The 57,428-nt window shown below is 57.7% G+C and carries 54 protein-coding genes; 28 read left to right on the top strand and 26 right to left on the bottom strand.

What is annotated here, in order from left to right; genetic code table 11:
- Positions 1 to 107: 107 nt before the first annotated feature.
- The 8 genes from WA845_RS24070 to WA845_RS24035 all read left to right on the top strand — a co-directional run bounded on the left by WA845_RS24070 (position 108) and on the right by WA845_RS24035 (position 6,847).
- On the top strand, positions 108 to 641 hold the full coding sequence (locus tag WA845_RS24070) for a cytochrome c oxidase subunit 3 (RefSeq protein WP_337322751.1): 534 nt from the start codon (positions 108 to 110) through the stop codon (positions 639 to 641).
- Positions 642 to 646: 5 nt separating this feature from the next.
- Positions 647 to 937, top strand: coding sequence for a hypothetical protein (locus WA845_RS24065; RefSeq protein ID WP_337322750.1), 291 nt, complete (start codon positions 647 to 649; stop codon positions 935 to 937).
- Between the two features lie 178 nt (positions 938 to 1,115).
- Positions 1,116 to 1,568, top strand: a complete 453-nt coding sequence (locus WA845_RS24060) for a c-type cytochrome (protein WP_064263859.1) — start codon at positions 1,116 to 1,118, stop codon at positions 1,566 to 1,568.
- Between the two features lie 24 nt (positions 1,569 to 1,592).
- The gene (locus tag WA845_RS24055; RefSeq protein WP_337322749.1) at positions 1,593 to 2,939 is read left to right on the top strand and encodes a nitric-oxide reductase large subunit; all 1,347 of its coding nucleotides are present in this window, start codon (positions 1,593 to 1,595) and stop codon (positions 2,937 to 2,939) included.
- A 64-nt stretch (positions 2,940 to 3,003) separates the two neighbouring features.
- The gene (locus WA845_RS24050; RefSeq protein WP_337322748.1) at positions 3,004 to 3,816 is read left to right on the top strand and encodes a CbbQ/NirQ/NorQ/GpvN family protein; all 813 of its coding nucleotides are present in this window, start codon (positions 3,004 to 3,006) and stop codon (positions 3,814 to 3,816) included.
- 68 nt (positions 3,817 to 3,884) lie between these two features.
- Positions 3,885 to 5,783: a nitric oxide reductase activation protein NorD gene (locus WA845_RS24045; protein WP_262622750.1), complete on the top strand. Its 1,899-nt coding sequence runs from the start codon at positions 3,885 to 3,887 to the stop codon at positions 5,781 to 5,783.
- A gap of 146 nt (positions 5,784 to 5,929) precedes the next feature.
- Positions 5,930 to 6,235, top strand: coding sequence for a DUF2249 domain-containing protein (locus WA845_RS24040; protein WP_337322747.1), 306 nt, complete (start codon positions 5,930 to 5,932; stop codon positions 6,233 to 6,235).
- 78 nt (positions 6,236 to 6,313) lie between these two features.
- Positions 6,314 to 6,847: a DUF2249 domain-containing protein gene (locus WA845_RS24035; protein ID WP_220360550.1), complete on the top strand. Its 534-nt coding sequence runs from the start codon at positions 6,314 to 6,316 to the stop codon at positions 6,845 to 6,847.
- A gap of 85 nt (positions 6,848 to 6,932) precedes the next feature.
- Here the strand turns inward: WA845_RS24035 and WA845_RS24030 are convergent, their stop codons facing one another.
- Positions 6,933 to 8,165 carry an NnrS family protein gene (locus WA845_RS24030; RefSeq protein WP_337322746.1) on the bottom strand — a complete coding sequence of 411 codons (1,233 nt, stop codon included), beginning with the start codon at positions 8,163 to 8,165 and terminating at the stop codon, positions 6,933 to 6,935.
- Positions 8,166 to 8,401: 236 nt separating this feature from the next.
- Here WA845_RS24030 and nirK point away from each other — a divergent pair, with 236 nt between their 5' ends.
- From nirK to WA845_RS23995, 7 genes are all read left to right on the top strand, one after another.
- Positions 8,402 to 9,544: a copper-containing nitrite reductase gene (gene nirK / locus WA845_RS24025; protein ID WP_262622746.1), complete on the top strand. Its 1,143-nt coding sequence runs from the start codon at positions 8,402 to 8,404 to the stop codon at positions 9,542 to 9,544.
- Positions 9,545 to 9,652: 108 nt separating this feature from the next.
- Positions 9,653 to 10,570, top strand: a complete 918-nt coding sequence (locus WA845_RS24020) for a formylglycine-generating enzyme family protein (protein WP_337322745.1) — start codon at positions 9,653 to 9,655, stop codon at positions 10,568 to 10,570.
- Between the two features lie 148 nt (positions 10,571 to 10,718).
- Positions 10,719 to 11,420 carry a Crp/Fnr family transcriptional regulator gene (locus tag WA845_RS24015; protein ID WP_003585377.1) on the top strand — a complete coding sequence of 234 codons (702 nt, stop codon included), beginning with the start codon at positions 10,719 to 10,721 and terminating at the stop codon, positions 11,418 to 11,420.
- A gap of 138 nt (positions 11,421 to 11,558) precedes the next feature.
- Positions 11,559 to 11,819: an antitoxin gene (locus WA845_RS24010; RefSeq protein WP_064263866.1), complete on the top strand. Its 261-nt coding sequence runs from the start codon at positions 11,559 to 11,561 to the stop codon at positions 11,817 to 11,819.
- A gap of 671 nt (positions 11,820 to 12,490) precedes the next feature.
- Positions 12,491 to 13,870 (top strand): PAS domain-containing sensor histidine kinase, encoded by a 1,380-nt coding sequence (locus WA845_RS24005; protein ID WP_282565817.1) that lies wholly within the window; start codon positions 12,491 to 12,493, stop codon positions 13,868 to 13,870.
- Positions 13,857 to 14,495, top strand: a complete 639-nt coding sequence (gene fixJ, locus WA845_RS24000; protein ID WP_077986064.1) for a response regulator FixJ — start codon at positions 13,857 to 13,859, stop codon at positions 14,493 to 14,495. Before WA845_RS24005 ends, fixJ begins: the two co-directional genes overlap by 14 nt.
- A gap of 494 nt (positions 14,496 to 14,989) precedes the next feature.
- Positions 14,990 to 15,631: a helix-turn-helix domain-containing protein gene (locus WA845_RS23995; RefSeq protein ID WP_064263872.1), complete on the top strand. Its 642-nt coding sequence runs from the start codon at positions 14,990 to 14,992 to the stop codon at positions 15,629 to 15,631.
- 319 nt (positions 15,632 to 15,950) lie between these two features.
- Here WA845_RS23995 and WA845_RS23990 read toward each other — a convergent pair whose 3' ends face one another.
- Positions 15,951 to 16,211, bottom strand: a complete 261-nt coding sequence (locus WA845_RS23990; RefSeq protein ID WP_220367102.1) for a DUF1236 domain-containing protein — start codon at positions 16,209 to 16,211, stop codon at positions 15,951 to 15,953.
- A 544-nt stretch (positions 16,212 to 16,755) separates the two neighbouring features.
- Here WA845_RS23990 and WA845_RS23980 point away from each other — a divergent pair.
- Entirely contained in the window at positions 16,756 to 17,073 is a 318-nt protein-coding gene (locus WA845_RS23980; protein WP_022557534.1) for a hypothetical protein, read from the top strand.
- A gap of 16 nt (positions 17,074 to 17,089) precedes the next feature.
- Positions 17,090 to 17,689 (top strand): general stress protein, encoded by a 600-nt coding sequence (locus WA845_RS23975; protein ID WP_262622742.1) that lies wholly within the window; start codon positions 17,090 to 17,092, stop codon positions 17,687 to 17,689.
- A 1,295-nt stretch (positions 17,690 to 18,984) separates the two neighbouring features.
- Here the strand turns inward: WA845_RS23975 and WA845_RS23970 are convergent.
- From WA845_RS23970 to WA845_RS23950, 5 genes are all read right to left on the bottom strand, one after another.
- Complete coding sequence (locus WA845_RS23970; RefSeq protein WP_262623018.1) at positions 18,985 to 19,716, bottom strand: gamma-glutamylcyclotransferase; 732 nt, start codon at positions 19,714 to 19,716, stop codon at positions 18,985 to 18,987.
- A 66-nt stretch (positions 19,717 to 19,782) separates the two neighbouring features.
- Positions 19,783 to 20,244: a Rid family hydrolase gene (locus tag WA845_RS23965; protein ID WP_262622741.1), complete on the bottom strand. Its 462-nt coding sequence runs from the start codon at positions 20,242 to 20,244 to the stop codon at positions 19,783 to 19,785.
- A gap of 98 nt (positions 20,245 to 20,342) precedes the next feature.
- The gene (locus tag WA845_RS23960) at positions 20,343 to 21,179 is read right to left on the bottom strand and encodes an alpha/beta fold hydrolase (protein ID WP_443111980.1); all 837 of its coding nucleotides are present in this window, start codon (positions 21,177 to 21,179) and stop codon (positions 20,343 to 20,345) included.
- A 705-nt stretch (positions 21,180 to 21,884) separates the two neighbouring features.
- Positions 21,885 to 23,552: an FAD-dependent oxidoreductase gene (locus WA845_RS23955; RefSeq protein ID WP_337322743.1), complete on the bottom strand. Its 1,668-nt coding sequence runs from the start codon at positions 23,550 to 23,552 to the stop codon at positions 21,885 to 21,887.
- A gap of 13 nt (positions 23,553 to 23,565) precedes the next feature.
- On the bottom strand, positions 23,566 to 23,868 hold the full coding sequence (locus tag WA845_RS23950; RefSeq protein ID WP_044460160.1) for a UBP-type zinc finger domain-containing protein: 303 nt from the start codon (positions 23,866 to 23,868) through the stop codon (positions 23,566 to 23,568).
- 659 nt (positions 23,869 to 24,527) lie between these two features.
- Between WA845_RS23950 and WA845_RS23945 the strand changes: the two genes are divergently transcribed.
- The 4 genes from WA845_RS23945 (at position 24,528) to WA845_RS23930 (ending at position 29,475) form a co-directional block, all read left to right on the top strand.
- The gene (locus WA845_RS23945; protein ID WP_337322742.1) at positions 24,528 to 25,112 is read left to right on the top strand and encodes a glutathione S-transferase C-terminal domain-containing protein; all 585 of its coding nucleotides are present in this window, start codon (positions 24,528 to 24,530) and stop codon (positions 25,110 to 25,112) included.
- 647 nt (positions 25,113 to 25,759) lie between these two features.
- Entirely contained in the window at positions 25,760 to 26,671 is a 912-nt protein-coding gene (locus WA845_RS23940; protein WP_112637155.1) for an MBL fold metallo-hydrolase, read from the top strand.
- A gap of 751 nt (positions 26,672 to 27,422) precedes the next feature.
- A complete protein-coding gene (locus WA845_RS23935; RefSeq protein WP_337322817.1) occupies positions 27,423 to 28,259 on the top strand; it encodes an alpha/beta fold hydrolase in 837 nt (278 codons plus the stop codon).
- 367 nt (positions 28,260 to 28,626) lie between these two features.
- Positions 28,627 to 29,475, top strand: coding sequence for a helix-turn-helix transcriptional regulator (locus tag WA845_RS23930; protein ID WP_337322741.1), 849 nt, complete (start codon positions 28,627 to 28,629; stop codon positions 29,473 to 29,475).
- Between the two features lie 11 nt (positions 29,476 to 29,486).
- On the opposite strand, the gene WA845_RS23925 is transcribed toward WA845_RS23930, so the two are convergent.
- The 12 genes from WA845_RS23925 to WA845_RS23870 all read right to left on the bottom strand — a co-directional run bounded on the left by WA845_RS23925 (position 29,487) and on the right by WA845_RS23870 (position 41,805).
- Complete coding sequence (locus WA845_RS23925) at positions 29,487 to 30,236, bottom strand: SDR family NAD(P)-dependent oxidoreductase (RefSeq protein ID WP_337322816.1); 750 nt, start codon at positions 30,234 to 30,236, stop codon at positions 29,487 to 29,489.
- Between the two features lie 209 nt (positions 30,237 to 30,445).
- Positions 30,446 to 31,360 (bottom strand): MBL fold metallo-hydrolase, encoded by a 915-nt coding sequence (locus tag WA845_RS23920; protein ID WP_337322740.1) that lies wholly within the window; start codon positions 31,358 to 31,360, stop codon positions 30,446 to 30,448.
- Between the two features lie 227 nt (positions 31,361 to 31,587).
- Positions 31,588 to 31,974 (bottom strand): response regulator, encoded by a 387-nt coding sequence (locus WA845_RS23915; RefSeq protein ID WP_337322739.1) that lies wholly within the window; start codon positions 31,972 to 31,974, stop codon positions 31,588 to 31,590.
- 104 nt (positions 31,975 to 32,078) lie between these two features.
- Positions 32,079 to 34,958 carry a PAS domain-containing protein gene (locus tag WA845_RS23910; RefSeq protein ID WP_443111979.1) on the bottom strand — a complete coding sequence of 960 codons (2,880 nt, stop codon included), beginning with the start codon at positions 34,956 to 34,958 and terminating at the stop codon, positions 32,079 to 32,081.
- 125 nt (positions 34,959 to 35,083) lie between these two features.
- The gene (locus tag WA845_RS23905; protein WP_337322738.1) at positions 35,084 to 36,574 is read right to left on the bottom strand and encodes a mechanosensitive ion channel family protein; all 1,491 of its coding nucleotides are present in this window, start codon (positions 36,572 to 36,574) and stop codon (positions 35,084 to 35,086) included.
- 62 nt (positions 36,575 to 36,636) lie between these two features.
- On the bottom strand, positions 36,637 to 37,068 hold the full coding sequence (locus WA845_RS23900) for a CBS domain-containing protein (protein ID WP_337322737.1): 432 nt from the start codon (positions 37,066 to 37,068) through the stop codon (positions 36,637 to 36,639).
- A 189-nt stretch (positions 37,069 to 37,257) separates the two neighbouring features.
- Positions 37,258 to 37,668 carry a cupin domain-containing protein gene (locus WA845_RS23895; RefSeq protein ID WP_337322736.1) on the bottom strand — a complete coding sequence of 137 codons (411 nt, stop codon included), beginning with the start codon at positions 37,666 to 37,668 and terminating at the stop codon, positions 37,258 to 37,260.
- A 73-nt stretch (positions 37,669 to 37,741) separates the two neighbouring features.
- Entirely contained in the window at positions 37,742 to 38,500 is a 759-nt protein-coding gene (locus WA845_RS23890; protein WP_337322735.1) for an SDR family oxidoreductase, read from the bottom strand.
- Positions 38,501 to 38,536: 36 nt separating this feature from the next.
- Positions 38,537 to 39,280 carry an alpha/beta fold hydrolase gene (locus WA845_RS23885; protein WP_337322734.1) on the bottom strand — a complete coding sequence of 248 codons (744 nt, stop codon included), beginning with the start codon at positions 39,278 to 39,280 and terminating at the stop codon, positions 38,537 to 38,539.
- A gap of 372 nt (positions 39,281 to 39,652) precedes the next feature.
- Positions 39,653 to 40,315, bottom strand: a complete 663-nt coding sequence (locus WA845_RS23880; protein ID WP_035211003.1) for a response regulator transcription factor — start codon at positions 40,313 to 40,315, stop codon at positions 39,653 to 39,655.
- A 153-nt stretch (positions 40,316 to 40,468) separates the two neighbouring features.
- Entirely contained in the window at positions 40,469 to 40,996 is a 528-nt protein-coding gene (locus WA845_RS23875; protein ID WP_337322733.1) for an RrF2 family transcriptional regulator, read from the bottom strand.
- Between the two features lie 65 nt (positions 40,997 to 41,061).
- Positions 41,062 to 41,805: a sensor histidine kinase gene (locus tag WA845_RS23870; protein ID WP_337322732.1), complete on the bottom strand. Its 744-nt coding sequence runs from the start codon at positions 41,803 to 41,805 to the stop codon at positions 41,062 to 41,064.
- Between the two features lie 341 nt (positions 41,806 to 42,146).
- On the opposite strand from WA845_RS23870, the gene WA845_RS23865 reads away from it, so the two are divergent.
- Complete coding sequence (locus tag WA845_RS23865; protein WP_337322731.1) at positions 42,147 to 44,081, top strand: mechanosensitive ion channel family protein; 1,935 nt, start codon at positions 42,147 to 42,149, stop codon at positions 44,079 to 44,081.
- Between the two features lie 268 nt (positions 44,082 to 44,349).
- Here the strand turns inward: WA845_RS23865 and WA845_RS23860 are convergent, their stop codons facing one another.
- Entirely contained in the window at positions 44,350 to 44,544 is a 195-nt protein-coding gene (locus tag WA845_RS23860; RefSeq protein WP_081859574.1) for a hypothetical protein, read from the bottom strand.
- 102 nt (positions 44,545 to 44,646) lie between these two features.
- Here WA845_RS23860 and WA845_RS23855 point away from each other — a divergent pair, with 102 nt between their 5' ends.
- Entirely contained in the window at positions 44,647 to 44,808 is a 162-nt protein-coding gene (locus tag WA845_RS23855; protein ID WP_193604437.1) for a hypothetical protein, read from the top strand.
- Between the two features lie 155 nt (positions 44,809 to 44,963).
- On the opposite strand, the gene WA845_RS23850 is transcribed toward WA845_RS23855, so the two are convergent.
- A complete protein-coding gene (locus WA845_RS23850) occupies positions 44,964 to 45,536 on the bottom strand; it encodes a TetR/AcrR family transcriptional regulator (protein WP_337322730.1) in 573 nt (190 codons plus the stop codon).
- 73 nt (positions 45,537 to 45,609) lie between these two features.
- Between WA845_RS23850 and WA845_RS23845 the strand changes: the two genes are divergently transcribed.
- Complete coding sequence (locus WA845_RS23845) at positions 45,610 to 46,017, top strand: hypothetical protein (RefSeq protein ID WP_337322729.1); 408 nt, start codon at positions 45,610 to 45,612, stop codon at positions 46,015 to 46,017.
- A gap of 365 nt (positions 46,018 to 46,382) precedes the next feature.
- Positions 46,383 to 46,796, top strand: a complete 414-nt coding sequence (locus tag WA845_RS23840) for a DUF1810 domain-containing protein (RefSeq protein ID WP_022557517.1) — start codon at positions 46,383 to 46,385, stop codon at positions 46,794 to 46,796.
- Positions 46,797 to 47,543: 747 nt separating this feature from the next.
- Here the strand turns inward: WA845_RS23840 and WA845_RS23835 are convergent.
- The 4 genes from WA845_RS23835 to WA845_RS23820 form a co-directional block, all read right to left on the bottom strand.
- Entirely contained in the window at positions 47,544 to 48,137 is a 594-nt protein-coding gene (locus WA845_RS23835) for a CGNR zinc finger domain-containing protein (protein WP_048903045.1), read from the bottom strand.
- Positions 48,138 to 48,254: 117 nt separating this feature from the next.
- Positions 48,255 to 48,581: a hypothetical protein gene (locus WA845_RS23830; protein ID WP_022557515.1), complete on the bottom strand. Its 327-nt coding sequence runs from the start codon at positions 48,579 to 48,581 to the stop codon at positions 48,255 to 48,257.
- Positions 48,582 to 48,621: 40 nt separating this feature from the next.
- Complete coding sequence (locus WA845_RS23825; protein WP_443111984.1) at positions 48,622 to 49,539, bottom strand: alpha/beta fold hydrolase; 918 nt, start codon at positions 49,537 to 49,539, stop codon at positions 48,622 to 48,624.
- A gap of 193 nt (positions 49,540 to 49,732) precedes the next feature.
- Positions 49,733 to 50,641 carry an alpha/beta fold hydrolase gene (locus tag WA845_RS23820; protein WP_337322728.1) on the bottom strand — a complete coding sequence of 303 codons (909 nt, stop codon included), beginning with the start codon at positions 50,639 to 50,641 and terminating at the stop codon, positions 49,733 to 49,735.
- A 98-nt stretch (positions 50,642 to 50,739) separates the two neighbouring features.
- Between WA845_RS23820 and WA845_RS23815 the strand changes: the two genes are divergently transcribed.
- The 3 genes from WA845_RS23815 (at position 50,740) to treY (ending at position 56,256) form a co-directional block, all read left to right on the top strand.
- Positions 50,740 to 51,345, top strand: a complete 606-nt coding sequence (locus tag WA845_RS23815) for a TetR/AcrR family transcriptional regulator (RefSeq protein WP_337322727.1) — start codon at positions 50,740 to 50,742, stop codon at positions 51,343 to 51,345.
- Positions 51,346 to 51,928: 583 nt separating this feature from the next.
- Entirely contained in the window at positions 51,929 to 53,734 is a 1,806-nt protein-coding gene (gene treZ, locus WA845_RS23810) for a malto-oligosyltrehalose trehalohydrolase (RefSeq protein WP_337322726.1), read from the top strand.
- Positions 53,734 to 56,256 (top strand): malto-oligosyltrehalose synthase, encoded by a 2,523-nt coding sequence (treY, locus tag WA845_RS23805; protein ID WP_337322725.1) that lies wholly within the window; start codon positions 53,734 to 53,736, stop codon positions 56,254 to 56,256. The genes treZ and treY overlap by 1 nt, the downstream gene beginning before the upstream one ends.
- Positions 56,257 to 56,750: 494 nt before the next feature.
- Here treY and WA845_RS23800 read toward each other — a convergent pair whose 3' ends face one another.
- A complete protein-coding gene (locus tag WA845_RS23800; RefSeq protein ID WP_337322724.1) occupies positions 56,751 to 57,104 on the bottom strand; it encodes a DUF982 domain-containing protein in 354 nt (117 codons plus the stop codon).
- Between the last annotated feature and the right edge of the window lie 324 nt (positions 57,105 to 57,428).

Below are 57,428 nucleotides of genomic sequence, written 5' to 3'. Positions count from 1 at the left end.
GTCATGACAATAGGACTTTGCCCGCTCCCTTCTTTGACCGGCCGCAAAGAAGCGGGGTTTGAGGACGCCTAAGCGTGGCTTGCTGTTTTACAATTACGGACAAGGCAATGGCGATCAATACGGAAGAGGAAAGCGGAAACCTGCTTTTGTGGATTCTGGTCTGGAGCGAACTTGCCGCTTTCGGCGCGCTGACCGGCGCCTTCATCATTGCCTTCACCCTCAATCCCGAGGCCTTCGCCGCCGCGCGCCAACATCTGCAGCCACAACTTGCCGGTCTCAATACGCTTATTTTGCTGGCGAGCGGCTGGCAGGCGGCCGTTGCGGCCAGCCGCCACACTGCGCTGGCGGGCAAAAGACGGGCACTTGTCCTTGCCGGCCTGCTCGGTTTCGCTTTCGTCGGTGTGAAGCTCCTTGAATACTCCACTGAAATCGCCTTCGCCTCCGATCCAGCCTATGGCGCATTCTTCGAGCTCTATTTCCTGCTCACGGGCTTCCATCTGCTGCATGTCGTCTTCGTGGCCGTGCTTTTGTTTCTCGTCGCAGTCTTCCCGAACAACGAGAACGTCACGCTGGTGACGACGCTGTGGCATATCATCGATCTGGTCTGGATCGTCATTTTTCCCATCGTCTATCTGGTTTGACAGTCATGATCCACCGCACCTCCCGCCAGCTTGCAAGAAGTTTTGCAGTGCTCGCCATTCTCGTTCTCGCCGGAACGGCCGCCGTCACCTCGTGGAAGGCGGCGCTTCTGCCGCCGGTTGCCGTCGCCTGCCTGATTCTGCTGTTCGCGCTCATGAAATCCAGACGCGTCATCGATGATTTTCTGGGTTTTGGCGAAGAGCGAGGCCTGCTGCGCACGGCACTTCTGGCATGGCCCGCAATCTTCGCCGCCGCAGCCCTTTTGCGGGCGTTCCTCCAGGGCATTTTGCCGCTCTGAAAAGGCGGACCACATCACCTCTCCACTTGTTTGCCAAATGGCAAAGAACGCCGGCAGCCAGCGGCTAGAAAGGCTTCAGACCCCACCGCATTCCGCCAGCCTGCTGGCAAATCCCGGCAAGAGGGTTCGATCAAGCCAGTCCGCATAAGCGGTCTTCCGGATGGAAAGGACCATTGGCATGGCAGAACGCCTGACCAAAACAGGAGCGCGAAACGTCTTTTACGGCGGCTCCATCTTCTTCTTCGCCATATTTGTCGGGCTGACCGCCCATAGCCATTATTACATGCGCACCACCTCGACGGATGAAAGCACGCTGACGGAAAGCGTCGCGCGCGGCAAACATGTGTGGGAGAAAAATTCCTGCATCAACTGTCACACGCTGCTCGGCGAAGGTGCCTACTTCGCGCCCGAACTCGGCAATGTCTGGAAGCGCTATGGCGGCGTGGAAGACAAGGCGACGGCGCGCGATTCCATCAAGGCCTGGATGGCCGCCCAGCCCACCGGCATCGAGGGCCGGCGCCAGATGCCGCAGTTCAATCTCACCGAACAGGAACTCGATGATCTCGTCGACTTCCTCGAATGGACGAGCCGGATCAAGACGCAGGACTGGCCGCCGAACGAGGCAGGTTGAGGGGGACGGCAAGGAGATGACGAGATGAAATACCAGACGCAAAAAGTCGCCATGCTGTATTTTTACGGCGCAATCGGGCTGTTCGTGGCGCAGATCCTGTTCGGCGTCGTCGCCGCGACGATCTACGTGCTGCCCAATACGCTTTCCGAGCTTCTACCCTTCAACATCGTGCGCATGATCCACACCAATGCCCTTGTGGTTTGGCTGCTGATGGGTTTCATGGGCTCGACCTTCTATCTTCTGCCGGAAGAAACGGAAACGGAGCTTTACAGCCCCAAGCTCGCCATCGCGCAGTTCTGGATCTTCCTGGGGGCCGCCGCCGTCGCCGTGGTCGGATATATGTTCCGTATCCATGAGGGCCGCGAATTCCTCGAACAGCCTTTCGCCATCAAGGTCGGTATCGTCCTTGTCGTCCTGATGTTCCTGTTCAACATCACCATGACAGCGCTGAAGGGCCGCAAGACCACCGTCATCAACATCCTGCTCTTCGGCCTCTGGGGTCTGGCGATCTTCTTCCTCTTCGCCTTCTACAACCCCATGAACCTCGCGCTCGACAAGATGTACTGGTGGTACGTCATCCATCTGTGGGTGGAAGGCGTGTGGGAACTGATCATGGCCTCGATCCTCGCCTTCCTGATGATCAAGCTCAACGGCATCGACCGCGAAGTGGTGGAAAAATGGCTCTATGTCATCGTCGGCCTTGCCCTCTTCTCGGGCATCCTCGGCACCGGCCACCATTATTACTGGATCGGCGCGCCGGGTTACTGGCAATGGATCGGATCGCTCTTCTCGACGCTTGAAGTGGCCCCCTTCTTCACCATGGTCATCTTCACCTTCGTCATGACCTGGAAGGCCGGCCGCAAGCATGAGAACCGCGCAGCGCTTCTGTGGTCGATCGGCTGCTCGGTCATGGCCTTCTTCGGCGCCGGCGTCTGGGGTTTCCTGCACACGCTGTCGTCGGTGAATTACTATAGCCACGGCACGCAGCTCACCGCCGCGCACGGCCACCTCGCCTTCTTCGGCGCCTATGTGATGCTGAACCTTGCGATGATGGCCTACGCCATCCCCGAAATGAAGAAACGCGCGCCGTACAACCAGTGGCTTTCGATGACGAGCTTCTGGGTGATGTGCACGGCCATGTCGGTCATGACCTTCGCGCTGACCTTTGCCGGCGTGGTGCAGATCCAGCTTCAGCGGGTCATGGGCGAAAGCTTCATGGATGTGCAGGATCAGCTGGCGATCTTCTACTGGATCCGCCTCGGCTCCGGTTTCGCAGTTCTCATCTCGGCGGTCATGTTCATCTGGGCAGTCCTGGTGCCGGGCAAGCAGAAACAGGGCGGCGTCGCCCGCCTCGCGCAGCCCGCCGAATGAGAAACGAACCGGCTCTCCTTTTCCCCCGGAGAGCCGGTCCTTACCACTAACCAGGGAGATGACCATGAATACGATTTTCCGCCCCCCGCCGCAGCCTTTGCCGGACACGCCGTTCTACACCCCGCTTGGCAATGAATGCACGCTGTTCGAAAGCGCCTGGGTGCGGCAATTGCCGCTGCTGCTGAAAGGCCCGACAGGTTGCGGCAAGACCCGTTTTGTCAGCCATATGGCGGCGAAACTCGGCCTGCCGCTTTCCACCGTTTCATGCCACGACGATCTTGCCGCCGCCGATCTGACCGGCCGTTACCTTCTGAAAGGCGGTGAAACCGTGTGGATGGACGGCCCGCTGACACGCTCGGTGCGCCAGGGCGGCATATGTTACCTCGACGAGATCGTCGAGGCGCGCAAGGATGTGGCCGTTGTGCTGCATCCGCTCACCGACGACCGTCGTATCCTGCCGCTGGAGCGCACCGGCGAGGTTCTGCAAGCGCCCTCCGGCTTCATGCTCGTCGTGTCCTACAATCCCGGCTACCAGAACCTGCTGAAAAGCCTGAAGCCCAGCACCCGACAGCGTTTCGTCGCCATTGAATTCGATTTTCTACCGAAGGAGCAGGAGATTGCCGTCGTTTCGCATGAAAGCGGGCTCGATGCGCGCGATGTCGAGCCGCTCGTCGATCTCGCCCACCGGCTGCGCGGCCTGAAAGGCCACGATCTGGAAGAGGGCGTCTCCACCCGCCTGCTCGTCTATTGCGCCAGCCTCATTGATACCGGCCTTTCCGCCCGTCAGGCTGTGCGCGCGGCGATGATCGAGCCGCTGACCGACGAGCCGGATGTGAAGGCCGCGCTGCATGAAGTCGCGGATGCGATCATCCGATAGCGCGCTTTGATATCCGCACCGGATTGCGCGGCCCCGCGCGTTCCGGTCCGATGCCATGAGGATAAACCATGCTGGACTTTTTGGAACTGGAAGAAACCGTCGGTCGCGCCTGGCATAGGCTGATCGGCGAAACCGGCACATGGCTGCGCTTCCCGGATCATGCCGTGAAGCTGGAGGATATCCAGGCCGTACTGGCCATTTGTTTCCGCGGTTTTGGCGGTGAACACGCGGTGCAGATCGCTCCGGCGCGCGCCCGCACTTCCAGCCACCGGCTGAGGCTGCGCCAGCGTATGGGTCTCGGCGAGGAAAAGTTGGCGCAACCCGGCCGCGATCACGCCACGCTGATGCTGCCGCCGGTGCTCGATCTGTTTCCCGACCGGTGCCTCAATCGCGATCTCTATCTCTGGCTCGCGGCCGCAATGGCGATGATGCCGCTTGAACCAGTCATGGTTGCCGACCCGCTGCGCAACGATCTTGCCCGGCTCGACCGCGCCGCAGAACTGGCAAAAGCCGTCATCCATGCCTTCCCTGGAATGAAGATCCGTTATCGCCGGCTTTGCGCCGCCATGCTCGCGGTCCGGCAGAAGCGGCCGCTGCCGCAGGCGGAACAGCAGGTGGAACACCGGGTGCTTTCCATGCTGGCCGATGCGGCAGGGATCGAGGGACATGCGCCACCCGCCGGCTTTCCGGCCAAAGCGCCGCCACGCTACCTACCCATGCTGCCGGTGCCGCTGTGGCCGGACACGCTGCTGCGCGAAACATCCGATGCCCGGCAAAGCGAGGACCAGCCGGCAGCGAGCGCAGCACCACAGGGGGCGGAAGCGGCCCGCCATATCGCCGTGCGTGAAAAGGCGGAGAACCGCCAGACCGAGCGCAGCCCCTTCATCCTCAACCGTTTCGAAAAAATCCTCGCCATGGCGGAGATGGTCAATGTCGACCGTCCCGGTGACGACAGCGACGATGCCGACGGCAGCGCAGCCGACGAGCTGGATGATATGACGCTGGGCGAGAGAAAAGGACGGCCTTCCGCCCGCTTCCGCTTCGATCTGGACCTGCCGCCCGAAGCACTGAACCATAACCCACTGACAGCGGAGCTGACCTATCCCGAATGGGATTATCGCAGCGGCACCTATCTCTCCGATCATTGCCGGGTGATCGCCGGTCCGGCGAAACACGCCGAGACGGCACCGGAACCCGACCCGGACACCAAAAGCCTCATCCGCCGGGTCAGGCGGCAATTCGAGGTGCTGCGGCCACGCCACGAGATGCTGCGCGCCCAGCTTGACGGCAACGATCTCGATCTTGACGCGGTGGTTCGCGCCAGAAGCGATATCGCCGCCGGCGGACATGGCAGCGACCGCATTCATATGGCAAGCCGCCCGCAGGCGCACGATCTCGCCGTAACGATCCTCGTTGACGTATCACTGTCGACCGATGCCTGGTTCGACAATCGCCGGGTTCTCGATGTGGAGAAGGAAGCCCTGCTGGTGCTTGCCCACGGGCTTTCCGCCTGTGGTGACAGTCACTCCATCCTGACCTTCACTTCCCGTCGCCGTTCCTGGGTGCGGGTGGAAACGGTGAAGGATTTCGAGGAGCCAATGGGTCACGCTGTCGAGCGTCGCATCGCGGCGCTGAAACCCGGCTTCTATACCCGCATCGGCCCCGCCATCCGCCATGCCAGCGCCAAGCTGCATGAGAGGCCGGAGCGCCGCAAGCTGCTTCTGCTGCTGACGGATGGCAAACCGAACGACGTCGATCATTATGAGGGCCGCTTCGCCATAGAGGACAGCCGCCGTGCGGTTTCCGAGGCGCGACGTTCCGGCGTCAGCGTCTTCGGCGTAACGGTCGACAGCAAGGCGCAATCCTATATTCCGGCCATGTTCGGCCAGAACGGATATGCCATCGTCAACAGGATCGCCAAGTTGCCCTCGGCGCTGCCGGCAATCTATCGCAGCCTTGCCGGCTGACGTGTGTCACGCAGACGGACCTGATGAATCTCAGGTTTGTTTGCGCGGCGACAATGTCTCCCAATGGCACGGCGGATAGTTTTTTCCAGTCCGCCGGCCGGCCGCACCGCCGGACATCATTTCATCCGCGGCCGCGGAGCCAGCCTATGTCCGAAGCCCATACCGCAATCAATATCGATGTGCGCATCATACCGCATCGCGAACGCCATCCGCGCATTTTCGGTGCGCTCGGCGCGTTGACCGAGGGGCAATCGCTACAGATCACCAGCGATCACGATCCCCGTCCGCTGCTTTACCAGCTGGCCACCAATTTCCCTGGCCAGTTCGGCTGGGAATATCTCGAACAGGGTCCGGACGTCTGGCGCCTCGATATCGGCCGCCTGGAAGAACAGGCCGAAGGTTCGGAAGACGATATCTCCGGCTGCGAATGCTGCTGCGGATCCGAACATTGAGCCCAGCGCCTGCGGCATGGTGAAAATTCCTCTGGCGGACGGCCCCTGCCGCCGCCAGCCGACAGATGAGGTGATGCAATGACGGAAATGATCAGGGAACTCGATGTCCGGCCGCTTTTGCTGAGCGGCGGCGAGCCATTTCCGGCCATCATGGAAGCCGTGGCAGGGCTTGCGCCCGGTGAGGCGCTGCGATTATACGCCACCTTCCGGCCCAGTCCACTGTTCAAGGTGATGGCCGAGCGCGGTTTCGACCATCAGGTCCGGGAAATCGGCGGCGGCGACTGGGAGGTGCTGTTCACGCCGCGATCCAGTGAAGCCGAGCAGATTTCCGTGTCGCCCGCGCTTGCGGGCAACGCGGAGGAGCCGCAGATATGGCCCGACCCGGTCGTCTATCTCGATCTGCGCGATGAGGCGACCGGGGGTCAAACGACCCGTACGCTTGCCACACTTGACCGTCTTCCCCTAGGTTCCGTGATCTTCTTGCTGATGCCGCAGGAACCGACCTTCCTCTACCCGGAGCTTCTGGCCCGGGGTCATCAATGGGCCGGAAATTTCGACGAGGCGCGCACCGCATTCCGCATCTTCATCCGCGCCGGTGCCGGCGCGCATTAAACCAGAAGTCAAATTCCCGGAAAACGAAACGCCCCAGAAATTGCTTCCGGGGCGTTTTGTTTTGGCGGTATGGCAAGCAGGCCTTCTAGGCTTTGAGCGGTTTGCGCTCGCGCATCAGGATCGGCCCGTACTCGAAGCAGAACAGACCGAAACCCGCGATCCAGAGAAGCGCCGAGCAAGCGTAGAGACGCATCATCACGCCGGGAAAGAACTCGGCTGCCGGCCTCAGCAGTGCGCAGGCGATCAGCGCCACATAAGCGGCAATAGTGACTTTGCTAGCCGAGAGCTTTCGTCCGGTATGGCCGAGGCTCGCTCTGGTCATCACCGCAAGCATCATGCAGCCGATGACGCCGACGGTGAAGACATGCAGGACCGAGCGTGTATCCATGACATCGAGAGCCGCCAGCGCAATGGCGATGAAACCGACGGGAATGAAGACATAGGCGACATGCAGCACCACCAGCACCTGCTCCGGCCATGTCGTCCAGCCGCGCCAGCGGATGAGCCGCACCGAATGCATGAAAGCTGCCAGAAGTGCCGTGGGCACGGCCATCGTGCTCTCGGGTTCCACTGTCCAGGCGGCCAGCGCCGCAATGCCGGTGAGGATGGCCGCGGTGTCGAAACCGTTGTAGGGCACAGGGAAATCCGTGCGGCCGAAACGGTTCAGCCAGTTGCGGGTAAAACTCGGCACGATGCGGCCGCCTACGATGATGACAAGCACGGTATAGGCCGAGACCGCAAGGCGGGTCGCGAGCTGGCTATGATCGCCCCCAATCGCCGCCACATGGAACACGGTGTTGGCGATGGAAAGCGCCAGCAGCCCGCCCAGCACCTTCAGGTCCTTCCATTTGCGCCCGGCAATGACCTCACGCGCGCAGATCGCCAGAAGCGCCGGCAGGAAAAGGCCGTCCACGATTGCGGCGGTGACCACGCCCACCGTGTCCGGCAAAAGCAGGAAAAGCCGGCCGGCGCACCAGAGCGCAAACAGCCAGACCAATGGTTTGCCCGACACCGGCAGCCGACCCGTCCAGTTCGGCACTGCCGTCAAGAGAAAGCCGGCCAGCACTGCCGAAGCGAAACCGAACAGCATTTCATGGGCATGCCAGTTTGGCGCGCCGTAATCTCCGCCAAGGTCGATGAAGCCGGAAAGGGCTGCGATCCACAACGCCATCGCCGCGATGGCCCAGAGGGCGCCACCGAGAAAAAACGGCCGGAAGCCGTAGGAGAAGATAACCGGGCCGCTGCGTGCCAGCCCCCTTGGAATGCCCCCTTTTGGCCGGCTGCGCCCCTGGGTGGGAACGGGTTGGCTGCCACTCATCATAATGCTCCTTGCTTGGTCTTGACATATGTCTAGACCCAAGCCCGGCCGGCTTCTTTGCGAACAGGCAAAGAGGCGGTGCGACGCCTTCACACCGGCCTTCAGCGACCTGCCAAAATGTCGCAGGGTGCCGAAAGCAAAGTTTGCTCCATCTCAAATTGTATTTCCGCTCCTCCGCTACAAACGCTGTGACAGAGCGAAACATGCTCTGCCCCAAGAGGGACAGGAGAAATATGATGACGGAAACCTTCCACATCACACGGCGTAATATTCTCGCAGGCGCGGCATTTGCAGGGGCTATAGCTCCCGTCATCATGCCATCGACAGCGAGCGCGGCAGAGGAAAAAAAGGCTGCGGCCAAGCCATTGACGAAGGCGGAGATTGGAGTACTACCTCGCGTAAAAGTTGATCTCGTCAAGCCGCCCTTCGTGCATGCTCACACGCAGAAAGCCGAAGGCGGACCGAAGATCGTCGAGTTCACGCTCACGATCAAAGAGCAGAAGATGATCCTCGACGACAAGGGCACCGAGGTCCACGCCATGACCTTCAACGGTTCGGTTCCGGGGCCTCTGATGGTGGTGCACCAGGACGACTATGTCGAACTGACCCTCATCAACCCCGATACCAATGAGTTACAGCACAACATCGATTTCCACTCGGCCACCGGTGCGCTCGGCGGCGGCGGGCTCACCATCGTCAACCCCGGTGAAAAGGCGATCCTGCGCTTCAAGGCCACCAAGGCCGGCGTCTTCGTCTATCACTGCGCACCTCCCGGCATGGTGCCGTGGCACGTCACCTCGGGCATGAATGGCGCGATCATGGTACTGCCGCGTGAGGGCCTGACGGATGGCCACGGCAAGGAGCTTGTTTATGACAAGATCTATTATGTCGGCGAGCAGGACTTCTACATCCCGCGCGACGAGAACGGCAATTTCAAAAAATATGAAAGCGCCGGCGACGCCATGGCCGACACGCTGGAGGTGATGCGCAAGCTGACACCGAGTCACATCGTCTTCAACGGTGCAGTCGGCGCGCTAACGGGAGAACACGCCCTTCAGGCCGCCGTGGGTGAAAAGGTGCTGATCGTGCATTCGCAGGCGAACCGTGATACCCGCCCGCACCTTATCGGCGGCCATGGCGATTATGTCTGGGCAACGGGTAAATTCCGCAACCCGCCGGATCTCGACCAGGAAACATGGTTCATCCCCGGCGGCACGGCGGGCGCGGCCTTCTATACCTTCGAGCAGCCCGGCATCTACGCCTATGTCAATCACAACCTTATCGAAGCCTTCGAATTGGGCGCGGCCGCCCATTTCAAGGTGACGGGTGAGTGGAACAACAGCTTGATGCAGGCGGTGCTCGCCCCGTCGAGCATCTGACACAAACGGTAGCGCGCCCGTCGACAGCCGCGGGCGCGCTCAAGGTTCTGCTCTCCGCGCCTGAACGCAGGTCCGAATTTGGCGTCTTCTCGACGCAGGCAGGTTCCCATGGGGATTCCCCGCGACAGCCATTTCCCAAACGCCGTCTCGCTTCTTCTCCCGCTCTCGATTGCAACGCTTTTGGCAACGGCCATCGGTTTCCAGTCCGGGATCATCCGCAGCGGCATTGATGACCGCGCGGCCATGATGGCTCCACAGGTCGTTACGGTGCCCGCAGGACATTTCACCTACCGGGCGGAGGGCGAATATTTCCGCAATGGCTATGCCGTCGATGGCCCGGTGGTCGACGTAGTGATGCGGCAAAATCTGACGATCATGAAATATCAGGTATCGAGCGGCGATTATGCGCGCTGCGTAGCGGAAGGCGGCTGTCAGCAGCCGGAACCCGGCTTTGCCGCTCCAGTCGGCGGCGAGGTACCGGCAACTGGTATCAGCCAGGATGACGCCCGCGCTTATGCGACGTGGCTGAGTGAGCGGACAGGCGAGGTCTGGCGCCTGCCGAGCGACGCTGAACTGGCTTTCGCCGCCGGCTCGCATTTTCCGGATGAGACGCTGGGTGTCGGCGCGGACAGCGAAAACCCGGCCTTGCGTTGGCTGGCCGATTACGAGCGGCAGACCAGCCGTAAAGCCTCGGGCAACCCGGTTCCGCAATCCTATGGCAGTTTTGGCGAAAACGAATATGGCCTTGCCGATTTCGGGGGCAACGTCTGGGAATGGACATCGAGCTGCAGCCACCGCGTGACGCTCGGCAACGATGGTGAGGCGATCGATAGCGTTGCCTCCTGCGGTATCCCGGTCGCGTCGGGAAAACACCGGGCGGCCATGAGCGCCTTCATCAAAAACCCGAAGAGCGGAGGCTGCGCTGTCGGGGTCCCTCCTGACAATCTCGGCTTCCGGCTGGTGAAGGATACGCGCTGGTATGCTCCGCTTGTCGAAAAGCTTCGGACAGCCGGTCAGGCTACGTGACCGTCGTCAATTAGAACATCCAATTGATTTATATCATTTGTTCTTCTTCACCCGATGGGTAGAGCTGTATTGTTGAGGATACAGAACGCTCGCATCATGTTTCTCCTGGCGGGGAGCGCGCGGTGCCAGCTAACCGGAGAGGGTGCAAGTGAAGATTGACCGAAGCGTCATCCGGTCGCTGGCCTTGTTTGCCAGAATGGCCGACGATGAGCTGGACGGACTGCTGACGCACGCCACATCTCGGCTGGTGCCGCCGGGCGAAGCCATCTTTGAGCAGGGCCAGCCGGCCAAGCATTTCTTCCTGCTCATTCACGGCCGCCTGAAGGTGACGCAGGTCACGCACGATGGCCAGCAAATCATCGTGCGTGTGGTGCATCCCGGTGATCTCTTCGGTTTCGCCCGGGCGCTGCAGCGGTCCGATTATCCCGGTACCGCGACCACGGCCGCCGAAAGCGTGATCCTGTCCTGGCAGACGGACCTCTGGCCGCACTTCGTCGAGCAGAACCCGCACCTTGCCGTCTCCGCCATGCAGACCATTGGCCAACGTCTTGAGGAAGCCCATACGCGCATCCGCGAAATGTCGACGCAGGAGGTAGAGCGTCGGGTGGCGCACGCCGTACTGCGACTTTCGCAACAGGCAGGGCGCAAGGAGGTGGACGGTATTCGAATCGACTTCCCGATCTCGCGGCAGGATATAGCGGAGATGACCGGCACCACGCTCCACACCGTTTCTCGCATCCTGTCCAGCTGGGAGAGCAAGGGTCTGGTACAGGGCGGCCGGCAGAAACTTCTCGTATGCGATCTGCCGGGCCTTGCTCAACTGGCGGACGGCGATACCAGTCAAGTCTAGGGCGGACCCTTGGCCTCGCTCATTGCGACAGCCTGCTCTTGCGCATTTCTTACTCTCTGTCGGTTACAAGCAGGCTGCTAGTTGAAGTGGCGGGACATATGATTTTTATAAAAGCGATAAACACTGAGGGAGCGAACCATGCCCCATGTCGCCCGCGTATTTCAGTCCGGTAACTCCCAGTGGATTCGCCTGCCGAAAGAATGGCGTTTCGGCGTTGATCGTGTGGACATAACGCAAGAGGGCGATGCACTGATCTTCTGTCCCCATGTTGAGCGTGCCGAGGCCTGGAACTCTCTGATAGCAGCGATGGCACGCGGCGTCAGCGACGATTTTATGAAAGACGTGCGCGACCAGCCAGATCGACAGGACCGGCTGGAGATCTATACGATGTTTCCGTAATCGCGCATCTTCTCGACACGACTGCGGTTATAACATTGATGGCCGCCGATCGGACATATTCCGGTTCTTTACGTCGACCGAAGAATCTTGAAACAATTTTGAATCTTCAGCTTGCCGGGACTTGAGCAGCGCGTGACTCGCCGACACCCTTGCCACCCTGATGTGCGCAACCATGTGGATCGGCCTGGTCTGATCGAAGGCCTTGGGCTGGGTGGCAATAACATCCCAGTCGAAGTCGAGTCGTCAGTCTGCATGTTCAAGATTCGCGCCGCCGGCATGTTGATCGGACGGACCGTCACGCGTGAATGCGCGACCCTCATCACAACCTCGTGCGCAAAGCCAGCGTAGACTTTTCCGGGCGTGGCCAGCTCTGGTAGTCCGTCCCGTCGCCGCTGAATTGTATAAACTTTCTACGACCGTCTGTGGTCCGTAAGTTTGGCATGATCTCCCGCCGACACATGAAACAATTGCCGGTCGCCAGCCAGCGCGCTATGCCAATGTGACATATGGGCAGCGATAGGATGGGCACCTCGATGGCGGACGCGAAAAGTATGATGCCGATCAGGGACCGGAAAAGATCCAATGGCGGGTTGCGCTCGCTTTGCGACAAACGCATGGGAATTCCATCGCAGCTTCATCCGTTTTCGTTCTGTTTATTTTGAGTGTTTCTCATGGATCTACTCGACGCCCCTGCTATCTACATACTGTTTGTTCCTCCAATTCTCCTGGCCGCAATAACCGGAGGTTTGCGGCTTGGACTGCTGGCATTTTTCCTGGCGTTTTGCTCGGCAAGCTATCTGAGATCGCTTACCCCCGGCGGCGCCCAGGTCCCCGAGTTAATGGTTTTCGGAGCGGTCGGCATTGCAATTGCGTACCTCGGCGGGTCGCTCAAACGCCTGAGGCATCAATATAAGGCGGCAGAAGAAGCGCTGAACACGCGCGAGGCACACCTAAGGTCTATACTCGATACTGTGCTGGATGCCACGATCGTCAGCCAGCAGGATGGCACGATTGTCTCTTTCAATGCAGCTGCCGTCAGGCAGTTCGGGTACTCCGAGGACGAAGCAATTGGGCAAAATCTTCGAATGCTGATGCCACAACCTTATCGCCACGAGCACGACGGCTACCTCCAGCGCTATCTCGCGACCGGCGAAAAACGCATTATCGGAACCGATAGGGTCGTGGTCGGCCAGCGCAAGGACGGGTCGACATTTCCCATGAAGCTCGCGGTTGGAGAAACGCATCGGGGGGGCAAACGGTTTTTCACCGGTTTCGTGAGAGATCTTACCGAAAGAGAGGAATCAGCAGCCCGCCTACAGGAGATTCAGACTGAACTGGCAAGATTGGCACGGCTGAACGAAATGGGAGAGATGGCATCTACCCTGGCCCACGAGCTGAACCAGCCGCTTTCGGCGATTGCCAACTATGTTCATGGTTGCGCACGCTTGCTACAGGGCTCCGAAAGCGAAAGGGACAGGCAATTGCATGAAGCCCTGAGGGAAGCAGGTGAACAAAGTGTCAGGGCAGGTCAAATCATTCGCCATCTCCGAGAATTCGTAACTAAGGGTGAGACTGAGAAGCTGCCTCACAAACTCCGCCATCTGGTTGAGGAGGCGGGCGCACTGGCGCTGATGGGTTCAAGAGAAAAAGGTGTGCGATCCGTCTTTGACTTTGCTGCTAGCGACGATATGGTCATGGTCGACCGAATTCAGATACAGCAGGTACTCACGAACCTGATGCGCAATGCAGTCGAGGCGATGGGCGAGTCCCCAAAGAAAAACCTTCGGGTGAGCATCAAGGCTGCTGAAAGCGGCAAAGCCGCAGTGATAGTCGAAGATTCCGGCGCCGGCATTCCCAATGAGATTTCCGACCAGTTGTTCAGGCCTTTTGTCACGACTAAGGCTGGCGGAATGGGAATCGGGCTCTCCATATCGAAGCGTATCATCGAGGCTCACGGCGGAGAGATAACCGTGTCACGTAGCGAGCTCGGAGGAGCAAGATTTACATTCACACTGCCAGCCTATGATGGGGAAGAAAATGGCGAACGATGATTTCACTGTGCACGTCGTTGATGACGAGGAAGCTGTCAGGAAATCGCTCGCCTTTATGCTCAGCATGAGCGGTCTTGGCGTGAGAGTGCATGAAACGGCTACCGCCTTTGCATCGCTTGCGCCCAGACTTCACCGCGCTGTGCTGGTGACTGATTTGCGCATGCCGGACATAAGTGGTGTTGAGCTGATTCGACGGATCCGCTCAGAGGGGGTGCGTATACCGTCGATAGTAATCACCGGCCATGGCGACGTGCCTATGGCGGTGGAGGCAATGAAGGCCGGCGCCGTTGACTTCATTGAAAAGCCATTTGCCGATACGGTCATCATCGACGCGATCCACCGTGCGGCTACCCGTCTGGATCCCCGTGCTCCCGAAACGGAATCGGCAGAAGAAGTACGCAAAAGACTGGAGACGCTGAGCGAACGCGAGCGGCAGGTTCTTGCGGCGGTGGTGGCGGGGCACCCGAATAAGTCCATAGCCTTCAATCTCGACATAAGCCCGCGAACCGTGGAGGTCCACAGAGCTAACGTCATGGGAAAAATGAAAGCTCGAAGCCTTCCCGAGCTGGTCCGCATGTCACTTTCGATTGAAATCGCGGACTTTGGAAACTCCGACGGAAATTGATCCAGAACAAGGCGCGCAAGGTCAAGAGGCTGTTCAACTGGCCCTGCTTGTCGCGTTATTGCAATGTTCCCGGTGTCAATTTGCCGACTACACGACATATAACTTCGATTGTGAAGGACCCCGCACTGTCGCGCGGCTTGGCGTTCGCCCTGCGCGCGTACGGTTATGACGTCGCGTCATTCCGGTCCTGGAAGCATGCCGGAGAATCGGTCGGTGGAGCGATTTGTGTTATTCTCGACGGCTGCCTTCCAGAATGGGAGCGGGAAGCATGTCTCGCAACCCTCCCCGTAAAGACGCCTGTCCTTTTTCTTGCAGAAGACGAGACGTTTAGCAACGAGAGGCTAAGCATACAAATCCTTCACAAGCCGCTAACGGGCACGGATATCGTGAGTGCGCTGATGCGGCTAAGTACAAACCCTTAGTGGAACAAACGAATTTTGGCAGGCGTCGCTCTGCGGCATAGTCGGGGCAATCCAAATTGAGGGTCAGCTCACATGCTCGCTATGGCTTCCGCCAGTTATTCCTCCCGTCGCTCGTCTCCGTCACCCGGCCTGCCAATGGGGGTAGTCCGCCCGCGCGCTATCACTTTTCATGCCTCCGGCAGTGAGATTTATGCGCAGGGCGAAAAGTCTGGTTCTCTGTACAGGATCGAGTCCGGGGCCGTGCGCATCTACCGTCTGCTCACGGACGGCCGTAGGCAGGTTGTTGCGTTTCATGTGCAAGGGGAAACATTCGGTTTTGAGGCGTGGGGGTGTCGGAGCTTTTACGCCGAGGCGATCGTGCCAACCGGATTGACGTCGATCGAGGCAGAAGGAAGCGAAATTGATCGCGGCGAATTGATGGCGCTCGCCTTGCGAAGCATGATTCGGGCCCAGGAGCATCTGCTCGTGGTTGGCCGCCAAAGCGCCCTCGAGAAACTTGCGGTATTCCTCGTTGACCTTGATCGTAGACAAGGAGATGTGGGAATTATCGATCTGCCGATGACGCGAACGGATATCGGCGATTATCTCGGGATGACGGTTGAGACGGTATCGCGGAGCATGTCCAGGCTTCGCGAGAAGGGTATTGTTCGCCTGAAGAACGCCCGCTGTATCGAAATACTCAGACGCGACAAACTCCAGGCGATCAGCGAGTAATCCGATCCCCGCCCGAGTGAGGGGGAGTGCGTGCAGAACCTGCCACCACTCGACCTCGGTCTGGCACCCTCCGCATTTCTCTCCTTGGTTTTGTTAGGTGGTGCAGGAGCTGTATGGAGCCCTGGCCGCACACCGCGGACGCGGTTATTCGAGGCGGGGGTCATTGAACCCTGTAAGGTAGGCCGCTGTCATCGGCGCGCGAAACGGCACTGCATGTCCCGCTTGCCGGGGGAAATTTTGCGCGGCTCAGCACACAAACAACCGGTCATCCTGTTGGTCGCAAGGTGGCGACCAACAAGATGAATGGCAACGACGGTGGTCAGATCGTGAGAACGTAGACGATCTCGTAGGTCGCAGGGTCGATGATGATGATCCGTTCGTCAGCAAGAACGATATATTCGTAATCACGGTACTGCGGAACGATCTGGATCACGCGCGCTGGGAGCTTGTGAAGCCTAACGGTTCTTGGAACCGCGGTTCCAACGGAAATGCTGAATGTCGGGCGGACGGGTTCGACCTTGTTTTCGATAATGACATTTCGGATTTCGGTGCGCTGTTCGGTCGTGACATTGACGTTCACTTGCGAACCGGCCTTCTGCTCTTTTGTCGCCGCAGATGGCGACCCTGAGACATCGCCGTTGGCCCCACCAGCAGTGCCTGTCGTTTCGGTCTTGGTTTTGGAAGAACCAGGTATCCGGGCTTGGTCCGGTTACCAGCTCTGCCGAGCGGGATCCGACGAGCAGCAGGAACGCGGCTCTGTGCCTAACGCCTGGTTTGCCCGCGATGAGACGAAATCGCAGATATTCTGCGCTATCCACGTGCCAAAATGAAAAAGGTCCGGAAGGTTCGGAACGGGATCATGATCGACGATCTCTATGGTCTCCTGACTACCGATGCCAATCGCCTCGTGTAGCTTTCCGGCCGCTCTACCCCTTCAGTTGCTACCTCCCTCTTATCCGGCCGTTCGCCTGCGCCACTGTCCAGACCCTTCCATCGTCACTCGTATGCCTGACGCGCCGCCGCCATGCTTGTTGAGCACTAGGCCTCCGATGCTGGAACCAAAACAGTATCAAAAGGTTAATCAGGCGGATCAATCTACGCAGATCCGAGCTAGGGAGAAAACCATGAAAAACACTGTTCTCACCGCCGCCTTCATTTGTGTCTCGGCCCTTACAGCACATGCTCAAGGTGCGCCCGCGGCCAACAGCGACGGAAACACGCCGGCAATTGCGACCCCCGACACGAAAAACCCGACGGCCCCGGTGGAGGGCGCCAACAGTTTTACTGAGGACCAGGCAAAGGATCGGATCGAAAAAGCAGGTTATACGGGGCTGAAGGATCTTAAGAAAGACGACAGGGGCGTTTGGAATGCCACCGGCATGAAGGACGGCAAAACTGTTTCGATCGCTCTCGATTATCAGGGCAATGTTGTTGCCAAGTAACCTCTAGGAGGATGTTATGAGAACTGTTACCGGACTTTTTGACGATTACGCAGACGCAAGTTCCGCCGTCAGTGAACTAGAAGCTCAGGGCGTACCATCCAGCGATATCAGTATCGTTTCCAATAACGGCGATCGGCGGCACGAAGAGTCGAATGCCGCAGAAGGGGCCGGAACTGGCGCGGGGATCGGTGCGGTCGTCGGCGGCGCGGGCGGCCTGCTCACCGGCCTTGGCTTGATGGCCATTCCGGGCGTCGGTCCGGTCGTTGCAGCTGGCTGGCTTGCATCGACTGCAGCGGGCGCGGCAGCCGGTGCGGTTGCAGGTGGGGCCGCTGGCGGGATTATTGGCGCACTGACGAGCTCTGGCGTCCCGGAACGAGATGCCCACTTCTACGCGGAAGGCGTCCGCCGGGGTGGCACCCTCGTCACCGCAAAGGTAGATGACGCCTTGGCGCCGGAGGCTGAAGCCATTCTCAAACGCTCGAATTGGGTCGATCCGACAGAACGTCGCGCCGCGTACGAGAAGCAAGGATGGACGCATTTCGACGAAACGCTGTCGCCTTACGAGGCCGAAAAGATCGAACAGGAACGACTTCGCTATCGCGGCAATGGTATGTGAGAGTTTCAGGAGGGGCGCCACGGTGGTGCCCCTCTATTGCCGCCCGATACCACCTTTGATAAAGATCTCGTATACCAGAAAATTGCCGCGATTAATTTAACGGTCTGCGGCAGAGATGTCATTCCACCCGCTCTAATTAGTATGCAGAATTCGTAAGCGGAACAGCCAGTCGGCTGTAAGTGCCACTTACCCCTTCGTGATATCTCTCGGCATGCAACCTTGTAATTTCGCCCGGATCCCCTTTCGGTACCGTCCGTTCACGCAAGGAATACTGCAAACCAAGTTTTGATAATTACCGTCAATTATAATGTGGCGCGGCTTGTACAGCGTCCGCGCGCCCGCGTCGGAGACACTGACATTTTCCGAAACTTTTCATGATCGTCACCTTGTCTACAATATTTGCGGCCATGCTGATCACAGTGATTGCAGCGCAGACAAATTGGTTCGCAAGTTCGGACAGCGAAGTAACGCTCGCCCCTGGCACAATTAATAAACTCTAACTGCGATCGTGACATTGCGTCGCGCAGGTATACACAGATTCAGGTCGGATTTTTCGTCACTAACGTCCAATTCAGATGCTCGTTTCAATCCTCACCCTGCTTGTCATTTCATGCCGTTCTTCAAATGGGTTCATCATGGCGCGCAAAATGCGGGCACATCCTCAAAATCGCACCAGGCCAGCCGCGGCCTGGAACGACACTAATTTTGCGCTGCCGCTCTCCTGTCGATGATGAAAAATTTCCCCGTGCCTGCATTTAAGATCCCGACAGCCTCCGCTCGTGAACGGAGGGCGCGTAATGAGCAGCTTCTGACACCAGCGAGGAGAACGTGAGCCGTACGGCAACCGGCCTTCTGACCTTTTCATGGGCTTCTGGCACTCGCCCACCGCGTTCGTCGGTGGGGCGCCCGCGACACCATTGGCGCCTGTAGGCGTCTTGACGAAAACCGAACCTTTGGTCTGTCGAAATACCAGAAAATTGAGGTGAGCGCGCAATGCCTTGGCCTGCAATCGAGGGAGACCGTAGAAAGCAGAACACGATGACACGGCTTGCGGTCGATACTCTTATTTAAGCAAGGCGTATTTCATTTGATCAAGCAACAGATGTAAAAACGCGCGCTTAATTAACCCGCCGGCATTAATTGCTGACGTTGATAAAGGTGATAGGCGGGCGGACCTTTGTTCATGCTTTTTCAAGGATTGGGCGCCGGTTTTATTTCTGACCCTCTACTATCTACTATCCAGATCAGCAATATCGCCTGCTCAAAACTCTTCAAGAAACGGGCCGCATATATGGTCATGCAGGATGAGCCTGTCGCGGGAGAGCTTCAAGCTTTTCCGCGACAAGTTTTTGCAACTGCCAGAGATTTCGGTCGAAAATGTTGCGCTCCGCCAGATCAAGAACCGTGCGATGCAGATATTCCGCGCAGGAGCCGGCCGGCCCGCACGCTTGGGCGATCAACGCGGCGGCCTCATTGAGAGGCACCTTGCCGGTCAGCGACGACCGCTTCGGGCTTGCCCAGAACGTTAGTACCTGACGGGCGCCCGCAGGTGTTTTGACCGTGACCCAACGTACCATGTCAGACACCTCAGCATACCGGATTTCGCGCGCCAGAAGGTTCCGGATATCTCGTTTCTTTGTAGCACATGGAAGCTTGAGAACCACGCCGGAACAGCTTCCCCCTGGCTGAAGGGCGAGCATCAGACCCGGCGCGTCCGAGGTGGCACGAAGCCGTTCGATCCTTAGCGAGAACGCACGATGCCAACCGTGGACGACGGCGTTTTCCATGCCCGCCACTTCAAATCCGGGGTTCCACATCAGTGAACCATAGGCGAATATCCAGATTTCCTCTTCACCAGCTTGCTTCTCTACCCGCTGGACAAGTTCGTCGAGTTCTTCGGGCGAGATTGGCGTCCAGTCTGGCTCCGGGCCTTCCTCTTCGACGACCCTGAACGACCTGGCAACGAGTTCCGAGGTCAGATGCAAGGTCGCCGGCACTCGTGTTTTGACGGAAGATGTTCTCGGCATTCGGAAAACCTGTCCTGAGATGTTCGCCGCCGAGTTCACGGGTGGCGTTTGGAGCGGCTGCTGCCTTTATGAGGCGGGCGGGACGTCGACCACCGCGCGGAACGTGATCTCCACGATCTGTTCAGGGAAGGCCAACGCGCTTACTCCGATCAGGTTGCTTGCTACCGGCGGCGTGTCTGTACCGTACATCTCCTTGCGAACCTTGGCTCCGGCTGCGAACGCGCTCGGGATGTCGAGAACAAAAAGTGTCTCTTCCACAACGTCATCGAGTGTGGCGCCGAACTCAGCGAGCAGTTTCCTCGCATTGACGTAAGTCTGACGGATCTGGTCTTCCATCTGGGTGAAGTCGACTGGCCGGCCCCCGGCGTCAAGGGTGGCAGGCGCCACGAGCTTTCCATCGCCATCGTGGCTGAGCTGTCCCGAGATATAGATCGTGTCCTTGATCTGGACAGCCTGCGCGTATCCGAAAGCCTGCTCCCAGGCCACGCCGTGGTTTACGATTTTCCTGACAGATTTGGTGGTCGACATGATTAGTTTCCAATCGTGAAGTAACGCTTTCCGCGCGTATGAATATTTGAATTTGGGAGACGGGGGGTATGGGGGAACGACAAGTTCCCGCGATGTGGTCAGGACCGGATGAAGGCCAGGAGATCGGCGTTCAGCACATCGGCATTGACGGTGAGCATGCCATGCGAGAAGCCGGGATAGGTCTTCAGTGTGCCGTTTTTCAGCAGCTTCACCGATTTCAGGGCGGAGTCGGCGATCGGAACGATCTGGTCGTCTTCACCGTGCAGGACCAGCGTCGGAACGCTGATATTCTTCAGGTCATCGGTCTGGTCGGTTTCCGAGAAGGCCTTGATGCCGTCGTAATGGGCCTTTGCACCACCCATCATGCCCTGACGCCACCAGTTCTGGATCACGCCTTCATGCACGGTCGCGCCGTCGCGGTTGAAGCCATAGAACGGGCCTGCCGGGACATCACGGAAGAACTGCGCACGGTTTGCGGCAAGCGCTGAGCGGAAGCCGTCAAAAACCTCCATCGGGAGACCTTCCGGATTGGCCTTGGTCTTGACCATGATTGGCGGCACGGCGGAAACGAGAACCGCCTTGGCGACACGGCCGGCGGGTTCGCCATGCTTGGCGACATAACGGGCAACTTCGCCGCCGCCGGTGGAATGGCCGATATGCACGGCATTCTTCAGATCGAGTGCTTCAACGACGGCAAAGGCGTCGGCGGCGTAGTGGTCCATGTCGTGACCATCGGCAACCTGGGCGGAACGGCCATGACCACGGCGGTCATGGGCGACAACACGAAAACCCTTGGATACGAAGAACAGCATCTGGGCATCCCAGTCATCGGACGACAGCGGCCAGCCATGGTGGAAAACGATCGGCTGGGCATCCTTCGGGCCCCAGTCCTTGTAGAAAATCTCAGTGCCGTCCCTGGTTGTCACAGTGCTCATGGTCTTGGTTCCTTCGGTGGCGGTAGTGGCGGAATCACTCTTGGCTGCGAAGCCGAAAACGGGAGACATCGCTGTAACGGCAACGGCCGTACCTGCGGTCAGCAACACGTTCCGGCGTGTGAAAGATGTGAAATTCGTGGTCATCTCGCGTCCTGCGATTTCGGTTTGAAAACGTCAGGCGACGCTGTGTTCGTCTGACAGCAGCGATATTGCCGTGAGAGCCGCACATCAACAATTGATTGAATAGTGTCGAGTTTATTTCACAATTTGCAACAATGCGCGCAAACCTGAATGCGCAGTCTCATTCGGATTGAGGAATATGATATCGGGGCTGCGGAATTGGGGAATGCGCTTACCTCTGCCGATGGCCCCGGGAACAGGCAGATGCCAAGTCTCTTCGTCGCCGTTTTACGGGAGCACGATATCCTTTATCAAGCTTGGAGACTCAACAAAAAATGGCCCGTTGCACCACCGCGATCAGAAAATGACTGGAGTTTGCCTGGACCCACGGACAGACAGTACGAAGCGAAAGACAGGTTTTGTCCGCGCACAGAATTGAGAACCTCTTGAATATAGCCGGAGAGGACACCGCGCGATGCAAGCGTGTTGTCACGGCGGCCGACGGGTCAACGACAAGGGAGGAAACGAAGCAACCGTCTGCCGTCATCAGTCTTCAGTGTGCCGGACGGATTGATCCGGGTTAATTCAACCGGGCTGCCGGCCAAGACTCTCATGAATCTGAGAGACTACAGCGGCACCTTCGCCCACGGCGGCGGCGGCACGCTTGGTGGACCCTGCCCTGACGTCACCAATCGCAAACACGTTTTGAAGACTCGTCTCGAGCGGAAGAACGGATGTGCGCACAGAAGAAGCTCTCCCCGTCAGAATGAATCCTTTGTCGTCGACGTCCACACCGGAGCGTAACCATGACGTGTTCGGATCAGCGCCAATGAACAGGAAAAGATGCCGGACCCTGAAGGTTCGCTCACCACTGGATTGACGGTGTCGCATCACGGCCCCGCTCAGACCAGTCGAGCGGTCTCCCTCAAGGCCAACAATCTCGCTGTCGACATGGATTTCGACATTGGACAGCGCCCCGATACGGTCAATAAGATAGCTTGACATCGTATCTTTGAGGGGTCTTCGGACAACAACATGGAGCTGCCGGACCTTGGGAGCAAGGAAGACAATTGCCTGCCCCGCCGAGTTCCCCCCTCCGACGAGTACGACCTCTTCACCTTCGCATAGTTTTGCCTCGATAGGAGACGCCCAATAGGAGACACCCGACCCTTCGAATTCGGCGAGATTTGCCAACTGCGGGCGGCGATAACGCGCCCCGCACGCGATCACCACGGTTCGCGCATCGACGCTCCGTTCGCCATCGAGACCCAGCCGCAATATCGAACCGGTTCCCCATGGTGATTGAACAACCCGCAGGTCAATAACGGGGATGGGCAAAGCAACCTCGACCCCGAATTTTATCGCCTGGTTGAAGGCACGCGCCGCAAGATCTTGCCCGGAAATCCCTGCAGGGAAGCCAAGGTAGTTTTCGATCCGTGCGGACGCTCCCGCCTGGCCGCCTGCGGATCGTTCGTCAATCGCCAGGACACTCAAACCTTCGGAGGCCGCGTAGACGGCGGCCGCCAGGCCGGCCGGGCCGGCGCCGATGATCGCAACGTCATAGACGGCACCGGAAACGATCTCCTGTGCGACGCCCAGACAAACTGCGGCCTCGTTGTCTGTCGGATTCTTCAGAATGGCTCCGCCGGGGCACACCATCAGTGGCAGTTCTTCTCTCAAAATACCCAGTCGATGGACAAGATCGCGGCCTTGTCCGTCGGCGTCAGCGTCAAGCGCGACATACGGATATCCGCTTCGCGCCAGAAAGCCTTGAAGGCGGATAAGGTCAGCACTGCCCGGTTGACCTACCAGTACCGAACCGGCACCGCCCTGATCTACCAGGGCGACGCGCCGCAATATAAACGCGCGCATCACGATCTCTCCGATGTCGGCGGTGCCGATGATCAGAGCTCTAAGATGCGGGGCGTCGAATGAAACGGCCATGCACCCCTCCGTACCGGCACGCCCACTCGCCAGGGATGGCCTGCCCGACAGCTGGCTGACCTCTCCGGAAAATTGACCCGTCGTATGTCGGGTCACGGGAACGCTGGATGATAGGCCGTCCTGGCGCAAAACCTCAATCGATCCTTCGAGCACCAGCCAGGCGGGTGCGTGCCTCTCGCCGACATTGAAAATCATCTCACCGGGCAGAAAGTACCGCGGTTCGTCATCAGCGAAACGTCTTGCCGTCGCAATCTGTTGCGGATCGAGTGCCGGAAACATCTGGTGTTCACGTGAGCCTGCGGCGGTCATACCTTTTCCAATCTCAGTAGTAGCGGGGAATCGGGCCGCGTTGGGGCGTCTGGTCGGGCAGGTCCACGAATACCTCGTCGATATAGCACCAGCCCCAACCTTCAGGAGGATCGTAACCTTCTATGATGGGATGGCCGGTCTCGTGAAAGTGCAAGGTCGCATGCTTGCCGACCGATTGATCACAGCAGCCGACGTGGCCGCATTGACGGCAGATCCGCAAGTGGAACCACTCCATGTTCTCCTTGAGGCACTCCTCGCAACCGAGCGTCCTCGGAGTGACCGACCGGAGTGTGGATTTGTGGTTGCATCCGCTCATGACCGCGCTCCATCATCATACCAATGAGAGTATCCCAGTTGTTGAGAACTCATTTACCATTCCTCAGCGCCCAGTGACGCCCGTCCACGCCGTGCGATGGGGATCCGGGTTCATGTGCAAGGCTCCTTGATGCAATCGATCGCTCATTGGTCCCGCCGATGTCGCTCATCGATGACGAGGTTATGCCCTCCTAAGCGGGAGTGCGATACCAGACTATGGTGTAGGTCGTTGATGGTCTGATCAGCGTACCGGAGCGAAAGGCGGGTGCCACCGGCATCCGGCCAAGTCGCCACCCAGATGGCAACGAGTTGCTGCTTCTAAGCCGAACTCGCATGTCTCCGCTCAGATCAACCGCGCAATGTTGCTGGAGAAGTTTACGACGGTCCGCCTCGGCGGATCGCGCTGGTTATAAGTTCTTGCCAAACACTTATAACTGACACGTCCGCGTCGTTATAAGCTTTTGGCACCTACGATCGGGGAAGCACGCGCTGCGCAGCGTAACCATCTCCCGGCTGCCCTGTCGTACATACACCAGGACTACATCACTCTAACCTCCGGGCTAATTACCAGACCGTGGCAGGCGCAATAGTCTCCGAGGTGCAGGAGCGGCCAAACCAATTTGACAGTCGCTCCTTTTAATATCGAAGAGGAGTGTTCGCTTGAAACTATACTACTATCCCGGTGCATGCAGCCTTTCAGACCATATAGCTCTCCGAGAAGCGGGTGCCGATTTCCAGATCGAGCGCGTTGATCTTCAAACCAAAATGACGTCTTCTGGTGAAGACTTCAGGCAGATCAACGCGAAAGGGTACGTACCAGCTCTGGTCTTGGACAGCGGAGATGTTATCAGCGAGAATGTCGCAATTCTCGACTGGGTCGCCGCAATGTATCCAAGCCTGGGCGTTGGCGGACCACTTGGAAGAACACGGCTGCTCGAGACCCTCGCTTTCATCTCATCGGAGTTGCATCAGGGCTTCGAATCCCTCTGGTCTCATCGAGGTGCCGAGGAGGTTGCGCGTGCCGAGGCATCGTTGCGACCAAGATTCGGTTTCCTGTCGCGCAACTTCAAAGGCGAGTTTCTTTTTGGAGACAATCCCACTGTCGCGGACTTCTATCTGTTTGTGATGCTGTTGTGGGCAGAACGTTATTCGCTCGATGTGGAGACGCATCTCGTTGAGTATCGGGAAATGCTAAAGGGGCGTCCCAGCATTGGTGCAGCTATGGCTGCAGAGGGCCTCAACTGACAAACTGCTGGCGCTAAACCATCAGCGCCAGTTAGTGCCCGGGCCAAATCCGCAGTGCCGCCGGACCAGGGACGTTTCTGCCGGACCCGAACCCGGCGTGTTTCCGCCTTCAGACCTGATGGTGCCGTCTGACGTCGACCTGTGGTTCAGCGGCAGGAACGGGCAGCCGCGCACAGAGAGTGCCGTGGGGTTCGCGGTTTTCAATGTCCTCAATAGCTGTCGGTGACGGCCCGGCATGTCTCTGGCGGGGAAGGCCCGTGACAAACCAGGTCATCCGCCGCGAGAGGTTGTGATACGGCGGTTTGGCGGATGAAAGCCTTGAGTGCGCGAGCGCCATAACTCGCAACGCAGGTCGACGGGCCGCGTCGCATTATACGGATCTGCAATTTGCGTGGGCACCAATGACCGATCGACTCCCGCCGGCTGTCTAATAAGAGACGTCAGAAGCACACAGTAAGCACAGTTTTTCTCCTTGAAAAATGTCGGACAGCATCGCCAAGCTTGAAGCCGAGTAGCGCTTTGGTGGTAGGCAACGATACCCGTGTCGAGCTCACACGCTCCTTGGGGAAGACTAAAATGACGGTAGCTTGCAACGTCCTGAACGCGACGCAAGCCTTTCATTTATCGTCCTCTTACCGGAGCAAACAATGCATTCCAAACTCAACAAGAACCTTAGGACCGCGCGAGACGAGATAGTCCCGTCCCGGTATGTTGTTAACGTTGGCGACATCGAAGTGATCATCATAAGCGATGGAATCCTGACGCCTCCTGCAGAGTCCATGGCCACGAACGCGGATCCAAAAACCCGCAATGCCTGGCTTGATGAACGGTTTCTCGATCACGACGCTTTCGACTGGGCCTTGAACGCCGTTGTCGTCCGTAGCGGCGATCAGACAATACTTATCGATAGCGGTTTAGGCGAAGAGTACCCCAGCTTTCCTCGGGCAGGCCAGTTTGTTGCGCGACTTGAAGCGGCGGGCGTCGATCTGGCATCGGTAACCGATGTGGTGCTGACGCACATGCACTTCGATCACGTTGGAGGCCTTCTCGTACAAGGCGTGAGGGATCGCCTTGCACGAGACGTTCGCGTTCATCTGTCCGCGGCGGAAGCCGCGTTTTGGACGAACCCTGACTTTTCGCGCACTGCGATGCCACCGGATCTTGCGGAGCTTGCACGCAGTGCCTCAAGAGAATTTCTCTCGGTCTACGCAGATAACCTGATGACCTTCGAACACGAGACAATGATCGCGCCTGGTGTCGTGGCCACGAAGACCGGCGGCCACACTCCGGGCCACAGCGTGGTGCGTATCTCTTCGAATGGCGAAAAACTGATGTTTGGAGGGGATGCATTGTTCCCTGTCTCCTTTGACCATCCTGAATGGCATAATGGATTTGAGCATGACCCCGAGGAGGCTACAAATGTCCGCCTTCGGCTTATGGCGGAACTGGCCGGAACGGGGTCGTGGCTTGTGTCGACACACTTGCCATTTCCATCCCTGGGACGGGTCGCACCTTCTGAAAAGCTGTATCGTTGGGTGCCGGCACCCTGGGACTACTGATCAACAGCAGTCATAACGATTCCCTGCCGTCCTGCCGCATCGCAGGGCGGCGTTTTTTTTGAATGCACGGCCGACCGCTTGTGAGCGCGCGCCTGCTTTCACACCCCGCGGGATATCTACAAGAAGCAAGTCAAGAGCCATGGGCCCGCTAAGGCGTGGCCGGTGAGTTCTGATTGCAGCTCTTGCTGTAGTGCACATGCAACCTGGATGAATGCCTATACGTTTAGCCGAACGTCAGGTAGGAAACCTGCCCTCTTCCTTTGCCTGGAGATTGTCATTCATACCGCGCCACGCGGCACCCCGCCTTGACTGATGATGAAGGTCCACCAATTCGTCAAAAGCCGAGTCGTCAACCGGTCCCTACCCGAATCTTGGGCAATTTTGCCAAGTTCCCTTACAGCCGTGGAACGAAACCTGGGCAGCGGGGCGGTAGGCGATCGGATGCTGGAATGTTTTCGCTGCAAATTCCGCAATCAAGCAACACACACAGCAATCCGGCAAGGTCGCGTCCTTCTTGTCTCGCCTAAAAATGTCTCCGTAAACAGCCTCACAAAAGGAGATGGCCATGCCTGACACCCTTCGCACCACTCGAACACCCTACCACGACACTCTTGTTGCACCTCCGGTACCTTTTCGGCGCAACTTGCTGCTGCTGGGCCTGTCCGCGCCGCTGGTTGCAACCGCGCCGGCCCGGGCAATTGCAAAGACAGTTGACGTCGCAGCCGCCGCAATCGAGGGCAGCAATCGTCAAATGAATTATGTGACCACCGCCGACGGCGTCGACATTTTTTATAAGGACTGGGGTCCCAGGGACGCCCAGCCGTTGGTCTTCCACCACGGGTGGCCGCTTTGCGCTGACGATTGGGATACGCAGATGCTGTTCTTCCTCGGCAAAGGATATCGTGTGATTGCACATGACCGGCGTGGCCACGGACGATCGAGCCAAACCGGTACCGGCCACGACATGGACCATTACGCTGCTGACGTCGCCGCGCTCGCAATGCATCTCGATCTTCGCAACGCGATCCACATCGGTCACTCCACTGGCGGCGGCGAAGCCGCCCATTACGTCGCCAGACATGGGCAGCCTCAGGGTCGGGTGGCGAAGTTGGCTCTCATCGGTGCTGTACCGCCGATAATGGTCAAGACGAGCAATAACCCCGGAGGCCTTCCGATAGAGGCTTTTGACGACCTTCGTGCCCAGCTTGCCGCCAATCGGTCCCAGTTCTACTTTGATCTGTCGAGTGGCCCGTTTTATGGATTCAACAGAGACGGCGTTAAACCCGTTGATGCTATCATCCAAAACTGGTGGCGGCAGGGGATGATGGGCGCCGCGAATGCGCACTACCTCGGCATCAAGGCATTTTCGGAAACCGACTTCACGCAGGATCTGAAAACAATCACTGTCCCGACAATTGTTATGCATGGAGGGGACGACCAGATCGTTCCTCTCGCCAATTCCGCTCCGCTGTCCGCGAAATTGCTGAAGCGCTCTACCCTGAGGGTTTACGAAGGTCTCCCCCACGGCATGTGCACAACGCACTCGCAACTGATTAACACGGACCTCCTCGCTTTTGTCAAAAGCTGAACTGTCGGGAGGCGGTGCGCGATCTGACACCGCCTCCCCGCGCCAGACAGTCATCTCACAGGGATATCACTGTTCATATAGCAAACGCCAATTCTGACACCATCGGACATGGGACACTCGTGCAATGGGGGAAGCTCTCTTCGTATCCGGATAGCCTCGCTCCACGATCGCCGAGATGAACCTAGGCTGTTGGATGATACCTCATCGGCGCGCTGTCCCGTATCGTTCTTTCTCGTTCTCGACATGGAGCCGATAGAAGGACGCGCACGTGGTTCGCCTAAGGACAAATTTCCGTCAATCAGAAACAGGTAAGGCGACGAGCAGCTACGCCGGCCAATCTGCGTCGGGCGTTCCAGCGGACATGGAAATGGAGCGAGTGCTGCGAACCCCGCCGATTGAATCCCTCAATATTCACGACCCTTTCGAGACCCGTTTAGCCCGCTGGAAACATCAAGCGTTTCACGATGTCGTAAAGCCGATGTCCGACCATGTCGTAATGACCTATCTCGGCGCGATGCAACGCCTCGAACGCGTCTCCGGGAGAGACCACCGCTCCGCCATGGGGCGTAGAGGCACCATCACCGTCATACCCGCTGGCTCCAGTTCCCGTTGGAACATCCATGGTCCGATGGATATCGTCCAGCTCTATATGGCACCCCAACTGCTCGATCACATCGCGCAGGAATGTCCGGGATCTACTCGCACGCTGATCGAGATCACGGCCCGGCCCGACGCGTTCCTGGCGGCGCTCCTGGAAAGATCGCTTGGATCGCCGGACAATCCCTCCTTCCTGGAGGCGCTTTATCGCCAGCAGATCACGTCACTGATCGCGGTTCATCTTCTAAAGGGTCCCGATCATGCAGCCGAAGATCCGGGGAGAGCCTCGGGGGGCCTTGCTCCGCACGTGTTGCGAACAGTCCTGGAACGGCTGTCATCGGACGACGAACTGGACTTCTCACTCGGGGCGCTCGCCGCCGAAGCGAACCTGTCGCGGTTCCATTTTTGCCGGGCATTCAAGAAAAGTACGGGGGTGAGCCCGCATGAGTGGCTGCGGGAGAGGCGGCTGGAGCAAGCGATGGGAATGCTTCGGGACCCGCGCGTGCTGATAACAGACGTTGCGGGACAACTGGGCTATGCGACGCTGACCGCATTCAGCGTCGCATTTAAACGTCACACGGGACTAACGCCGAGCGAATGGCGAAATGAAGTTCTTTGAGCCAGTCCGGCTCATACGAGCGTCATGCCTCCGTCAACGTGAAGTTCGATGCCGTTGACAAAGCTCCCCGCGTCCGAGGCAAGAAAAAGGGCCGCACGCGCAAGTTCTTCCGGTCGCCCCATGCGACCGGCAGGAATAAGAGACGCCATCTGCTCCTCGAACGCTGGGAGCAGGGTTTCGGGAACGCCCAACTTTTCCAGGATTGCTGTCTCAACGGGCCCAGGGCTCAGGATATTGACCCGGATCCTCCTCGGTTTCAGCTCGATCGCCCAGTTCCGCGCAAAGGCTGCGACAGCCGCCTTGGAGCCGGCATAGACCGTGTGTTCGGGCAGCACCTTGGTCGCGGCAAGGGAGCTGGTCACGATGATGCTTCCACCATCCCGTATCAATGGCAACATGGCCTGTACTCCGAAAAACACCCCTCGCGTGTTGATGGCAAAATGCCGATCATAGTCCTCCGGCGTCACGTCGGCTGACGTCGTCAGATTAATGATACCGGCGTTGGCCATGTAGACATCCAACCGGCCAAATTTTCCGGCGACGAAGTCGGCAAGTCTCCTGTGATGGTCGAGATCAGCACTGTCGCCGACGAAACCCGCCGCACCGTGGCCGATTTCATCAACTGCCTGTTTTACCACGTCCGCTCGCCGTCCCGTGATAATCACCTCGGCGCCTTCCTCTGCGAAGAGTTGAGCGGTCGCCCTGCCGATCCCGCTATTACCGCCGGTTATTACAACGACTTTGCCACTCAGATGCTGCATGTCTCTGTTTCCCATTAAGATAGAAGTGAGTTCACCGGCGGCGAAAGGCGCGCGCCGGGATGGCGGCAGCGGGAGCAACTTTCCGCTTCCGCGGCCCGCCGGTCGGTCAATGACACCGATCGGTGGCTGAACGACTGGTCAAACAGCAAAGGCCGCACGCGACGGCGCCAGGTCGATCGCGTGCGGCCCCCTCATTCCGGTTTGTTTGGTCAGTAATCCCAGAAAACCGGGACCCAGCGGAACGCGTCGCCGTCTGTCGCCACTCGCCCGACCGAAGGAAATGGAAGATGCGTGGCGACCAGCTGCTCGCCACTGTCGGCCAACTCCCTCAGGAGTTTGAGCCGAACGCGCGCAGCCTCCTCCGGATCGTGCTCGAAACCGTTGTACCAGTCGGGATGATCAAAGCCGACGGCGAAAATCGCGTCACCCGCAAAGGTCAACCGGTCACTTCCCGACGAAACACGCACCACACTGTGTCCCGGCGTGTGTCCGCCCGTGCGGTGAACTACGACACCCGGCGCGACCTCATATTCGTCGACGAAAGTCTGGATGAATTCCCGATACTCCGAGGCGAACTTCTTCGCTGTCGCACGGAGCGCGTCAGGGAAACCCTGGGGCATGTTCACGTGCGTGAAATCGGGATTTTCCCAGAAGCTTAGTTCAGCAGCAGCGAGATGGATGCGCAGGTCCGGCCGGAGCCTTTCTTTAACACCTTCGACGAGAAGGCCGCCGACATGATCCATATGCATATGCGTGATAACGACGTCGGTGACGGATCGAAGGTCCACTCCCGCCGCTTCGAGCCGTCTGATCACCTGTCCTGCTCTTGGCAGGTTGAGATCGGGGTCGAGCCCAAGACCTGCATCGATCAGTATTGTTTGCTCACCGCGACGAACAAGGACGACGTTCAGCGACCAGTCGAAAGCGTCTGGTGGCAGAAACATCTCGTCCAGCCATGCGGCGCGCTCGGAAGCGTCGGCATTGTGACCGAGCATCTTCGTCGGAAGCGGAAGAACGCCATCGCTGATGACCAGGACTTCAATATCACCGATTTGAACGGCATAGCGCGACGGAACCAGTTCCTCTGTTCCAACTTTCGCGCGTAAAGCGGTACTTGCGTTCATGCTTGTCTCCTGTTTGGTTCGAATAAGCGGAATTTTGCGGCAGTCAGCGGTTGTGGCCGGAACCCCTGTTTCGGAACAGGAAACGTATGGACACGAGACTGCGCGCCCAGTTTATGCGGCTGTCCGGGGGCGGTCGACTGGACGGTCTATGAGGTCAGGCTAGACTTTTGCATATTGCACCTGCGCGATCCGCGTAGGACACCGCACTTAATTGCAGGCCATGCCATCTATGAACGGATCGAACTGCGGTCCCGTTTCGTAAGAGCTTGCCGGATTGCCTCCAGCAACGCATTTCCGTCGAACGGCTTTCGCAGAACAGGCCTCTCGGGCCCGAATGATTTCCGATAGAGTTTCTCGTGTCGCCCGCTTATCAGGAATACCGGTATATGAGGGTAGTGATCCTCCACACAGGCCTGCAACTCGAAACCGTCCATATCTTGCAGCCCAATGTCGGTTATCAGGACGTCTATGTCTGCCATTCCTTCCGCCATAAGCGCTGCGCCCGACGAAAAGGTTCTTGGGATGAACTCGGCGGATTCGAGCAGTTCCTGAAGGGATTCCAGCACCTGGGGATCATCGTCGACGACTGCAATCACTGCCGCGCCTGGGTTCATTCTCTCCTCCATAGACCGCGGCACTCCCGTATTCGCTATCTTTCGATCTTTTAGCCAACGTCCCTTGCCCGGATAACGTTCGCTTGCACGCCTTACCGCCACGACTAACCGAGGTCGATCTGTGCAGCAGGCAAGCTGAAAATGAAGTTCGCGCCGTGCGGTTCATTTCTTTCAGCCCATAGCTGGCCGCCATGCGCTTCCACAATCGAGCGGGATATTGAAAGGCCCATACCCATTCCATGATCTTTTGTTGTGAAAAAGGGTTCGAAGATTTTGGCCGGAAACTGAACGCCCCGGCCCCGATCGATGACGGAAACCCGTACCTCGTCACCCGTTCCGTATACCTTGACCGTCACAGTTTTCCTCGTCGAGACGGGTGCCATTGCGTCCATCGCGTTGCGGACGAGGTTCATGACGACCTGCTGTATCTGGACGCGGTCAAAGGGCTTGAGCATCAAACCGATCTCGAGATCAAGCTCGATGCGAATACCCCGTCGTGCGGCTTCGAACGAAACAAGATCGCGCATCTCGAACACAATTTCGTCGAGGGAGGTACAGTCTCGCGTGTTTCTGTCCTGCTTAAACAGGGCACGAATACGGCTGACGACGTCGGCGGCCGCGTTAGCGCTGTGAATAATGCGATCAACCGCTTTTTTTGCCCGGTCGATGTTCGGAGGGTTCATCGTCATCCAGCGCTGGCACGCATTTGAGTAATTCATTACGGCCGCAAGTGGCTGGTTGACCTCATGTGCTATGGATGCAGAGAGTTCAGCGAGACTGGCCGCCTGGCTGGCGCGCGCCAGACTGTCCTGCGCCATGCGAAGGTTTTCCTGGGCGCGAACCTCTCCGTCGATATCGAGACAGATGACATTCCACTGCACAATTTCTCCCGTCTCGGTCCGCATCGGAGCGGCGCGGGTTTCGACCCAGCGATACTCACCATCGTGGCGGCGCAACCGATGCCGACGGGCATAGGGCTCGCCTGTCGACAGACATTGGTGATACTGTTGTTTAACCCCTGCCACATCGTCCGGATGCACACCTGCGTCAAGCGTTCCGTCCAGACGGGATTTTCCGCTGCCATCCAGCGCATCCAGATTATATCCCAGGAACTCCCTGAGTTGCTGGCTGCGGTAGAGCGGCTCTCCATCGGGGGCCGCGCAGTCAATCATCGCCGGTAACGTTTCCACCAATTGCCACAAGAAGCGTTCACGCTCGCGCAGCGCCTCCTGGGCCTTCATCTCCTCTTCAATGTCGATCGACGCGATATACCATTGAAGGACGTTCCCCTCTTTGTCCTTCAGCGGCTGTGCGCGAGCTTCGATCCAGCGGTAGGATCCATCCCTGAGAATCCTGCGAAATCGATTTGTGAAGGGCTCGCCCGTTGCAAACCCATGCTTGGCCCTGTCAAACATCACGGGGAAGTCCTCGGGATGGACGACCTCCAGAGCAAGGGCGTCAAAGTCCTTAACGTGAGAAGATGGCGTCCCCGCCTGGTTCAGGTATCTCTGGCTGGCATAGGTCATTTGTCCGGTCGGGGAGAAGCTCAATACGTTGAATGGCACCGCTTCGAGCATTTGCTCCAGCTGCTGTTTGCTTTGATGGAGAGCCGCCTCTGACCGGACCTGATCTTCGATATCCTGCGAAAGCCCATACCACTGGATAATCTCGCCGTCATCGTCGCGTAGGGGTTCGGCTCGCCCCAGGACCCAACGGTAATCGCCGTCGGCCCCGCGCAGACGGTACTTCAGTGAGAACGGTTCGCCCGTTTCGATCGAGTGCTGTAACGCACCCGCAAACGAGTCCTTGTCGTCTTGATGAACCAGAGCGTCGATAAAGGCCGCCAGGCCTTTTTTCTCTGCGGTATCGTAATCACCAACCTGCACGCCAAGGAAATCGACAACTCTTTTGCTGAAGAATACGGGGTCACCTCGCGCACTGAGCCGCCACAGGTAACTCGGCACCAGATCAACCAGCCGTGAAAAATCCCGCTCCCGCCTCCTTAGTGCATCCAGACTTTCCTCGAGTGTACGCGAAGCGCGTTTTTGCTGCATTGAAACGACTGCAACCACGACGGTCGAAAAAGAAGAAACTGCCAGAAACAGCTGCAAGACAAACTGTCGATGCTCTTCTGCAAAATGACTGGCAGAGGCCGGATCGGCTGCCGGCGCCGCAGACAGGGCAGCGAGTGCAACAAGTGCAGCAATGGCCATCGCCGCACCTTGCAACGCAAATCGTAGTGCTGCCCAGAGTAACAACGGCACAATGATGAAGGCGAATGGCAGATAACTCTTCACGAGAAATGCTGTCAGGCCGAACAGGACCAGACCAAGCGCGCCCGCCTCACCAAAACGTCGGGTCGAGATGACGCCGTCCGCCTGCCAGCTCTGGAATACCGCTATCACGAGCGGCGCGGCCGTAAGCACACCTGTCGCATTGCCGAGCCACCGGAACGCCCACGCGGTAGCGAAGGATTGCGGCGGGATGCCAAGCCGGGCAAGGGCGAAACTCCCGGCCGTTGCACTGATAACCGGCGCCAATCCTGCCCCGAGGAAGAGCAGGGCCAGGACGCCTTTCAACGTGTCAAACCGTGGGGCAGGTCCGAGAACGCGCTTGACAACCAGTGCTCCGGCCACCGCCGTCAGCGCATTGCCGACATATATCAGCAGGGCTGCGGAGGACGGGCTGCGAAACCAAACAATGTTCGCTGTCAGTTCAGCGCCCAATCCGGTTGCGATCCACCATGACCACGTGGACCTCTGGGTAAAGAGAAGGGTTACAATAAAGAGGCCTCCCGGCGGCCAGACTGATATTCCCATGCCCTCGACGGTTGCAAGCAGGTGGGCTAACCCACAGCCGGCGAGATAGGAAAGAAAGAAAAATCCAAGATAACGCGCGTCGGGCGGTCGAACCGGAACATATTGCAACCGGTCGCTCAGTCCGCGAAGGCCCGATGCATCAAATATGTGCCTACCGATATTCAAGACCAACGCTCCGTTTCGCCCGAACATCTCCGTCCGAACCCAGGACCGGACGTGCGTTCAACACCTGCCGCCCAATAATAACTGGAAAAATCCGGCGGCGAACCTCATCTGAAGGCTAGGTTTTATCAGTTAGTGAAGATTGTCCGGATCGACCTTAGGAGTGCGTGCGAGGTATGGTCGTTTCTAACATTGGGATTAATTGCATGACGGGCGTTCCCTTCATGCATCGACAGCTTTATCGAAAGCTCCCTGGCAAGTTCGGGCTGGTTCCTGAGCAGGTTTGAGAGAGGTTCGTGACCGATCTCCCAGATTTTCACGGCGGACACCGCCTTCAGAGAACTGTTCCTCCAAAATTGAGACGAAAAATCCGCCCCGCCGTAGATATCACCGGGTGAGAGGCGCCTTTGCTCAAATCCATCCTGCATCACTGCGGCAACGCCGGAGTCGATGACGATGAGAGACGCGACTTGAGAGTCGTCCGGTGCTATTGTGTCGCCCTCCGGGTAGGCCCGCAATGTGGCTGCATCGGCAAGTTGCTCCTTCGAAGCCTCATCCAGGTTTCCAAAAATGCTGTTCTGGCGCAGGATTTCAACCAGCCTTCTTTCGCGAGAATGCGCGGAATCCGGCGTTGTGGACTGCTCCGCGAGAAGAAATGACGATGCCGACGGAGCAAATTGCAGGTTGGCGGCTTTGCAGTGGCGGTGAAGCAAGTCAATAATTTCGTTTCTCGCCCCTATCATATGCATGGGGTCCTTTACCCTTGCATAAAGATCGGCATCGATCGCGTTGGCATCGATCCCTTTGAGAGCAACCACGGGGCCGGGATTCCTGATGATCAGGTTGCAGCCTTCAAGGGCGGTCGTGATAACCTCTTCAATTGCCGACGGTGTCCTCGTTGGCTTCAATCTGATGGTCAGCTGCAGCAAGTGCGTTTCTTCCGGTCGGCTGACATTGGTGAGTCCCAACTTGGCCAATGCGCTGTTGGGTAGGACTACGACGTTGTTGGCTATCGTCAGTATCTGCGTCGAGCGCCACGTGCTGGCGACCACACGCCCCTCCACGCCATCATTGAGGCGTATCCAGTCTCCAAGCGTGAAGGTCCGGCCAAGCGTCAGGGCGATACCGGAGAAGACATCACCCAGCGTGTTTTGGAGGGCCAGGCCCAGCGCTATTGCGATCACGCCCGAGGTTGCAATCAAAGTCCCGACCGGCAGCCGGAAAACGAATGCAAGAGCCGAGAGCGCGACGCACAAGTACACGCCACCGACCACAATGTCCTGAAGGAGGCGCGCTTCTCGCGGTCTGCCTTCGAGGACAAGATAGATACGCACAAAGCCGATTACAGCCCAGGCGAGATGCAACCACCATAACATCTGCCCAAGGATCACGACGAGCGTTCGGTCGTCATCTGCGGGCGCGCCGCTTGACTGGCCAAGCGGCACTTGTCCAAAGACGATGACGGCCGTCATGGCGAGGAAGAAAGCAATCTGGACGATAAGCCGGAGATTGGATCTTACCGGACCGATGAGCTTCCAAACGATCATTCCCGTTATTCCGAGAAAGACCAGCCAGGCAATCGGATCGGTCGCCAGATTGGCAGAGAAATCTTGCATCATGTAGATGTCCTCAGACAGGAACTGACTGTTGCTTTGACTGCTTGTATGCCCATTGAGAGCTGTCAGTAGCCAAACCCCGCGATGTAGTTCTCCATCATGTGTTCCTGCAGTTGCTCCTGTTCGTAGAGCACCTTCAGGGCATCCCGTATATCAAGAACGCCGAGCGGTTTTGCCTGATCTCCAAGAACGGGCATGTTCTGGAGGCGGTTATCGACCATCACCTGCCACGCTGTCTGCAAATCATCCGTCGGGCGACAACCAACGATCTTCGGGCTCATCAACTCCTCCACCGAACCCGGTCCGGAGCGATGGGCGATATGTCGAATAAGATCGGACTTGCTGAGGACGCCTCTTGCCACGCCGTCATCAGAGCAGACGACCGCGAGCCCAACGCCAGGTTTTGAGAGTGTCGCCGCCGCGTGCGCCACCGTATCCGTCACATTGACAATCATCAAACGAGCGGAGACCATGGGGTAAAGCTTTTCGATGCGCATCGCGTTCTCCTGCCATCAGGGGTCATTTGTCGGGACCTGCCCTTTATTGCGGCATACGAACCGGAGTGGCGCTGCGGCGGCGCCACTCCGGTATACTGGCCGTGACCTGATGGATCATGGCCAATGGTGCCCCTCTACAGCTGTTCAGGCAGGCCCCGCCGAACAGCCGTTGACGAAATGCCAGCGGCCTTATTTCTCGTAATTTGTCAGATTGGTTTCTGACGTGTCGACCACGAACACGGCAAGCAGACGCGCGCGCTCGGTTTTACTTGCGTTTTCGCTCACCGCGTGATGATCCCCGGGGTATTCGGAAAAGTTTTCGCCAGCACGGTAGACAGTGACCGGACCGCCGTTGACCTGGCTGGTTATGGCGCCTTCCAGGACGGTCGCGTAAATAAATGCCGAGGCCGGATGCGTGTGTGCAGGAGAGTGGCCGCCCGGTGCATATTCAACCAGGACGCCCCGCAGGCTTTTTCCAGGAACGTTCGGAAGTGGTTGATCGTACACGATCTTCACGTTCTCGCCTTCGGCTTCATGTGCCGCGACGGATGTGACGAGCGACATGGCGCAGGCGGCCACGCAAAAGAGTAATTTCATCATCATAATTCTCCTTGTCGAAGAGGTCCGCCTAGCCAATTCGACGCCAGACAGCACCGGGTTGAGTGAGAGCCGCTTATTTCTGCTGCGCCGAATAGGCCTTCAGCCATTCCTCAAAGCCGATAGCGCCCAGATGTGCGCCTGCGTCAGGAACCAGCGTCCGGTCATCGATGCTGACTTCGAAGTAGCGTGCTTTCGGATCGGGCATGACGGTGCGCGGATCGTTTGTTGCCTTCAGGAACCGACTGATGAACTCGTTCATGGGAGCTCGGTCCGGACCGGCGATTTCAGTCGTTCCATTCAAAGGCTCGCCAACCGCAACTTTCGCCACGGCGTCGGCAACATTATCGGCCGCGATGGGCTGGAATGCTCCCGTCGGTGAGCGGACGATCGAGCCTTCAGTTGCCGATTGCGCGATCGCACCGACAAACTCGAAGAACTGGGTGGCATGGACAATCGTGTAAGGGATGCCGGACTTGCGGATGTGTTCTTCCTGCGTCAACTTTGCGCGAAAGTAGCCCATGGCCTGCATCCTGTCCGTGCCAACGACCGACAGCGCAACATGATGGCGCACTCCGGCGTTCTTTTCGGCCGCGAAGAGATTGCGCCCTGCCGCTTCGAAAAAGTCCATGGCCGCCTTTTCCTCGAATGAAGGAGAGTTCGCCAGATCGATGACGACCTCTGCCCCCGCGAGAGCATCATCCAGCCCCTCGCCTGTAACGGTGTTCACACCGGAATTTGGCGAGGCAGCAAGAACGTCGTGCCCCAGCATTTTCAGCCTTGCGACCGTTTTTGAGCCTATCAACCCGGTACCCCCGATGACGACGATTTTCATGTCACTTCTCCTTGTTTCAGTCGATTGATGCGGTGTTCATTTGGCGGCACGGGCGGCCAGGTCAGCTGCGCTCTCGCGCGCAGCTTCCTCGATGATGGTGGCGACCTCTCTTGGCTTAGAGACGATCAGGGCGTGAGATGCGCCTTTGAGAATGACCGTTTTGCGCGCCTGAGCGCGTTTCGCCATGAAACTCATGACGGCCGGTGGAATGCAGAGATCGCGCGAACCGAAAATTGAGTAGGAAGGCAACACCTTCCAGGATGGTCTTTTCGTCAGTTCTGCAAAGGCGGCTTTCGAAATGGGCCGCTGCGTGAACGCCATCTGACTGGCGGTTTTTTCCGGAACGTCCGCCGCGAATTGCTCGCGGAACATATCTGGCTGAATGTAGAGGTCCTGACCTCCGTTCTGCAGCTCCACCGTGTTCAGCGTTTTCGCTAGCGTACTGCCGGGGAATTTCGAAGACAGGCTGGTGCTCGACTCGCCAGTATCTGGTGCGAAAGCCGCAACATAAACGAGAGCCTTGACGTTGGGACTGTCGTTTGCGGCCTCGGTGATCACCGGACCTCCATAGGAGTGGCCGACAAGCACTACGGGTCCCGGCACCGAGTGGAGATAACTGGCGACTGCCGCACCGTCATTGGCCACGCCTCGCAGGGGATTGGCAACGGCGACAGCCTCGTATCCGTCTCTTCTCAGTTTGTCGATTACCCGGTTCCAGCTCGCCGATTCTGCAAAGGCGCCGTGGACGAGGACGATCGTCGGCTTTTGGGAAGGTGACATAGCTAAGCCGGCAGCGTGAGGTGAGACGCCGACCACGGTCGCAATAACCAGAATTTTGACTGTGCCTCGCACAAGAGTTCTCCGTCAGGCGTTTCCGTTGACATGAGATTGCGCGATTGCCGCCCTCGGGAATATCGAGCCTAGGACGAGGTCACATAGACCAAAGGCGAGGTTTGGTCCGCCGAAAGACTGGAGGTGTAGCAACCGAACAAGGCAACCACCCGCCTATCATGCAGGCGTGTCCGCTTGGCAGGAAATGTTCACGGGTATTGGCTGTGTCGATCCCCGGCCTCGAAGCAGGAGCGAACCGCATGATTGGTTTGAATCTGTCGTCTGCCGCGCCCTTCAATCGGACACGGCCTGCAAACCCAATCAGGACGATAGCGACACCGGTGTGGCATCTCGCAGCGACGCTGGCAACGCATCCCAGACGCGGATCAGTTCTCCGACAGAGATCGTCTGCATCTTCCGCATAACGTTGCTGCGGTGCAGCTTGACCGTCGCCTCGCTGATACCGAGGTCGAAGGCAATTTGCTTGTTGAGGCGACCAAGTGCCACTTCGTGGAGAATCTGCCTCTCGCGCGGCGTTAGCGTTGCGAAACGGGACGCATGTTCATGGGTATACTCGGCACGCTTCCGCTGCTCGACATCCCGCTTTATTCCTTCGATGACGGCATCAAGGAGGGTCTGATCCCGCACCGGTTTGGTCAGGAAGTCGACTGCCCCCGCTTTCATCGCCTGCACTGACATCGGAATGTCACCGTACCCGGTGAGAAAGACAATCGGTTTGGTTCGTCGTTGCTCGCAAAGCTGGTGCTGGAGATCAAGACCGCTGGACCCCGGCATGCGTACATCCAGGACAAGGCAGCCTGGCCTGTCGGGAAGCCTTGCCTCCAGGAGATCGCGCGGTGATGCGAAGCATACCACGTCGAGGCCGACAGATTCGATAAGCTCCTGCAGCGAGTGCCGAACATCGGCATCGTCGTCAACAACAATCACGAGCGGACTGTCGGCAATGAGAGCAGCCGCCTTCATCGCCTTGCCCTCCTGCAAGCGACCGGGGCTGTGTTATTTTTATCAGGAACTGAAAAAGTGCTCATGACCCTTCTCCACAAACTTAATTCGAAACCCCTATCGTAGATGAGGTGCGCCATATGCAATGGCACCCTGCCTCGATCAGGTGCCAGGCTATTCATCCGCAGAACGTCCACGAGATTTGGAGATGGTTCTTGTTTCGATCCATTTTTCGACATCTCCGTAGAATTCCGCAGGGGCCTTGCGGCCAAATTCCCCGGCTATATCAGCCAGTGACTGGCTCGCCAGAGATTCCCGCATTGCTTTCTCGGCATGCAACATTACCGCGTGGACCGCACAGACGCCTTTTGTTGCCCAACGCGGGGGCTTTCCGTCAAAAGCTGCGCAGCGACCACGAATTTCCTGGCAGTCGAAGAGAGGTTTCCTGCCCTCGATGGCGTCCACCACTTCGAGTACGCTGATATTTTCCGGCTGCTTGGCCAGGCGATATCCCCCTTTGGCTCCTTCCCATGCGACGACCAGGCCAGCCCGCTCAAGTTTCGGAAATATCTTCGCCAGAAAACTTGGAGAAATGCCCTGCAGATCGGCAAGATCCCGGCTGCTGAGAGGCTTGTCCGGAGACCCCATCAACCACAACAGACAATGCAATCCGTATTCCACGCCGACCGTTATATGTGCCATAACGCGGACTATAATAGTCCGCGTTATCTTTGGCAAGTGCCAGTTATGGATGGGGTGGTCTCGGTTCAGGAGATGCCGTAGGCCGGGAGGACGATAGTGACCCGCGTGCCGACGGTGGGCTCACTTTCCACCTTTATGTGGCCGCCGGCCGACTGAACGAAGTTTTTTGCGGCGGAAAGTCCGTAACCACCAACGCCTGACGATCTTGTCGTGAACAAGGGTATGAACGCGTTTTCGAGAGTTTCGCGCGTCATGCCGTGACCGTCATCGGCGACCACGATTTCAACAGCCGGTGCGCCGTCAGGTACCAGTACCCGCGCAGCCAGCAAAATCGTACCACCGTCCGGCATCGCTTCGCGGGCGTTGACGATCAGATTCAGAAGGACTGCTTTGAATCCGATGGCGTTACAAACCAGGCGAGGCAAGTTCGGCTCTGCCTGAACTTCGACGTGTGTTTCCGGCTCCCAGATGGCCAGAGAGTCTTTCACATCGAGGAGACAAGATTCAACATTGACGGTTTCAACGGACGTATGGCCATTGCTCTTGGCCCGAAGGGATTGGCGAACGAGTCCGCCAGCACAGTCCAGCGACATTCGGGCGCTGCGAATGACATCTAAAGCCCGGACGTCGGCAGAGACGAGGGGATTGCGTGACAGGACATTTATGGCAGACGTCGCGACCTGGATGAGATTACCGAGGTCGTGAACGACTGTTGCCAAGGGTTCTTGAATAGGGGGCATGTCGGGCTTTAAACTGACGCAAAACGGTGCATGCGACTTTCCAGACAGACTGTGTTCAGCATGTAGCATATTATCCTCCAGATCAGCTGATGTGGCGCAGTTCATAGGAAGCAATTGCGAACCTAGAGAAGTGCACGCTTAAGATCGACCTCCCACTGGACCCAAACAACCTATCCGGAAGTTGAGACTTGCTATCGCTTTGGTGGCTGTGGGGCGCAAAAAACTGGCGCTCGCCCCGGGGTATGAAACTAGCCCTACCGGCTGCAAAGGCTAGCGCGTTGGTGAGGTCACCTCAATTTTTCGGTAACAGATATCAACGCTCGTCCAGATGTGCGCTGACGTGAAAGCCATGCATCATTTCCCAACCGAACAATTGGCGCCTGTCACCTGTGCAGGCGCATGGGTTTGTTATGAGATGGCTGTCATTATTCCTTTGTGTGCTTGCCTCGATCTTCGCGGTGTTGGCCGTTTCGGGGGTCAGCAACAGCGGCGACGAATCGCGAAATTCGCAGCAGCGACTGCCGACATTGGAGAAAGTGCCGGCAACCATTGGGCGCGCGTCCGATCCGGCAACTGACGGGACGACAGCAGCCGGGGTCCTGGATTGGGAACAACACACGCGCGCCAGAATTCATGAGGTTCTATCCGCCGCTGCGCGGATTCCGGATGAGACACAACGGGCAATGCAGGCGCTTTTGGATGATCTGAACGACAATGGTTATCTGCCGGTTTCTTCCGCTTTCGTCCTTATGGTTGTCGCCGGCACCACTGCGGAGCGATTTATCCGGCGAAATCGCCTGCATCACTGGGACGGCCCGGAACAATATCTTCCATCGCTGGTCTTTGCGGCGGTCGTCGCACCACTTTATTTCCTCGTCGATTTGCCACTGTCGGTACGCCTTGTTGCAGGCTGCTACTTGCTCTTGTTTGTGGCCTGGCGATTTGTCTCGGCTTTGGCGAAGAAGATCGCACCTTTATCTTTTCGCCGAAATTTAAGGTTGGTAATGGGTCTGTCGCTGTTTACCGCCAGCGTGACGATGTTGGGCGATGTTCTCGATTTCGATCCCGACACCGCTCTGGCAATCGAGATCCTGGCGTCCTGCATGATATTGACCGTCATCATCGGTACGACATGGGTTTCGGTCGGTCGAGATGCCAGGATGAAGACGGCGATATCGCTCTATGCTGCCTTCGTCTGGATTCTCTGGTGCCTGAATGCCCGGGCGCTGTTCTGGTTGGGCATCTATCCTGCCATCCTGCCGCCGGTTCTTCGCGCAGTTTCTCAAATCGTCCGGGAGCTTGCTTCCAAAACGCTTCAAATCCCTCAAACTAGTAATCGAACCATCCTTCTGGTGCGCGGTGCGAGGGCGTCGGTATTTTTATTGGCTCTCGCTTGGATAGCATTTGTCTGGGAAACTGACCTCACCTTCCCCGGTCACGGCATCCCGTTGGTCCATGACGCTCTCGCTGGCGTGTTACGGAGCGCACTTGTCCTTCTGGTCGCGGACATCATCTGGCATCTCTCGAAAGCCGCCATAGAGCGACTGCTTACCCGCCAAAACCCTTCTTCGGCTGCGCCAGAGACTGATTGGGAAGGAGAGCATTTCACGCGGCTGCAGACGTTGCTTCCGATCCTCCAAAATGTGCTTGCGGTCGCCATTCTTGTTGTTGCAAGCTTGACAATCCTTGGTCAGATCGGGGTCGACATAGGTCCGCTGATAACAGGAGCGGGCATCGTTGGAGTGGCAATCGGCTTTGGCTCACAAGCGTTGGTACGGGATATCATAAGCGGCTTTTTCTATCTGTTCGACGATGCTTTCCGGGTCGGAGAGTATATTCAGGCAAAGGACTACCGCGGAACCGTCGAAGGTTTCAGCCTTCGCTCGGTAAAGTTAAGACATCACAGGGGTCCAATTTTCACTGTCCCTTTCGGCGAACTGGGTGCAGTGGAAAACATGAGCCGTGACTGGTCCAAAACAAAGATACTCGTGACTGTCCCGTATGACACGGATCTCGAGAAAGTTCGCAAGATTGGCAAGGCGATAGGCCAGACTTTGCTTACGGACCCTGAACTGGGTCGCTTCTTCATTGAGCCGCTAAAGCTGAAGGGTGTCGAAGATTTTGCAGAGTACGGAATTGTGGTCAGTTTCGCGATGATCACCGTGCCCACCAGCCAGCAGAGCTTTATTCGACGTACCGCATATGCATCTCTTCGAAAATCATTTCAGGAGAACGGCGTCACCTTCGCTCAGCCTACCGTCAACATTGCCGGTAAAGACCCAGCTGATCTGGCCGCCGCAAACTTACAGCGTCAGCGATCAGCCCCAAACCGGGTCAACAAGTGACGGCATCTCAAGCGATTGCCACCGAAGGGATTTGATCTTTCGGCGCCGGATCCCGTCAACAGAGCTCTGAAGCCTTTCAACTTGCTTCTACCGATCACTCACCGTTCAAACGGCATTGCCGGCGGAGAGAAACAGTCGCCCTTGAGATATTCGACAGCCCGTCCCTGTTGCCGGGTTCCGTCGCTCTCGGCGGCAAAGAGTATTTGGAGACGCCATTCCAGATAAATGGATCGGAAATGAGCGCTCGCTTCAGCCGGCCTGGCGCAACCTACTGTCCATCCATCGGGCCGTCGCTGTCGCTGCCTTGCTCACGGTCGCCAGGCTGGCCGATCGGCACGGGGGGCGCACCTTCGTCATTGTTGGTGATGATATCCTCGTCCTTGGCTCTCGGCCGCCATGTTGAGCCGCGTGTGGCTTTCGGGTCGTGGGGCCGGCCTACGGTGTTCGGGTTCAAATCTCTCATGATGGTCTCCTTTCCCAAGGCGAACCCTCGAGGCGCGCGGATGTTCCGCTGCTCGGAACTCGAATCGAGGCGGTTGCATTTGGGCATCAGAAGGAGGGCGCTATGCCAGACTATGAAGTAAAGCCGTACACCGTCGAGGAACTTCAACAGGAATACTCGGTCAGCCTGCCTCAGGCGGTGGAGGTGCTGGATCGTTTCGGCGGAGACCGGCGGACGATCAAAAAGCTTATGAAACGGTGTCCCGTTCGCGGTGATGAGCACTAGGAATATGAAAAGGATCTTCCCAAGGAAGCGTTGCTCCTACGCGGCACACGCCCCGTAGTCTCTTGCTCGTGCGGTCATCCAAAAGCGCCCGTTGCACGGCTGGCATCTCTCAATCAATACCAGGCTTCTGCAAGATAGGGACTGCGAAGCGTCCGTCATCCGCTGGCGCTGTCGTTCCGTCTAAGTGACATTCCGTAGATGGTGACATGAACGTCAACGAGACGTTTCATGTGATCGATGTCCGTCGCCGCATAGCGAAGGCCACGAAGGCCATAGGTGAGCGCCGCCGCAAAGTCAGCCCGTGAAACAGGGAGCTGCCAGTTCGGGACGTACTCTTCCAAAATCCGAACCAGAAACTGTTGAAACCGCTCGTAGACCTCCCGAACCGCCGGAAACCGGAAATCAAAAAGGTCTGCGGCGTCAGGATGGGCTGAAGCCAGCTCCACGCCGTGGAGGCCCCAAACGGTACAGGCATGCAACAATTTCCCATCAACAGACTCAATCCGGTCGACGGCCTGCTGGATCTTTGCGAGGGATCTCGCGTCCATCATCTCAATGACGCGGCTGAAAATCGCCTCTTTGTCCGGGAACAGGATATAAAGCGCGGGGCGGGAGATACCTGCGGCTCTTGCTATGTCGCCCATCGTTGTGCGCGCGAAGCCGTAGCGCACAAAAACATCCTCGGCCGCGATAGCAACCTTCTCTTCCCGGTCTGAAAATTTTTCCATTCCCTATTCTTGACATAATAACAAAAACTGTCAATGTCTGACATATGAACGAATTTTGTCAGAAAGTCACATCATGGATCTTTATACCCTCTCGCCCCAAATCCTGTCAGACGCGGCTGAACGGCTCGGCGGCAACCCCGTCGTGATGATAAATCTTCTCCGTTTCCGCGAAAGTCCTCACTATCAGGGCGGGTTCGTGGATATGAAAGAGACGTCACGGGCAGCATATTACCAAGGCTATGCTGGCGTGTTCCAGGAGATCGCATCAAAACTCGGGATTATTTCCGAACGACTTTACGTCGGATCCAGAGCCATGACGTTAGTCTCGACCGAGGACGAACAGTGGGACGACATCGTGATGATACGCTACGACAGCTTTTCGGACCTGCTTTCAATCATCAGGCATCCGGACTACCTTTTGCGTGCCGAGCCCCACCGCCAGGCCGCAGTCGCGAACTGGCGGTTCATTGCAAGCCAATGAACACCGCAACTCGGTGGCCGCGAGCATTCTGCCGACGTTCCCATAGCCAATTTGCCATGATCGGCCGGTGAAAGCGCCAGGCCTGATTGTTGTTATGCACCGCGATGGTCGCTCAGCCGGGCGCCCGTCGAGCGCATCCTCATTCGCGTGATGGCCTAGATCAGGTTATGTTCAGCAAGCGACAGCGCGCGGACTACTTCGTTCGCATGCCGGGTTCGACGTGGACGCGACGCAAGTTGCGACATGTCTAAAGGGATTTCGGGAACAGCAGGCCGGCGCCGACGTTGTCAGGATTAACCCGCGAGATCGCGCTGTGGAGCGCTTAAGACCGGTTTTGCTGGACCCGGCATCGGAGAAAGCTGACGATGAAATTCAATCTCGAGCGCTTTGTGACGGCGCAGCAAAACATTTACGAGGTGGCCCTCAGCGAATTGCAGGCGGGACTGAAGCGCTCACACTGGATGTGGTTTATCTTTCCGCAACTGCGTGGCCTTGGCCGTTCGGAAACTGCGCGCTTTTACGCGATCTCGGGTCGTGCGGAAGCGGAGGCGTATTTGACGCATCCTATGCTTGGACCACGCCTCGTCGAGTGTACGACCGCCATGCTGCAGCACACCGATTTGAGCGCGCATGACATTCTCGGATCCCCGGATGATCTCAAATTTCGATCCAGCATGACGCTGTTCGGAGCTGTTGCTGAACGGGATTTACCTTTCCAAGCCGCACTGGACATGTTTTACGCAGGAGTCCGTGATGAGAGCACGCTTCGGCTGCTGTAGTAGAAATAACGCTCGCCGACGCTGCCGGCATATTGGATGTAGCACGAGCATGCGAAGGTCGTCATGACCAGTCGGGCAGACTTTGACCACCGTTAAGGTTTATTGTTTCGGGCCCGTGCTACCGATGTCCGATCGCTTATTCCACGTTGGGCATGCAGTCACGCGCATTCGGCAGCGGGCTCCCCTTGTGGCATCGTTCGAGAATGCGTTTGGCTTTATAAAGAGCAAACGGTGCCGGTAGCGCACTCGTTCTTTGCGCATCGATCATCTTCTCTAGCTGCAGGATAGCCCGCTCCAACGGGTTAGCTGTAGTTCGTATGGGTCGAGGGAAATATCGAGCATGACCCGAGTTGATTGACATCATGTCACCTCATCGGTTGTTGTTATGGCCGGATACATTATGACAAAGACGACATATGCGCGGCGTGGAATTCGACAATACGCCTTGTGGTAAATGAAAGTTTGCAGTCGTTCCGATTTGAAGCTCTGTCTGATTTCGCTGTCAATTCCCGAGGGTAAATGCCGCAGAAGAGATGGAGGGGCACTTGTTCTCCGCTCGGCAGGAAGTGGCCGTGATGGTTTTCTCAGACCTCAGGAATGAGTTCAGCCACATGCTCCATCCACTTCGACGTCCGCCTGCGGCGCCCAGTCAATGCTGTATCCCGACACCTAAGTGATCATTGGTTTTCATCCCGCTTTGATCACGGGCCCGGAATCCCGCTGCTGCTCTTTCCCGCCGTTTTTGAGTCAGCGCCGGGCTCTGTGGGCGATCTTTTTGGCGCGATTGCCGCAGGTGCCCATGTCGCACCAGCGCCTTGAAGCGTTCTTTGTCCGGTCGATAAACAGCCAGTGACAATCGTCGGGTGGGCATTGCTTCAGCCGGGAGATTTCGTCGCCCCGAAGCAGGTCGAGCGCGGACCACGCGATGGTGCCGGTCACGCGATAGATGCCCTCAAAATGCCATGTGTACGGCGTCCCGGAAAGCGAAGCCTGGCGCAGAGCCAGCGCAGCAACGTCGCGTATGACGTCCAGATCCAGCCGAGACGGATCGAGATCGTTAGCTATCGCCGATCCCGCGGCACCGATTGCCTTGCGAAGCGCGAGCACCTGCTGGAGCAGTATCTCTTGCTCCTGCGGCGATACGACGAAGTCGCCGCCGACCAGGCCGACTTGCTTCGACCATGCCACAACGTCATCGAAGCTTGCCAAATGGTCGACTTCCCGGCTCGTGTTGCGCCAACTGATGGTGTTGGCGAGATCAAGAGCGAGATTGCCGGAGACGCGGTGGGGCAGTGACATCATCGCTTTCTTTTCCTGGTCAGCGCGATTGCGCCGGAACACGCGCCGTTCCCGATGCAAAGAGGTGGGACCATCTGGAGACCGGCCGGCCTTGCTGCGGCCGGGAGATCCCGATTTTCTTGTGGAGCTCCATCACCCTAGACAGGGCTTGCTCGCGGCTCAACGAAGGCTCGGATCATTCACCAGAATGCGATGCAGCTCGATGCGCGCGGGCAGTTCGATCAGGAACTCGGCGTCGCGATCGAGATGATGAACCTTGACAGGATCGCCCTTTGTAAAGGCGGTCATCGTCTCGATGTCCGGCCAATAGGAGATAGTCGTGAACCACGTTTCCTCGTCCCGATCCTCCCGAAAAAGCTGGACGCCGAGGGCAATTTCCTCAAGCGGAGGAATGCCCTCGGCTCGCAAATAGGGCTCGTAGCTGTCCGCGACCTCGCGGCGCGTACGGCCGCGCCAGATGCGTGCAATCGTGGGCTTCGTAACCATGCATGTCTCCTCTCGTTGCGGGCTACGTTCAAAGGCGCGATCATCGGAACGTCCGGGCCAGGAAATCGCGGACGAGCGGCAACGCCTGTTCGAGATGGGTTTCCAGCAGCCAATGCCCGGCCTCGCCGAGAATGTGCAACTCCGCGTCCGGGAGATCGCGCCGGTAAGCTTGCGCCGACGCCTCGGGCATATAGCCGTCCTGCGGGCCCCACACCACCAGGGTCGGAGGGCGGTGCTCACGCAGATAGCCTTGATAGCGAGGGAACCAGTCGAGGTTTTCCTCCAGCTTTTCCATCAGGCGGACTGCCACCATTTTGCGTGTCGGCGTATCCATAAGCGGCCAATGGAGCTTCCAAAGGTCGGGCGGGACGAGGCTTGCCACTTCTTCAGAGACTTCACCGACGAACTCCTCGCGAAATCCGTCTTCACTTACGGCCTCCGCGAGAGGGCGGTGCTTCTCGGGCGACTTGTCGGCCCACCACGCTTTGATCGTCTCGTATTTAGGGCCGAGCACGTCTTCATAGATGTCACCGTTCTGGATGATCAGCGCGGCAATCCGCTCCGGGTGGGCTATGGCATGCCGCAGACCAATCTGCGATCCATAGTCGTGGAGCCAGAGCGCGTAGCGCTCCAGTCGGAGCGCCTCAGCGACGTTGTTGAGCACCTCGGCGTAAGCGTCGAAGTCATATCCGAACTGGGCGGGATCGGGGGTGTCGCTGTAGCCAAAACCCGGCCAATCGAAAGCTACCGTGCGCCACTGATCGGCGAGCGCCGGCATCAGCCTGCGGTACTGATAGGACGAACACGGGTATCCGTGGGGCAGGAGCAGAACGGGCGCCTCAATCGGCCCCGCTTCCCGGAAGAACAGGGAGTGCGTTCCAATGGTCATCCGCCGGTGGGTTATATTGCATCTGTTCACGCGTTCGCTCCTGACAGCTTCTCCATCTCCCGGAACCATCATAACTCGTTTAGCCGGTTCCGGTTCCGTCGTCGTGACGCACCGGTGTTCGGCCCAGCGCGACGGGGCGGACCTATCAAGACCACGGCTCCCCACGCACGCTTCTCCAGATTAGACGACCATTCAGTCTCGATTTCAGAATGGGAGCATGAAAGACGCAGCAGAATGGGAGCCGGTGGAGCCAGTTTCTGACTTACTTGCCGTCCGCCACAGAAGCCGCAAACCTGGCCAAATCCTTATTGAACCGCGACGCTTCTTCAAGAAATGGCGCATGACCCGAGTTGTCGTAAATCTCTGACTTGATCGAGCCGTTGAACGACTTCGCGCGTTCTATACTCGGCTGCGGCCGTACCAGATTATCCTTGCCCCCATAGATCAACAGAACCGGCTTTTTTGCCTTCGCCAGTCCTTCTTTTGCCTGGACTGTCATCGAGGGGACTGTTCGCGTCATCAGCCATGATGCCACCGCTGCATTGGACAGCAGCCGTTCAAACGTCGCGTTTTCTGGCTGCGTTGCAAAGCAGAGGGCCAGGAAGGTCCGCACCATGTCGAGATGCGTCCGCAGGTCCTCTGAGGCCAGTCCTGCATAGACCTCCGGATGCGGCGTGATGAGATCGGGTTTGAGTTCGATGACACCGTCGACGTAAAGGAGGCCACCAATCCCGGCGTCGCCATGGTTGGCAAGATAGTTCGACAGCACCACACCCCCAAGAGACCAGCCCACGAGCACCGGGTTCGTCGCTCCGCTTCCCCGAAGGACTGCATCGAGATCGTCTGCCCAGCGGTCGCCATCCTTGTAGGCGTCAGCGTCATCCGGCTTTGCCGACAGTCCATGTCCTCTCAGATCAAAGGTGATCAGCCTAAACTTCTGCAGGTCTGGATCGGCCGTCTGGCTGTCCCAATTGATGCGGCTGCCAAGCAGACCGTGAACGAATACAATTGGCTGACCTTGGGGATTTCCGGTTTCTTCGACGGCGATTGTAACGCCATCGGAGGATGTGACGGTATATTGCTTTTCGGCAGCCCCAGTGGCCGATGCCCCCGTAAACAAGATCACCGCAGCAAGCATTCCCGTTGCGGCTCGGATGAAACGTCCTGACATAAAATCTCCAGTGGTGTTGGGCGAGAATTGGCTATTTTTAGTGATCGATACAAACTAACCACTTGATTTTCTCTGTCAACCGGTCTTTAGTGATCACTATGAATAAACAGATCAAACGCCGGCGCGGCGGACCGAGGACCTTCAATCGTGACGAGGCGATCGACATCGCCATGCATCTGTTTTGGCGGCATGGCTACGAAGGTGTGTCGCTCAACGATCTGACGACCGCGATTGGAATCGCACCACCAAGCCTCTATGCCGCGTTTGGGAGCAAAGCAGGGCTTTATCGGGAGGCCGTTGATCACTATTCGGGAATTCCCGGGGCTTTGTTCAACCTTGAAGGCGCATTAACATTGGAGGACACCGTGTCGGCGATCCTGCGCCAAGGGGCCGACGCCGTGACGGACCCTGCCGGTGAACGAGGATGCATGGTGTCCAGCGGCATGCTGCAATGCGCCGAAGAACATGCCGCGCTTGCGCGAGTTTTGTCCGAGGGCCGAGATATGATGAGAGAAACAATTGCCCAGGCGCTTGGTCGTTGGCTCAACTCAGATCGCGCGCGCTCCCTCGCCCGCTTTTTGGTCGTCGTGCTTCAGGGCATGTCCGTCCAGGCCCGGGACGGCGCGACGCGCGAGGAACTGGAAGACGTCGTGCAGGACGCACTGCTCGTGTCTCTCACGGCGCGCAAGACCGGAACGAAATAACAATAAAATTTCTGATTGTTCGACACTGTTTCAAGAATAGCAGGCCCTGCGTCAAGACAATTGCACCCGACGATGATGAGCCTGTGAACAAGTGGATTGCCGGAGCACTCTCCTAACCGCGCAAGTCATTTTAACAACAAAACCAACGCTCGAGTGGACAGAGACTCACCGCTTTCTATAACTCATAATTTCGCGAAAAATGAGCTATTGCATGCCGGTCTATCGCTCAGCGCCATATCTGTAACTCCGCGACAGTTAGCGGTGCGTCACGAGGTTGATCGCATAGCAAGAGGTGGCTCTCGTACAAAACCGGGGCTCAGTCCGCCGGCCTCCCCCTTGGGTCCATCACGCGACAAACGAACAATGTCGAAGAAGCGCTGATCATTTTCCAGGAGGCTTGGTGGGCGGCAACTGGATTTTTAACTGGACATCCGGAAGATGAAATCTCTTCGATCCTCTGAGCTCCGCGATTTTTTCAAGCCCGCGCAATGCACGCTGTCACGGCTTGCACTTTAATATTTGCCGGACGGGAACCGTTATCGACGCCGCCGGTTTTGCCCCGCTCAATCCTGACGGGGGAACCATGCGGTCAAAGCAACACAATCGCTCCAATGTCACAAAATCACCGGCTTGGGGCGTACGACGCTCTCCATCGGGGGGTGTCACCTTCCGAACCTGGGCGCCCGGGCAAAATGAATTATACCTCGACGACGGCACGGCTTTACGATGCATGGCGCGCGACGAGCACGGGTGGTTCGAGATCACATGTCCAGACGCTGTGGCAGGAACCGAATATTGCTTTGTCCTGACTGACGGACAACGGGTGCCCGACCCGGCTTCGCGGGCGCAGAAGGACGATGTCAACGGACCATCGCTCGTCACCGATCCGGATTGTTACATTTGGCGAAATATCAGCTGGAAGGGACGTCCGTGGGAGGAGACAGTAATTTACGAGATGCATGTCGGAACCTTCACGCCGGAGGGGACGTTCGAGGCCGCGGTTGGGAAACTCCCTCATCTTGCGCAGCTCGGAATTACCATGATTGAGGTTATGCCGGTTTCCCACTTCGGCGGCAACCACGGCTGGGGCTACGATGGCACTCTGCTTTATGCTCCCCACGCCGCATACGGCAGGCCGGATGATTTCAAGGCCTTTATCGATGAAGCGCATGGTTTTGGCATATCCGTCGTGCTCGACATCGTTCTTAATCATTTCGGACCGCAGGGGAACTACCTCCCCCTGCTGGCGCCGGGTTTCTTCGACAAGGATCGAAAAACCCCTTGGGGCGATGGGATAGCCTATGACGTCGACGCCGTGAGGCGATACATCGCCGATGCCCCTCTTTATTGGCTGCACGAATTCAAGCTTGATGGCCTTCGATTTGACGCGATTGACCAGATTGAGGACAATTCCGCAAAACACATTTTGGTGGAGATAGGTGAACGCATTCGGCGCGAGATCACCGATCGTCCTATTCACCTTACGACCGAGGACAGTCGCAACATCATCTCCCTGCATGAGAGAGCCACAGACGGAAGTATTCCTCTGTTCACCGCAGAATGGAATGACGACTTCCACAATGCGGTTCATGCGCTTGTGACAGGGGAATGCGACGCTTACTATCAGGATTTCGCGCCGGCACCTGAAAGGCTTGTGGCCCGGGCGCTCGCGGAAGGCTTCGCCTACCAAGGTGAAACTTCACCCCAAACCGGGAGACCACGTGGCGTCAGAAGCGACGGCCAGCCTAGCTCCGCATTTGTGGATTTCATCCAGAACCACGACCAGGTGGGCAACCGGGCCCACGGGGAACGGCTGATTACACTTGTAGGCAGCGATCGCGCCAAGGTTCTGATGGCTCTACTTCTACTTTCGCCACACATTCCTCTTCTGTTCATGGGAGAAGAATTCGGCGAGTCCAACCCGTTCCTGTTCTTCACCGATTTCCGTGATGATCTCGCAAACACAGTCCGCGAGGGCCGAAGAAGCGAGTTTGACGGCCATTCCGGTTACAAAAGCGAGACTGTTCCCGACCCCAACGATCGCACCACGTTCGAGACGTCAAAACTGGATTGGTGCAAGGCCCAAACCGAGGCGGGGGAAGATTGGTTAACGCTCACGGGCAAGCTGCTTTTACTGAGACGGACAAAGATCGTGCCTCTTCTTCGAGGAGATAATGGCCGCGCTGGCAGAGTTGTGGAGGCAGGCGACGGATGTATTGCGGTCACCTGGACGTTTTCTGCCGGCGCGCTTTCGATCGCCGTCAATCTTGGCGATGAAACAAGACCGCTGCCGGATCAGCCCGGAGACGCGATTTTCGCATGGCCAGAAGAGCAAGCCGCCCTGCCAAAAAACTCAATCTTGGTTCGCCTCGCCACGGAAGCAGTATAATGACAATTCCCACAGCAACCTATCGGCTACAATTCCGCAACGGTATGACCTTTGATCGCGCAGCTGCGCTTGCACCCTATTGGAGGCGGCTCGGCATCAGCCATCTTTATGCATCGCCGATCTTCACCGCAGCACCGGGCTCGACCCATGGCTATGACGTGACCAATCCGAACGAAATCGATCCAGCGATCGGCGGCCGTGATGGCTTTGACCGGATGGTCGCCGCACTCAAAAATGAAGGTCTTGGGCTCATTCTGGACATCGTGCCGAACCACATGGCCGCATCGCTCGATAATCCGTGGTGGTATGATGTCATCAAGAATGGGATTCATAGTCCCTACGCTCGCATTTTCGACATCGACTGGTCACGCCGCCTGACATTGCCATTCCTGGGGGAATCCTTTGAACACGAGTTACAGGCCGGCAACATTTCGATAACCGCCGATCCAATAACTGGAAAGCCGTCTTTCGCCTACTATGACAACTACTACCCCGTCGCTCCGGAGACGTGCCAGGATTGGCTGCCCGCCAACGTTCACCTTCTCAACAAAGCCGACATTGCAACCCTTCATGACCGTCAGCCATATCAGCTGACGTCTTGGCGCACGGCGCGCCACAACCTCTCCTATCGCCGGTTTTTTGAAATCACCGGCCTGGTAGGAGTTCGCGTAGAAGATGATGCCGTCTTCGACGCCACGCATCAACTTATACTTGAACTCGTGCGTAGTGGCGCTGTCGACGGCTTGCGAATTGACCACGTGGATGGGCTGGCCGGTCCGAAAGCCTATCTCGACCGGCTTCGGCTAAAGGTCGGGCAGGACTGCTACCTGCTCGTAGAAAAAATCCTGGCGGATGGCGAGCATGTGCCAGCCGATTGGCCTGTCTCCGGCACAACCGGATACGAATTCATTGCCGCACTTTCGAACGTCCTTGTCGACAGCGATAAACTAGAGATGCTGCGTGGAGCCTATGATGCTTTCTGCGGTCAAAAAACCGACCTGGACGACGAGGTTCGTGCTGCGAAGCTCCTGATGATAAATCACAATTTCGAGGGCGAATTTTCGACCTTATTACAGCTGGCGATGACAGTGGCGCAGAAGGAAGGTAAGGATCTCAGCCTTTCCAACCTCGAAACAGCATTGCGAGAGCTTCTCGTCGCCTTTCCGGTCTACCGAACCTATGGAACACGCGAGCGACTTTGTGGCGAGGACGAGGCGCTGCTCGGCGCGATTGCCGATAGTGGCCGTGTTCATCTAACTGCACCTGGCGAGACAGCGCTCGCTTTCATAATCAGCATTCTTAAAGGATCCGTTTGTGATGCGGCGGCTTTCCTCGCGGGTGAATTCCGCGTCCGTTTCCAGCAACTGACCGGGCCGTTGATGGCAAAGTCGATCGAAGACACACTTTTTTTCCGCCAGCACATGGCACTCGCGCTCAATGAGGTGGGGGCGGATCCGCTGCCACGCCCGTTTGCTCTTTGGCGATTTCACGAGGCGATGGCGGATCGCCTTAAGCGCCAACCGGACGGATTGTCGAGCACTTCGACCCACGACACCAAACGCGGAGAAGACGCGCGCGCGCGGCTGTCGACGCTCAGTGAAGCACCTGAAATCTGGGCGGCCAACGTTGCGCGATGGAGCGACACCAACCGAACCGTGATTGCGGAACTGGATGATGGGCCTGCGCCGGAGCCCTCGGTGCAATGGATGCTCTACCAGGCTCTTGCCGGCATGTGGCCTGCCAAGCCCGGGGTACCGACAGGACCGGAGCTCGACGCTCTAAAGGCGAGGTTTCTTGTTTACGTCGAAAAATCTCTGCGTGAAGCCAAGTTGCGAACCAACTGGGGCGACAATAACGACGCCTATGAAAGAGCCGTACTCGCCTATGCGTCAAATCTCCTTGCGCCGGAAAACAGCATCTTTCTGAAAGACTTTTTCCATTCCATCCAGCCATTCGTTATGGCGGGCCTGCGCAATTCCCTCAGCCAGACGATCATCAAGCTGACGGCGCCTGGCGTCCCGGATATATATCAGGGCAGCGAGAGCCTCGATCTCAGCCTCGTTGATCCAGACAACCGTCGCGCGCCGCCCTTCGAGCAATTTTACTCACGTCTTGAGGAGAGCGCGGCTATCGATTTTAGCCGTGAGGATGAGATGCGCAACGGGGTGACCAAACAACGCATCATTTGTCGCATGCTTGAGTTGCGGCGCCGTCACCCCGATCTGTTCCGCAGCGGTAGCTATGAGCCCCTTTTGGATGGATCTCCATCAATAGTGTCGTATGCGAGGACGCATAGAAATCAGGCCGTTATCGTCATGATCCCACGCCTCGGTCTGCAACAACTCCTCGGAAACACGCAAATCAAGGCAAAAGATCGAGCAATGCGCGATAGCTTGGCGTCCAGCTTGCGTGGCGTTTTCACCGATGTCTTGTCCGGGAGCTCATACCGCGACGGTGAGATTGAAGGCTTGCGCCTTGTTGAACATCCGTTCTTTGTGTTCTACCGACAAAACGCAGACTAGCGCCGAGGCCCGCTCAATCCAACCTGTTCGGGTACCGCAACCTTTGGAGTGAGAATACGTGCCGGCGTCGGCGATAAAGCGTTTGTCCAGTTGAATGAGCCTAACGTCTGACGCCTACTGCCGCATGTTCCCGGCATGGAGCTCGCCCACACCTGCGATTGGTCTGGGCAAAGCGGCAATCATTCCGGCAGCTAGCCACCGCGACAGGCTTGCCCGCTTCTCAACCTTGTCGTGATGATGATCGGATGCCCGCACATCGCGTAATCCGGGCGCATGCGCAGATAAAGCCCCGGAATCGCAGACTTTCGCACCCGAGGACGAGGCCCTCTGTCGGCGAAGCATGACCGCGGGCTCTTGTTAAAATGAAAGTGCGCACGAGAGGAATGGCCACTTGCTCGATCACGGCCACGCCGGAATGTGCCCCTGCCACTAGCCAGCATGAACCACAATCCGCGTTTCGGTCGACCAGCTCGCCCATGGTCAAGCGCAAGCGACTAGCCTGGGTGATTATAATTAGCTCTATCGGTTATCCTCGAGCTTTCTTGCGCGGAGAAATTTTTTCTACCTCCCCTTGAAGACGGCCCGAAAGATAATGTTTCCTCCTTTTGACGCTGCACAATCTGCGCTTCCTGAGCCGCCTGCAAGAACATGTCGCGAGCCCAGTCCGCGCCTTGACGTCCAGCGAGTGCGGCACGGCAAGCGCTCCTTGCACGAACGTAAGCGGGGCCTCTTTTGTCCGGCCATTCATCCAATAGGAAAATGAGAGCATCAAATGGGCCGTACACGGTCTGCCGGCCACCTTCCGTGCTCAAAATCGTTACCGGACTACTCCATCGGGAAATTGACATCAACGTGTTCCTCCAATTCGCGTCTAACTGTCGGCTGCACTCCCTGTTCCTCAGTGAGACTAAATTATTGTACTTTGACCCGATACCCAGTCGAGGATAACGAAACCAAAGGTCCTTGCTGCCTGTCGATCCACATCATCTCTAGACTTGCGGCGAAGCAGATGATGAAAGCTCCCGACGCCATTCCTGGTCTTGACGCGGACCCGTAGGCCTTCCTCCGCCGCAGCGACCTCACCGTCTGAGCGTTGCTTCAGCACCTCATCTGACAGGCGATTTTTGTCCCATCTGCTTGCTTTCCAAATTTCCAGGAACATTGGCCCTGGT

It is taken from the genome of Agrobacterium sp. CMT1, from assembly GCF_037203725.1.
Lineage (GTDB): Bacteria > Pseudomonadota > Alphaproteobacteria > Rhizobiales > Rhizobiaceae > Agrobacterium > Agrobacterium pusense.
Note: the sequence above shows the minus strand (reverse complement) of the source record. Positions and strands in the feature narration are given on the sequence as shown.

Bases quoted from the DNA above. Each gene is read 5' to 3' on its own strand.
- treY (WP_337322725.1), top strand. From the start codon at position 53,734: ATGACAATTCCCACAGCAACCTATCGGCTACAATTCCGCAACGGTATG.
- WA845_RS23845 (WP_337322729.1), top strand. From the start codon at position 45,610: ATGGATCTTTATACCCTCTCGCCCCAAATCCTGTCAGACGCGGCTGAA.
- WA845_RS23900 (WP_337322737.1), bottom strand. From the start codon at position 37,068: ATGCGCATCGAAAAGCTTTACCCCATGGTCTCCGCTCGTTTGATGATT.
- WA845_RS23840 (WP_022557517.1), top strand. From the start codon at position 46,383: ATGAAATTCAATCTCGAGCGCTTTGTGACGGCGCAGCAAAACATTTAC.
- WA845_RS24060 (WP_064263859.1), top strand. From the start codon at position 1,116: ATGGCAGAACGCCTGACCAAAACAGGAGCGCGAAACGTCTTTTACGGC.
- WA845_RS23830 (WP_022557515.1), bottom strand. From the start codon at position 48,581: ATGGTTACGAAGCCCACGATTGCACGCATCTGGCGCGGCCGTACGCGC.
- WA845_RS23975 (WP_262622742.1), top strand. From the start codon at position 17,090: ATGAGAACTGTTACCGGACTTTTTGACGATTACGCAGACGCAAGTTCC.
- WA845_RS23820 (WP_337322728.1), bottom strand. From the start codon at position 50,641: ATGTCAGGACGTTTCATCCGAGCCGCAACGGGAATGCTTGCTGCGGTG.
- WA845_RS23940 (WP_112637155.1), top strand. From the start codon at position 25,760: ATGCATTCCAAACTCAACAAGAACCTTAGGACCGCGCGAGACGAGATA.
- WA845_RS23825 (WP_443111984.1), bottom strand. From the start codon at position 49,539: ATGGTTCCGGGAGATGGAGAAGCTGTCAGGAGCGAACGCGTGAACAGA.
- WA845_RS24045 (WP_262622750.1), top strand. From the start codon at position 3,885: ATGCTGGACTTTTTGGAACTGGAAGAAACCGTCGGTCGCGCCTGGCAT.
- WA845_RS24050 (WP_337322748.1), top strand. From the start codon at position 3,004: ATGAATACGATTTTCCGCCCCCCGCCGCAGCCTTTGCCGGACACGCCG.
- WA845_RS23935 (WP_337322817.1), top strand. From the start codon at position 27,423: ATGAATTATGTGACCACCGCCGACGGCGTCGACATTTTTTATAAGGAC.
- WA845_RS23895 (WP_337322736.1), bottom strand. From the start codon at position 37,668: ATGATGAAATTACTCTTTTGCGTGGCCGCCTGCGCCATGTCGCTCGTC.
- WA845_RS23995 (WP_064263872.1), top strand. From the start codon at position 14,990: ATGCTCGCTATGGCTTCCGCCAGTTATTCCTCCCGTCGCTCGTCTCCG.
- WA845_RS24020 (WP_337322745.1), top strand. From the start codon at position 9,653: ATGGGGATTCCCCGCGACAGCCATTTCCCAAACGCCGTCTCGCTTCTT.
- WA845_RS23980 (WP_022557534.1), top strand. From the start codon at position 16,756: ATGAAAAACACTGTTCTCACCGCCGCCTTCATTTGTGTCTCGGCCCTT.
- WA845_RS23950 (WP_044460160.1), bottom strand. From the start codon at position 23,868: ATGAGCGGATGCAACCACAAATCCACACTCCGGTCGGTCACTCCGAGG.
- WA845_RS23930 (WP_337322741.1), top strand. From the start codon at position 28,627: ATGGAGCGAGTGCTGCGAACCCCGCCGATTGAATCCCTCAATATTCAC.
- WA845_RS24035 (WP_220360550.1), top strand. From the start codon at position 6,314: ATGACGGAAATGATCAGGGAACTCGATGTCCGGCCGCTTTTGCTGAGC.
- WA845_RS23875 (WP_337322733.1), bottom strand. From the start codon at position 40,996: ATGGCACATATAACGGTCGGCGTGGAATACGGATTGCATTGTCTGTTG.
- WA845_RS23800 (WP_337322724.1), bottom strand. From the start codon at position 57,104: ATGTCAATTTCCCGATGGAGTAGTCCGGTAACGATTTTGAGCACGGAA.
- WA845_RS24030 (WP_337322746.1), bottom strand. From the start codon at position 8,165: ATGAGTGGCAGCCAACCCGTTCCCACCCAGGGGCGCAGCCGGCCAAAA.
- WA845_RS24005 (WP_282565817.1), top strand. From the start codon at position 12,491: ATGGATCTACTCGACGCCCCTGCTATCTACATACTGTTTGTTCCTCCA.
- WA845_RS23915 (WP_337322739.1), bottom strand. From the start codon at position 31,974: ATGAACCCAGGCGCGGCAGTGATTGCAGTCGTCGACGATGATCCCCAG.
- WA845_RS24055 (WP_337322749.1), top strand. From the start codon at position 1,593: ATGAAATACCAGACGCAAAAAGTCGCCATGCTGTATTTTTACGGCGCA.
- WA845_RS23850 (WP_337322730.1), bottom strand. From the start codon at position 45,536: ATGGAAAAATTTTCAGACCGGGAAGAGAAGGTTGCTATCGCGGCCGAG.
- WA845_RS23870 (WP_337322732.1), bottom strand. From the start codon at position 41,805: ATGCTACATGCTGAACACAGTCTGTCTGGAAAGTCGCATGCACCGTTT.
- WA845_RS23890 (WP_337322735.1), bottom strand. From the start codon at position 38,500: ATGAAAATCGTCGTCATCGGGGGTACCGGGTTGATAGGCTCAAAAACG.
- fixJ (WP_077986064.1), top strand. From the start codon at position 13,857: ATGGCGAACGATGATTTCACTGTGCACGTCGTTGATGACGAGGAAGCT.
- WA845_RS24065 (WP_337322750.1), top strand. From the start codon at position 647: ATGATCCACCGCACCTCCCGCCAGCTTGCAAGAAGTTTTGCAGTGCTC.
- treZ (WP_337322726.1), top strand. From the start codon at position 51,929: ATGCGGTCAAAGCAACACAATCGCTCCAATGTCACAAAATCACCGGCT.
- WA845_RS23885 (WP_337322734.1), bottom strand. From the start codon at position 39,280: ATGTCACCTTCCCAAAAGCCGACGATCGTCCTCGTCCACGGCGCCTTT.
- WA845_RS24040 (WP_337322747.1), top strand. From the start codon at position 5,930: ATGTCCGAAGCCCATACCGCAATCAATATCGATGTGCGCATCATACCG.
- WA845_RS23955 (WP_337322743.1), bottom strand. From the start codon at position 23,552: ATGACCGCCGCAGGCTCACGTGAACACCAGATGTTTCCGGCACTCGAT.
- WA845_RS23815 (WP_337322727.1), top strand. From the start codon at position 50,740: ATGAATAAACAGATCAAACGCCGGCGCGGCGGACCGAGGACCTTCAAT.
- WA845_RS23860 (WP_081859574.1), bottom strand. From the start codon at position 44,544: ATGAGAGATTTGAACCCGAACACCGTAGGCCGGCCCCACGACCCGAAA.
- WA845_RS23905 (WP_337322738.1), bottom strand. From the start codon at position 36,574: ATGATGCAAGATTTCTCTGCCAATCTGGCGACCGATCCGATTGCCTGG.
- WA845_RS23920 (WP_337322740.1), bottom strand. From the start codon at position 31,360: ATGAACGCAAGTACCGCTTTACGCGCGAAAGTTGGAACAGAGGAACTG.
- WA845_RS23865 (WP_337322731.1), top strand. From the start codon at position 42,147: ATGAGATGGCTGTCATTATTCCTTTGTGTGCTTGCCTCGATCTTCGCG.
- WA845_RS24070 (WP_337322751.1), top strand. From the start codon at position 108: ATGGCGATCAATACGGAAGAGGAAAGCGGAAACCTGCTTTTGTGGATT.
- WA845_RS23970 (WP_262623018.1), bottom strand. From the start codon at position 19,716: ATGCCGAGAACATCTTCCGTCAAAACACGAGTGCCGGCGACCTTGCAT.
- WA845_RS23855 (WP_193604437.1), top strand. From the start codon at position 44,647: ATGCCAGACTATGAAGTAAAGCCGTACACCGTCGAGGAACTTCAACAG.
- WA845_RS23960 (WP_443111980.1), bottom strand. From the start codon at position 21,179: ATGAGCACTGTGACAACCAGGGACGGCACTGAGATTTTCTACAAGGAC.
- nirK (WP_262622746.1), top strand. From the start codon at position 8,402: ATGACGGAAACCTTCCACATCACACGGCGTAATATTCTCGCAGGCGCG.
- WA845_RS23880 (WP_035211003.1), bottom strand. From the start codon at position 40,315: ATGAAGGCGGCTGCTCTCATTGCCGACAGTCCGCTCGTGATTGTTGTT.
- WA845_RS23965 (WP_262622741.1), bottom strand. From the start codon at position 20,244: ATGTCGACCACCAAATCTGTCAGGAAAATCGTAAACCACGGCGTGGCC.
- WA845_RS24010 (WP_064263866.1), top strand. From the start codon at position 11,559: ATGCCCCATGTCGCCCGCGTATTTCAGTCCGGTAACTCCCAGTGGATT.
- WA845_RS23925 (WP_337322816.1), bottom strand. From the start codon at position 30,236: ATGCAGCATCTGAGTGGCAAAGTCGTTGTAATAACCGGCGGTAATAGC.